58 protein-coding genes (1 of these 58 cut by a window edge) are annotated in these 55330 nt (G+C 72.3%); 34 read left to right on the plus strand and 24 right to left on the minus strand.

Translation table 11 applies throughout. The features are described 5' to 3' along the window. Window positions 1–51 precede the first annotated feature (51 nt). From ACFU5G_RS02570 to ACFU5G_RS02580, 3 genes are all read right to left on the minus strand, one after another. The gene (locus ACFU5G_RS02570) at window positions 52–1200 is read right to left on the minus strand and encodes an SPFH domain-containing protein (protein WP_020013100.1); all 1149 of its coding nucleotides are present in this window, start codon (window positions 1198–1200) and stop codon (window positions 52–54) included. A 118-nt stretch (window positions 1201–1318) separates the two neighbouring features. Further along, the gene (locus tag ACFU5G_RS02575; RefSeq protein ID WP_020013101.1) at window positions 1319–1747 is read right to left on the minus strand and encodes an NfeD family protein; all 429 of its coding nucleotides are present in this window, start codon (window positions 1745–1747) and stop codon (window positions 1319–1321) included. 212 nt (window positions 1748–1959) lie between these two features. Beyond that, window positions 1960–2745: an ABC transporter ATP-binding protein gene (locus tag ACFU5G_RS02580; protein WP_036968929.1), complete on the minus strand. Its 786-nt coding sequence runs from the start codon at window positions 2743–2745 to the stop codon at window positions 1960–1962. A 43-nt stretch (window positions 2746–2788) separates the two neighbouring features. Here ACFU5G_RS02580 and ACFU5G_RS02585 point away from each other — a divergent pair, with 43 nt between their 5' ends. Further along, window positions 2789–3550: a hypothetical protein gene (locus ACFU5G_RS02585; protein WP_377240488.1), complete on the plus strand. Its 762-nt coding sequence runs from the start codon at window positions 2789–2791 to the stop codon at window positions 3548–3550. 3 nt (window positions 3551–3553) lie between these two features. Here ACFU5G_RS02585 and glgA read toward each other — a convergent pair whose 3' ends face one another. After that, window positions 3554–4786, minus strand: coding sequence for a glycogen synthase (glgA, locus tag ACFU5G_RS02590; protein ID WP_377240616.1), 1233 nt, complete (start codon window positions 4784–4786; stop codon window positions 3554–3556). Window positions 4787–4950: 164 nt separating this feature from the next. Here glgA and glgC point away from each other — a divergent pair, with 164 nt between their 5' ends. Continuing rightward, the gene (gene glgC, locus ACFU5G_RS02595) at window positions 4951–6192 is read left to right on the plus strand and encodes a glucose-1-phosphate adenylyltransferase (protein ID WP_377240490.1); all 1242 of its coding nucleotides are present in this window, start codon (window positions 4951–4953) and stop codon (window positions 6190–6192) included. 191 nt (window positions 6193–6383) lie between these two features. Further along, window positions 6384–7004 carry a phosphoserine phosphatase SerB gene (serB, locus tag ACFU5G_RS02600; RefSeq protein ID WP_377240492.1) on the plus strand — a complete coding sequence of 207 codons (621 nt, stop codon included), beginning with the start codon at window positions 6384–6386 and terminating at the stop codon, window positions 7002–7004. Window positions 7005–7100: 96 nt separating this feature from the next. Here serB and ACFU5G_RS02605 read toward each other — a convergent pair whose 3' ends face one another. From ACFU5G_RS02605 to fabG, 3 genes are all read right to left on the minus strand, one after another. Further along, complete coding sequence (locus ACFU5G_RS02605; protein WP_377240494.1) at window positions 7101–7640, minus strand: SixA phosphatase family protein; 540 nt, start codon at window positions 7638–7640, stop codon at window positions 7101–7103. Between the two features lie 17 nt (window positions 7641–7657). Then, window positions 7658–8428 (minus strand): enoyl-ACP reductase FabI, encoded by a 771-nt coding sequence (gene fabI, locus ACFU5G_RS02610; RefSeq protein ID WP_377240496.1) that lies wholly within the window; start codon window positions 8426–8428, stop codon window positions 7658–7660. A gap of 160 nt (window positions 8429–8588) precedes the next feature. Continuing rightward, window positions 8589–9335, minus strand: a complete 747-nt coding sequence (gene fabG / locus ACFU5G_RS02615; RefSeq protein ID WP_377240498.1) for a 3-oxoacyl-ACP reductase FabG — start codon at window positions 9333–9335, stop codon at window positions 8589–8591. Window positions 9336–9588: 253 nt separating this feature from the next. Here fabG and ACFU5G_RS02620 point away from each other — a divergent pair, with 253 nt between their 5' ends. The 3 genes from ACFU5G_RS02620 to ACFU5G_RS02630 are packed head-to-tail and all read left to right on the plus strand — an operon-like array spanning window position 9589 to window position 11197. Then, entirely contained in the window at window positions 9589–10002 is a 414-nt protein-coding gene (locus ACFU5G_RS02620) for a DUF3099 domain-containing protein (RefSeq protein WP_377240500.1), read from the plus strand. Next, a complete protein-coding gene (locus ACFU5G_RS02625; protein WP_020013111.1) occupies window positions 10002–10253 on the plus strand; it encodes a hypothetical protein in 252 nt (83 codons plus the stop codon). The genes ACFU5G_RS02620 and ACFU5G_RS02625 overlap by 1 nt, the downstream gene beginning before the upstream one ends. After that, window positions 10250–11197, plus strand: coding sequence for an SURF1 family protein (locus ACFU5G_RS02630; RefSeq protein WP_377240502.1), 948 nt, complete (start codon window positions 10250–10252; stop codon window positions 11195–11197). The genes ACFU5G_RS02625 and ACFU5G_RS02630 overlap by 4 nt, the downstream gene beginning before the upstream one ends. 129 nt (window positions 11198–11326) lie before the next feature. Here the strand turns inward: ACFU5G_RS02630 and ACFU5G_RS02635 are convergent, their stop codons facing one another. Beyond that, entirely contained in the window at window positions 11327–12925 is a 1599-nt protein-coding gene (locus ACFU5G_RS02635; RefSeq protein ID WP_377240504.1) for an ABC-F family ATP-binding cassette domain-containing protein, read from the minus strand. Between the two features lie 129 nt (window positions 12926–13054). Here ACFU5G_RS02635 and ACFU5G_RS02640 point away from each other — a divergent pair, with 129 nt between their 5' ends. Together ACFU5G_RS02640 and ACFU5G_RS02645 are read left to right on the plus strand one after the other, a co-directional pair. After that, window positions 13055–14251, plus strand: a complete 1197-nt coding sequence (locus tag ACFU5G_RS02640; RefSeq protein ID WP_377240506.1) for an MFS transporter — start codon at window positions 13055–13057, stop codon at window positions 14249–14251. 54 nt (window positions 14252–14305) lie between these two features. Next, window positions 14306–14962 carry a hypothetical protein gene (locus ACFU5G_RS02645; protein WP_377240508.1) on the plus strand — a complete coding sequence of 219 codons (657 nt, stop codon included), beginning with the start codon at window positions 14306–14308 and terminating at the stop codon, window positions 14960–14962. Between the two features lie 4 nt (window positions 14963–14966). Here the strand turns inward: ACFU5G_RS02645 and ACFU5G_RS02650 are convergent, their stop codons facing one another. Together ACFU5G_RS02650 and ACFU5G_RS02655 are read right to left on the minus strand one after the other, a co-directional pair. Next, window positions 14967–16304 carry an aminoacyl--tRNA ligase-related protein gene (locus tag ACFU5G_RS02650; RefSeq protein WP_377240510.1) on the minus strand — a complete coding sequence of 446 codons (1338 nt, stop codon included), beginning with the start codon at window positions 16302–16304 and terminating at the stop codon, window positions 14967–14969. 163 nt (window positions 16305–16467) lie between these two features. Then, window positions 16468–17355, minus strand: coding sequence for a neutral zinc metallopeptidase (locus ACFU5G_RS02655; protein ID WP_377240512.1), 888 nt, complete (start codon window positions 17353–17355; stop codon window positions 16468–16470). 110 nt (window positions 17356–17465) lie between these two features. Between ACFU5G_RS02655 and ACFU5G_RS02660 the strand changes: the two genes are divergently transcribed. Further along, window positions 17466–18476, plus strand: a complete 1011-nt coding sequence (locus tag ACFU5G_RS02660) for an MBL fold metallo-hydrolase (RefSeq protein ID WP_377240514.1) — start codon at window positions 17466–17468, stop codon at window positions 18474–18476. Window positions 18477–18514: 38 nt separating this feature from the next. Here the strand turns inward: ACFU5G_RS02660 and ACFU5G_RS02665 are convergent, their stop codons facing one another. Together ACFU5G_RS02665 and ACFU5G_RS02670 are read right to left on the minus strand one after the other, a co-directional pair. Further along, a complete protein-coding gene (locus tag ACFU5G_RS02665; RefSeq protein WP_377240516.1) occupies window positions 18515–19948 on the minus strand; it encodes a serine hydrolase domain-containing protein in 1434 nt (477 codons plus the stop codon). Window positions 19949–20027: 79 nt separating this feature from the next. Further along, on the minus strand, window positions 20028–20672 hold the full coding sequence (locus ACFU5G_RS02670; protein ID WP_377240518.1) for a DedA family protein: 645 nt from the start codon (window positions 20670–20672) through the stop codon (window positions 20028–20030). Between the two features lie 128 nt (window positions 20673–20800). Between ACFU5G_RS02670 and ACFU5G_RS02675 the strand changes: the two genes are divergently transcribed. The 3 genes from ACFU5G_RS02675 (at window position 20801) to ACFU5G_RS02685 (ending at window position 25701) form a co-directional block, all read left to right on the plus strand. Then, window positions 20801–21994, plus strand: coding sequence for a sensor histidine kinase (locus tag ACFU5G_RS02675; protein ID WP_377240520.1), 1194 nt, complete (start codon window positions 20801–20803; stop codon window positions 21992–21994). Further along, entirely contained in the window at window positions 21985–22623 is a 639-nt protein-coding gene (locus tag ACFU5G_RS02680) for a response regulator (RefSeq protein ID WP_377240522.1), read from the plus strand. Before ACFU5G_RS02675 ends, ACFU5G_RS02680 begins: the two co-directional genes overlap by 10 nt. 174 nt (window positions 22624–22797) lie before the next feature. Then, window positions 22798–25701: a tetratricopeptide repeat protein gene (locus ACFU5G_RS02685; RefSeq protein WP_377240524.1), complete on the plus strand. Its 2904-nt coding sequence runs from the start codon at window positions 22798–22800 to the stop codon at window positions 25699–25701. Between the two features lie 7 nt (window positions 25702–25708). On the opposite strand, the gene ACFU5G_RS02690 is transcribed toward ACFU5G_RS02685, so the two are convergent. Next, a complete protein-coding gene (locus ACFU5G_RS02690; protein ID WP_377240526.1) occupies window positions 25709–26509 on the minus strand; it encodes a hypothetical protein in 801 nt (266 codons plus the stop codon). 48 nt (window positions 26510–26557) lie between these two features. After that, complete coding sequence (locus tag ACFU5G_RS02695) at window positions 26558–27073, minus strand: NUDIX domain-containing protein (protein WP_377240618.1); 516 nt, start codon at window positions 27071–27073, stop codon at window positions 26558–26560. Window positions 27074–27425: 352 nt separating this feature from the next. Here ACFU5G_RS02695 and argS point away from each other — a divergent pair, with 352 nt between their 5' ends. After that, window positions 27426–29174 carry an arginine--tRNA ligase gene (gene argS / locus ACFU5G_RS02700; RefSeq protein ID WP_377240528.1) on the plus strand — a complete coding sequence of 583 codons (1749 nt, stop codon included), beginning with the start codon at window positions 27426–27428 and terminating at the stop codon, window positions 29172–29174. A 72-nt stretch (window positions 29175–29246) separates the two neighbouring features. Here the strand turns inward: argS and ACFU5G_RS02705 are convergent, their stop codons facing one another. Next, window positions 29247–30185, minus strand: a complete 939-nt coding sequence (locus ACFU5G_RS02705; RefSeq protein WP_377240530.1) for an aldo/keto reductase — start codon at window positions 30183–30185, stop codon at window positions 29247–29249. Between the two features lie 128 nt (window positions 30186–30313). Here ACFU5G_RS02705 and ACFU5G_RS02710 point away from each other — a divergent pair, with 128 nt between their 5' ends. Then, window positions 30314–30934, plus strand: a complete 621-nt coding sequence (locus ACFU5G_RS02710; protein WP_377240532.1) for a TetR family transcriptional regulator — start codon at window positions 30314–30316, stop codon at window positions 30932–30934. 38 nt (window positions 30935–30972) lie between these two features. Here ACFU5G_RS02710 and ACFU5G_RS02715 read toward each other — a convergent pair whose 3' ends face one another. Both ACFU5G_RS02715 and ACFU5G_RS02720 read right to left on the minus strand, forming a co-directional pair. Then, complete coding sequence (locus ACFU5G_RS02715; RefSeq protein ID WP_377240534.1) at window positions 30973–31695, minus strand: ASCH domain-containing protein; 723 nt, start codon at window positions 31693–31695, stop codon at window positions 30973–30975. Next, a complete protein-coding gene (locus ACFU5G_RS02720; protein WP_377240536.1) occupies window positions 31689–32078 on the minus strand; it encodes a hypothetical protein in 390 nt (129 codons plus the stop codon). The genes ACFU5G_RS02715 and ACFU5G_RS02720 overlap by 7 nt, the downstream gene beginning before the upstream one ends. A 345-nt stretch (window positions 32079–32423) precedes the next feature. Between ACFU5G_RS02720 and ACFU5G_RS02725 the strand changes: the two genes are divergently transcribed. From ACFU5G_RS02725 to ACFU5G_RS02735, 3 genes are all read left to right on the plus strand, one after another. Further along, window positions 32424–33239: a hypothetical protein gene (locus tag ACFU5G_RS02725; RefSeq protein ID WP_377240538.1), complete on the plus strand. Its 816-nt coding sequence runs from the start codon at window positions 32424–32426 to the stop codon at window positions 33237–33239. Between the two features lie 171 nt (window positions 33240–33410). Beyond that, window positions 33411–33866 carry an NUDIX domain-containing protein gene (locus tag ACFU5G_RS02730; RefSeq protein WP_377240540.1) on the plus strand — a complete coding sequence of 152 codons (456 nt, stop codon included), beginning with the start codon at window positions 33411–33413 and terminating at the stop codon, window positions 33864–33866. A gap of 97 nt (window positions 33867–33963) precedes the next feature. Further along, entirely contained in the window at window positions 33964–34479 is a 516-nt protein-coding gene (locus ACFU5G_RS02735; protein WP_377240542.1) for a GNAT family N-acetyltransferase, read from the plus strand. Window positions 34480–34483: 4 nt separating this feature from the next. On the opposite strand, the gene ACFU5G_RS02740 is transcribed toward ACFU5G_RS02735, so the two are convergent. Further along, window positions 34484–35686 (minus strand): GTP-binding protein, encoded by a 1203-nt coding sequence (locus ACFU5G_RS02740; protein ID WP_377240544.1) that lies wholly within the window; start codon window positions 35684–35686, stop codon window positions 34484–34486. Window positions 35687–35811: 125 nt separating this feature from the next. On the opposite strand from ACFU5G_RS02740, the gene rpmB reads away from it, so the two are divergent. The 6 genes from rpmB to rpmF are packed head-to-tail and all read left to right on the plus strand — an operon-like array spanning window position 35812 to window position 37188. Continuing rightward, window positions 35812–36048, plus strand: coding sequence for a 50S ribosomal protein L28 (gene rpmB / locus ACFU5G_RS02745; RefSeq protein ID WP_026365262.1), 237 nt, complete (start codon window positions 35812–35814; stop codon window positions 36046–36048). Continuing rightward, window positions 36048–36353 (plus strand): 30S ribosomal protein S14, encoded by a 306-nt coding sequence (gene rpsN / locus ACFU5G_RS02750; RefSeq protein ID WP_377240546.1) that lies wholly within the window; start codon window positions 36048–36050, stop codon window positions 36351–36353. The genes rpmB and rpsN overlap by 1 nt, the downstream gene beginning before the upstream one ends. A 55-nt stretch (window positions 36354–36408) precedes the next feature. Next, window positions 36409–36531 carry a type B 50S ribosomal protein L36 gene (gene ykgO, locus ACFU5G_RS02755; RefSeq protein WP_020013141.1) on the plus strand — a complete coding sequence of 41 codons (123 nt, stop codon included), beginning with the start codon at window positions 36409–36411 and terminating at the stop codon, window positions 36529–36531. A gap of 16 nt (window positions 36532–36547) precedes the next feature. Beyond that, window positions 36548–36850, plus strand: coding sequence for a type B 50S ribosomal protein L31 (locus tag ACFU5G_RS02760; RefSeq protein ID WP_036968982.1), 303 nt, complete (start codon window positions 36548–36550; stop codon window positions 36848–36850). Next, window positions 36850–37017, plus strand: a complete 168-nt coding sequence (rpmG, locus tag ACFU5G_RS02765; protein WP_020013143.1) for a 50S ribosomal protein L33 — start codon at window positions 36850–36852, stop codon at window positions 37015–37017. Before ACFU5G_RS02760 ends, rpmG begins: the two co-directional genes overlap by 1 nt. A gap of 3 nt (window positions 37018–37020) precedes the next feature. Beyond that, on the plus strand, window positions 37021–37188 hold the full coding sequence (gene rpmF, locus ACFU5G_RS02770; protein ID WP_108496534.1) for a 50S ribosomal protein L32: 168 nt from the start codon (window positions 37021–37023) through the stop codon (window positions 37186–37188). 61 nt (window positions 37189–37249) lie between these two features. On the opposite strand, the gene ACFU5G_RS02775 is transcribed toward rpmF, so the two are convergent. Further along, window positions 37250–38536: an ATP-grasp domain-containing protein gene (locus tag ACFU5G_RS02775; protein WP_377240548.1), complete on the minus strand. Its 1287-nt coding sequence runs from the start codon at window positions 38534–38536 to the stop codon at window positions 37250–37252. Between the two features lie 139 nt (window positions 38537–38675). Next, entirely contained in the window at window positions 38676–40085 is a 1410-nt protein-coding gene (locus ACFU5G_RS02780; protein WP_377240620.1) for an MFS transporter, read from the minus strand. A gap of 217 nt (window positions 40086–40302) precedes the next feature. Between ACFU5G_RS02780 and ACFU5G_RS02785 the strand changes: the two genes are divergently transcribed. Then, complete coding sequence (locus ACFU5G_RS02785; RefSeq protein WP_377240550.1) at window positions 40303–40857, plus strand: VOC family protein; 555 nt, start codon at window positions 40303–40305, stop codon at window positions 40855–40857. Between the two features lie 15 nt (window positions 40858–40872). On the opposite strand, the gene ACFU5G_RS02790 is transcribed toward ACFU5G_RS02785, so the two are convergent. Next, the gene (locus tag ACFU5G_RS02790; RefSeq protein ID WP_377240552.1) at window positions 40873–41373 is read right to left on the minus strand and encodes an SRPBCC family protein; all 501 of its coding nucleotides are present in this window, start codon (window positions 41371–41373) and stop codon (window positions 40873–40875) included. A gap of 1 nt (window position 41374) precedes the next feature. Then, complete coding sequence (locus tag ACFU5G_RS02795; RefSeq protein WP_377240554.1) at window positions 41375–41737, minus strand: ArsR/SmtB family transcription factor; 363 nt, start codon at window positions 41735–41737, stop codon at window positions 41375–41377. Window positions 41738–41903: 166 nt separating this feature from the next. Between ACFU5G_RS02795 and ACFU5G_RS02800 the strand changes: the two genes are divergently transcribed. Further along, on the plus strand, window positions 41904–43178 hold the full coding sequence (locus ACFU5G_RS02800) for a sialidase family protein (RefSeq protein ID WP_377240556.1): 1275 nt from the start codon (window positions 41904–41906) through the stop codon (window positions 43176–43178). On the opposite strand, the gene ACFU5G_RS02805 is transcribed toward ACFU5G_RS02800, so the two are convergent. Beyond that, window positions 43162–44211, minus strand: a complete 1050-nt coding sequence (locus ACFU5G_RS02805; RefSeq protein WP_377240558.1) for a LacI family DNA-binding transcriptional regulator — start codon at window positions 44209–44211, stop codon at window positions 43162–43164. The two genes, ACFU5G_RS02800 and ACFU5G_RS02805, sit on opposite strands and share 17 nt — an antisense overlap. Window positions 44212–44351: 140 nt before the next feature. Here ACFU5G_RS02805 and ACFU5G_RS02810 point away from each other — a divergent pair, with 140 nt between their 5' ends. From ACFU5G_RS02810 to ACFU5G_RS02845, 8 genes are all read left to right on the plus strand, one after another. Continuing rightward, window positions 44352–45584, plus strand: a complete 1233-nt coding sequence (locus ACFU5G_RS02810; protein WP_377240560.1) for an amino acid ABC transporter substrate-binding protein — start codon at window positions 44352–44354, stop codon at window positions 45582–45584. A gap of 4 nt (window positions 45585–45588) precedes the next feature. Continuing rightward, complete coding sequence (locus ACFU5G_RS02815) at window positions 45589–46473, plus strand: branched-chain amino acid ABC transporter permease (RefSeq protein WP_377240562.1); 885 nt, start codon at window positions 45589–45591, stop codon at window positions 46471–46473. Next, window positions 46457–47515 carry a branched-chain amino acid ABC transporter permease gene (locus tag ACFU5G_RS02820; protein ID WP_377240564.1) on the plus strand — a complete coding sequence of 353 codons (1059 nt, stop codon included), beginning with the start codon at window positions 46457–46459 and terminating at the stop codon, window positions 47513–47515. The genes ACFU5G_RS02815 and ACFU5G_RS02820 overlap by 17 nt, the downstream gene beginning before the upstream one ends. Next, complete coding sequence (locus ACFU5G_RS02825) at window positions 47512–48255, plus strand: ABC transporter ATP-binding protein (protein ID WP_377240566.1); 744 nt, start codon at window positions 47512–47514, stop codon at window positions 48253–48255. The genes ACFU5G_RS02820 and ACFU5G_RS02825 overlap by 4 nt, the downstream gene beginning before the upstream one ends. After that, the gene (locus ACFU5G_RS02830) at window positions 48245–48991 is read left to right on the plus strand and encodes an ABC transporter ATP-binding protein (protein WP_377240568.1); all 747 of its coding nucleotides are present in this window, start codon (window positions 48245–48247) and stop codon (window positions 48989–48991) included. The genes ACFU5G_RS02825 and ACFU5G_RS02830 overlap by 11 nt, the downstream gene beginning before the upstream one ends. A gap of 59 nt (window positions 48992–49050) precedes the next feature. Continuing rightward, window positions 49051–50031, plus strand: coding sequence for a ThuA domain-containing protein (locus ACFU5G_RS02835; RefSeq protein WP_377240570.1), 981 nt, complete (start codon window positions 49051–49053; stop codon window positions 50029–50031). 99 nt (window positions 50032–50130) lie between these two features. After that, on the plus strand, window positions 50131–52482 hold the full coding sequence (locus ACFU5G_RS02840) for a PQQ-dependent sugar dehydrogenase (RefSeq protein ID WP_377240572.1): 2352 nt from the start codon (window positions 50131–50133) through the stop codon (window positions 52480–52482). Between the two features lie 70 nt (window positions 52483–52552). Beyond that, the gene (locus ACFU5G_RS02845) at window positions 52553–54322 is read left to right on the plus strand and encodes an ABC transporter ATP-binding protein (RefSeq protein WP_377240574.1); all 1770 of its coding nucleotides are present in this window, start codon (window positions 52553–52555) and stop codon (window positions 54320–54322) included. 171 nt (window positions 54323–54493) lie between these two features. On the opposite strand, the gene ACFU5G_RS02850 is transcribed toward ACFU5G_RS02845, so the two are convergent. Continuing rightward, window positions 54494–54964 (minus strand): winged helix-turn-helix transcriptional regulator, encoded by a 471-nt coding sequence (locus ACFU5G_RS02850; protein ID WP_377240576.1) that lies wholly within the window; start codon window positions 54962–54964, stop codon window positions 54494–54496. A gap of 77 nt (window positions 54965–55041) precedes the next feature. On the opposite strand from ACFU5G_RS02850, the gene ACFU5G_RS02855 reads away from it, so the two are divergent. Beyond that, window positions 55042–55330, plus strand: partial view of an MFS transporter gene (locus tag ACFU5G_RS02855; protein WP_377240578.1) — the start only. Its footprint extends 953 nt past the window's final position; the window shows 289 of its 1242 coding nt (coding positions 1–289); the start codon lies at window positions 55042–55044; its stop codon lies beyond the right edge, outside the window.

A 55330-nucleotide genomic window follows, 5' to 3' on the forward strand; every position in this document is an offset into this window, starting at 1 on the left:
GTGCTCCGGCCCCACTGTTTGTCTGCCGTTCTACTTCGCCAGGGTTCTACCTCAGCCGGCCGGCGGTGCCGGGGGCACCGGCGGGGGCGGCGTCGAACCGCCCGGGCGTTGGCCGCGCTCGGACTCGGTGTCGAACGGGTCGCCCGACCGCGTGCCGGCGCTCGTCGCGTCGGCCGTGGCGGCCTCGGCCTGCCGCTGCGCCTCGGCGAGCGCCTCGGCGGGGTCCGGCAGCAGGGGCTCGTCCAGCACGGAGTCGATCGGCCCGCGCGGGCCGGTCGGGCCCTCGCCCGGCGGGGGCGGCGGGACGGCCGGGCCGGCACCGCCGCCGAAGCCGGAGGCGATGTTGCCCAGCGCGGCGGTGAACTCCGTGGGGATGACCCAGGTGGTGTTCGAGGTGCCGTTCGCGATCTGCGGCAGCGTCTGCAGGTACTGGTAGGCCAGCAGCTTCGGGTCGGCGTCACCGCGGTGGATGGCCTCGAAGACCTGGAGGATCGCGCGGGACTCACCCTCGGCGCGCAGGATCTGCGCCTGGGCGTCACCCTCGGCCTTCAGGATCTCGGACTGCTTCTGACCCTCGGCCGTGAGGATGGCGGACTGCTTGACACCCTCCGCGGTGAGGATCGCGGCACGCCGGTCACGCTCGGCGCGCATCTGCTGCTCCATGGAGCCCTGCACCGACGGCGGCGGGTCGATCGACTTGAGCTCGACGCGGTTGACGCGGATACCCCAGCGACCGGTCGCCTCGTCGAGCACGCCACGCAGCTGTCCGTTGATCTGGTCACGGCTGGTCAGCGTCTGCTCGAGGTCCATCGAGCCGATCACGTTACGCAGCGTGGTGACGGTGAGCTGCTCGATGGCGGTGATGTAGTTCGCGATCTCGTAGACCGCGGACTTGGCGTCCGTCACCTGGAAGTAGATGACGGTGTCGATCTCGACCACCAGGTTGTCGCTGGTGATCACGGGCTGGGGCGGGAACGAGACGACCTGCTCGCGCAGGTCCACACCGGCGCGGACACGGTCCACGAACGGCACCAGCACGTGCAGGCCCGGGTCGAGCGTCTTGGAGTACCGACCCAGGCGCTCGACCACGAGCGCCACCGACTGAGGAACGATCCGCACGGCGCGGATCACCGCGACGATACCGACGATCACGACCAGGGCAATGATCAGATAGAGCAGGACTTGCCCGAATGACTCCACGAGTTCTCCTTACGCGGGCACCTTGGCCCGCAGGCGGTTTGACGCTTCTGATGCGCACGAAACGCTTCTGACAGGACTGTCTGGGACAACACAAAAGGGGCGCCCAGGCGCCAGGCGGCTACGCCGGCTCGACGACGGCGGTGGCGCCGTCGATCTGGACCACACGAACGCTAGTGCCGGCGGGCAGCAGAGGCGACCCGGGCACGGAGCGCGCGCTCCAGACCTCTCCGCTCAGCTTGATCAGCCCCGACGCGGTGCTGACCTCCTGAACCACCGATGCCGTGCGACCCACGTTCGCCTCGGCGTTGGTGGGCGCCTTCGGCGTGTTGTTGCGCAGGTGCCGGATCAGCGTGGGCCGAAGCGTCACGAGCAGCACCACCGACGCCACGACGAACACGATGGCCTGCATCCACAGCGGGGCTCCCGCGCCGTTCGCGACGGCCGCGGCCAGCGCGCCGCCCGCGAACATGATGAAGACGAAGTCCAACGACAAGAGCTCGATCAGCGCGAAGATCAGCGCCGCCCCTACCCACCACAACCACGCCATGGGTTGCTCCCTCCGAGCGTCCACTCCGGTTGGCGACCGGTCGCCGTCGGAACCTCTCCGACGGCGGGCCCTCGCGGTGAAATTACCGCTACCTCGGACCTTTGCCCGGACTTTACCAAGGACCACTGACACAGCGGTAGTGAAATCGCCGTTTCAGAAGGTTTTCCCGGAGCCCCGGAAGATTCCGGGCCGGGGGTGACGGAATGACGCGGTCAGCGGGCGGCGCGAGCGAGCCAGCGACCGCCGCCGTGGGCCACGACCAGGGGCAGCCCGAAGGCCGCCGAGAGGTTGTCCGCGGTGAGGACCTCCTCGATCGGGCCGGCCGCCTGGATGCCCGCCTTCTTCATGAGCAGCAGGTGCGTGAAGCCCGGCGGGATCTCCTCGACGTGGTGCGTCACGTGGATCAGCACCGGGGAGGCCGGGTCGTCCGCGAGCGCGGACAGCGTGGCCACCAGCTCCTCGCGGCCGCCCAGGTCGAGGCCGGCGCCGGGCTCGTCGAGCAGCAGCAGCTCGGGGTCGGTCATGAGGGCCCGGGCGATCTGCACGCGCTTGCGCTCGCCCTCGGACAGGGTGCCGTAGGTGCGGTCGGCGAGGTGGTCGACGTCGAACGAGGCCAGCAGGTCCTTGGCCCGCTGCTCGTCGAGCTCGTCGTAGCTCTCGCGCCAGCGGCCGGTCACGCCGTAGGCAGCGGTCAGCACGACGTCGCGCACGGTCTCCGCCGTCGGCAGCCGCTCGGCGAGCGCCGCGCTGGCGATGCCGATGCGCGGGCGCAGCTCAAACACGTCGACCCGGCCGAGGGTCGCGTCCAGGATGTTCGCGGTGCCCGACGTCGGGTGCAGGCGCGCCGCGACGATCTGGAGCAGGGTCGTCTTGCCCGCGCCGTTGGGCCCGAGAACGATCCAGCGCTCTCCCTCGTTCACCTGCCAGTCCACGGAATCGAGGATGGTCGAGGTGCCGCGACGGACGGTGACGCCCGCAAGGTGGAGAACCGAGCTCATGGGCACCGACCCTACCTGAGAAGGTGTCATCTACAGTGCTGCGGTGGACATCGAACAGGACCTCCCCCGGAGCGTGCTGCTCGCCCTGTGGCTGCAGGGCATAGGCGACACCTCGGACGCCGTGAAGTCCGTGGTGGGCGACGACGAGCCGCACACCGTGGAGGGGCTGCCCGGCTTCGCCGACGGAACGGATCTCGACACCCTCTTCACGGCTTGGACGGAGGGGCCGCGCGAGGTGTGCGCGCTCCTCCCGGCGCCCGGTGACGCCTCGGGCGTCCCCGCGGCCGCCAACCACGACGCCACCGAGGCCGGTGAGTGCGTGGTGATCACGACGCCCGCCGGGAGCTGGGCCGCCGTGCCCAGGGTCCAGGCGTTCGGCAGCCACATCGAGCCCGGTCACCTGGTCGCGTGGCACGTGGTGGCGGTCCCGGAGTGGACCACGCTGGTGCTGGGCACCATCGGCTCGGTGGCCGACGCCGAGCGCGAGCTGCGCACGAGCCTCATGAGGGCCACGGAGGCCCTGGACCAGCTCGACGTCGCCCGCTGGCGCGACGACGCCGCCGACGCGATCGAGCGGATCCGCTCCGCCAGCACGTCGTCGTGGCCGGTGCCGCACCTCGACGGCCGGCGCGCCCGCGTGCTGGACCTCGCCAACCGGCTGCGCGCCATCGTCGCCCTGGGCACGGTGGACGACGGCGGCGCGGTCAACGTCTTCCAGGTCGACCAGCGCTCCACGGCGCTGCGCGAGGTGGACCGCACGGCGCGGCACGCGATGAGCGCGGCGACGTACGGCCGGGTGGCCTGACCGCTAGGCGCTCGCCAGCACCCGCCGGTAGACGTCCATGGTGCGGTCCGCGATGGCCGACCAGGCGAAGTGGTCCTCCGCCCGACGGCGGCCCGCGGCCCCCAGCGCCGCCGCACCCGCCGGGTCCGTGGCCACGCGGGTCAGCGCGGCGGCCAGGTCGGCCACGAACCGGTCGGGGTCGAGCGGGGTGCCGGTGCCGTCGTCGGACTGCTCGATCGGGACCAGCAGGCCGGTGATGCCGTCGTCGACCACCTCGGGGATGCCGCCCGTGGCCGTGCCGACCACGGGCAGGCCCACCGCCATGGCCTCCAGGTTCACGATGCCGAGCGGCTCGTAGACGCTCGGGCAGACGAACACGGTGCACGCGGCCAGCACGGCGATCAGGTCGGGCCGCGGCAGCATCTCCTCGATCCAGACGACGCCGGTGCGGGTCTCGCGCAGGCGCTCGACCAGGCCCCGCACCTCGGCCATGATCTCCGGGGTGTCGGGCGCCCCGGCGCACAGCACGAGCTGCACCTCCGGCGGCAGCTCTGCGGCCGCGCGCAGCAGGTACGGCAGGCCCTTCTGCCGCGTGATCCGGCCGACGAACACGACGGCGGGGCGGTCCGGGTCGATGCCGTGGCGGCGGACGGTCGCCTCCGCGGCGGCGCGGGCCTCGGCGTCGTCGGCGTCGGGACGCCGCCAGCCGGACAGGTCGATGCCGTTGTGCACCACGTGCACGCGCTCGGGGTCGAGCTCCGGGTAGACGCGCAGGATGTCGGCCCGCATGCCCGCCGAGACCGCGATGACCCCGGCGGCGCCCAGGTACGCGGTGCGCTCGGCCCACGAGGAGAGCGCGTAGCCGCCGCCGAGCTGCTCGGCCTTCCAGGGGCGCAGGGGCTCCAGCGAGTGCGCCGTGACGACGTGCGGCACGCCGTGCAGCAGGCCGCCCAGGTGTCCCGCCATGTTGGCGTACCAGGTGTGGGAGTGCAGCAGGTCGGCGCCCGCGACGTCGTCGGCCATCACGAGGTCGGTGCCCAGGGTGGCCAGGGCGGCGTTGGCGCCCGCGAGCGCCGTCGGCGTCGTGTAGCCGGTGATGCCGGAGGCCTCGGTCGCGGCGTCGCGCGGGCCGTCGAAGCAGCGCACGCGGACGTCGGCGTGCTGCCGCAGGACGGCGGCCAGCTCGGCGACGTGGACGCCCGCGCCGCCGTACACGTGCGGCGGGAACTCGCGGGTGAGCAGGTCCACGCGGAGCATGCCGGCCGGGCGCGGGGCGGGGGCCGCGTCGGGCGCGGCTGGCGCGTCGGGCTGGGGGGCGGGGCCGGGGGCGGCGGGAACGTCGGGCACGGTGCCAACCTAGCGTGCGCCAGGTCTCAGCGTGCCACCTGACGGAACCGCCGGAAAGGGCTTAATGTCACCGTATGGCCTCCGCCCCACGCGTCCTTGCGATCGTCCTCGCCGGCGGTGAGGGAAAGCGGCTGATGCCGCTGACCGCCGCCCGCGCCAAACCAGCAGTGCCCTTCGGCGGTATCTACCGCCTGGTCGACTTCGCGCTGTCGAACATCGTCAACTCGCGGTACCTGCACGTCGTCGTGCTGACGCAGTACAAGTCCCACTCCCTGGACCGCCACATCTCCAAGACCTGGCGCATGTCGCCGCTGCTGGGCAACTTCGTGGCACCGGTGCCGGCGCAGCAGCGCGTGGGCAAGCACTGGTACCTCGGCAGTGCCGACGCGATCTACCAGTGCCTCAACATCATCGACGACGAGCGGCCCGACATCGTGGTCGTGGTCGGTGCCGACCACGTCTACCGCATGGACTTCTCGCAGATGGTGGACGCGCACATCGAGTCCGGCGCGCGTGCCACGGTCGCCGCGATCCGGCAGCCGATCGACATGGCCGACCAGTTCGGCGTCATCGACGTGGACCCGGCCGACCCGTCGAAGATCCGGGAGTTCCTGGAGAAGCCGACCGAGCCCACGGGTCTGCCCGACTCCCCCGGCGAGATCCTCGCCTCGATGGGCAACTACGTGTTCGACGCCGACGCGCTGGTCGAGGCGGTCACCAAGGACGCGGCCAACCCCGACTCGCGGCACGACATGGGCGGCGACATCATCCCGGCGTTCGTGGCCGAGGGCGAGGCGGGCGTCTACGACTTCATCCGCAACGACGTGCCCGGCTCCACCGAGCGCGACCGCGGCTACTGGCGCGACGTCGGGACGATCGACTCGTTCTACGACGCGCACACCGACCTGATCGCGGTGCACCCGGTCTTCAACCTCTACAACATGGAGTGGCCGCTGTACACGGGCTACACGGGGCTGCCGCCGGCCAAGTTCGTGCACGCGGGCCCGGGCCGGATGGGGCACGCGGCGGAGTCGATCGTGTCGCCGGGCGTGCTCATCTCGGGCGCGCAGGCGGCGGGGTCGGTGCTGTCCCCCGGCGTGCACCTGCACTCGTGGTCGAACGTGTCCAACTCGGTGCTGATGGACGACGTCCAGGTGCACCGCTACGCGCACGTGCACCGCGCGATCGTGGACAAGAACGTGATCATCAACGAGCGGGCGCGCATCGGCGTCGACCACGACGAGGACCGCGCGCGCGGCTTCACGGTCACGGAGTCGGGGCTCGTGGTGGTCCCGAAGGGCACGATCGTCGACTGACGCCGGCCCGCCGGCTGCGGCCGCGGCTGCGGCCGGCCCCGCGGCGCCCACCGTCGGGGGTGCCCCACTCCGCGCCCCCAGCGCGCCACTACTCCTACGTTCGTGCCCCTGAGGCCCGGGGCGCGCCCCGCCAGTGCGCAGTGCGTGGACGGGGCCGCGCCGCTGCGCGGCGCTCCGGCACACTGGGTCCCGTGAAGCGACTCATCGTGTCCGACGCCGACTCCACGTTCTTTCGCCAGGAGGTCATCGAGCTCATCGCCGAGCACGCGGGCACCCGCGACGAGGTGGCCGCCGTGACCGAGCGCGCGATGCGGGGCGAGCTCGACTTCGCCGGATCGCTGCGCGAGCGCGTGGCGACCCTGGCCGGCGTGCCCGTCGAGGCGCTGGACAAGGTCCGCGCCGCGGTGGAGCTGATGCCGGGCGCCCGCGAGCTCGTGGCCGAGTGCCAGGCGCGCGGCTGGGCGTTCGGGCTGGTCTCGGGCGGGTTCGAGGAGATCGCCGTCCCGATCGCGCGCAAGCTGGGGATCGAGCTCGTGCGGGCCAACCGGCTGGAGGTCGCCGACGGCGTGCTGACCGGCCGCACCGTGGGCCCCGTCATCGACCGGGCCGCGAAGGCCGCGACGCTCCGCGAGTGGGCGGCGCAGGCCGGTGTGCCGCTGGAGCAGACCGTCGCGGTGGGCGACGGCGCGAACGACCTCGACATGATCGGCCTGGCCGGCGTCGGGGTGGCGTTCAACGCCAAGCCGCTCGTGCGCGAGCAGGCCCCGTATGTGATCGAGGACCGCCTCGACAACCTGCTGGCCCTGCTCTGACGGACCTGTCAGACGCGAACGGACGTGTCAGACCCTCAGGTCCCTCGAGGGACCTGTACGTCTGACACGTCCGTCGTCGTCTGACACACAGAGCCGTCAGGCCGGGCGCGTGACCTCGGTCAGGCGGGCCGTCTTGCGGTCCCAGTCCGCCCAGGCCAGGTCGGCCTCCAGCACCGAGTAGGTCGCCGTCGGGACGCCGACGCGCACCTGCGCGAGAGCGCCGTCCTCCGAGCCCGGCCCGGCCAGGAGCTCGGCCGTGCCCGCCATCGCGGGCTCGTGACCGATCACCAGCACGGTGCGGGCCGCGGGGTCCAGCTCACGCACCAGCGCCAGGACGCCGCGCGGCATGGCACCCAGCAGGTCGTCGGTGTAGGACACCGACGGCTCCCCCAGGTGCTTGCGCACGAGGTCCCAGGTCTGCCGCGTCCGCAACGCCCCGGAGACGAGGACGGCGTCGGGCACGAGGCCGGACGCGACCAGCGCCGCCCCGACCTTCCCTGCCTGGTCCCGGCCACGCAAGGCGAGGGGCCGCGACTCGTCGGGAAGTTCCGACGCCGGCTCCGCCTTCGCGTGCCGGAGCAACACCAGACGCCGTGACGGCGTCGTGGTGGGCTCCGTGCCCGACGCTCTGCCCATCAGTGCCTCCTGCCCATCTATTGGCCCATGGCGTGCACGCCGCCGTCGACGTGCACGATCTCGCCTGTCGTCGCCGGGAACCAGTCGGACAGCAGGGCGGCGACGGCGCGCGCGGCCGGCTCTGCGGTGGTCTGGTCCCAGCCGAGGGGGGCTCGCGTCGGCCAGGCGTCCTCCATCGTCGCGAAGCCCGGGATGGACTTGGCGGCGGTGGTCCGGATGGGCCCAGCCGAGACGAGGTTGCAGCGGATTCCTTCAGGGCCGAGGTCGCGCGCCAGGTAGCGGTTCGCGGACTCCAGACCGGCCTTGGCCACACCCATCCAGTCGTAGACGGGCCAGGCGAACTGCGCGTCGAACGTGAGGCCGACGACGGCACCGCCGTCGGTCATCAGCGGCTTGGCGGCCACCGCGAGCGACTTGTACGAGAACGTCGAGACGTGCAGCGCGGTGGCGACGTCCTCCCAGGTGCCCGAGAGGAAGTTGCCGCCCATGACGGACTGCGGCGCGAACCCGATCGAGTGCACGACGCCGTCGAGCCGCTCGAAGCCCTCCGCGCGCACGGCGTCGGCCAGTGCGTCGAGGTCCTCCTGGCTGGTGACGTCCAGCTCCACGACCGGCGCCTCGACGGGGAGACGCTTGGCGAAGGCCTGGGTCAGCTTCATCTGCCGTCCGAAGGACGAGAGCACGACCTCCGCGCCCTCCTCCTGGGCGAGCCGGGCGGCGTGGAATGCGATCGACGAGTCCGTCAGCACGCCCGTGACGAGCAGCTTCTTACCTTCGAGGAGACCCATGTTGTCCTTCCGATCAGGCGCAGGCGTGCCGGAGCAACCCCTGTGCTGGGTGCGAGCGTAATGCGGATTGCAGCGTGGAACGAAACTCCGCGCCGTGTCACGCGCGGGGAATGTTGGATATGTACCGACGAAACCGCTGGTGGCGGCGTCAGACTACGGGTCAGTGACCCATCCCGAGACCGCCGTCGACGGGGATGAGGGCACCCGAGACGTAGCCGGCGGCGTCGGAGGCGACGAACGAGACGACGGCGGCGACCTCGTCCGGCGTGGCGAAGCGGCCCGCGGGGATCGACTTCAGGTAGCCGTTGCGCACGTCGTCGGACAGCGCGGCCGTCATGTCGGTCTCGACGTAGCCGGGCGCGACGACGTTCGCGGTGATGCCGCGCGAGCCCAGCTCGCGGGTGATCGAGCGGGCCATGCCCACCAGGGCCGCCTTCGAGGCGGCGTAGTTGACCTGGCCGGGGCCGCCGGACGTGCCGACGATCGAGCCGAGCAGCACGATGCGGCCCTTGCGGGCGCGGATCATGCCCTTGGAGGCGCGGCGGACGCAGCGGAACGTGCCCTTGAGGTTCACGTCGATGACGGTCTCGAACTCCTCGTCGCTCATGCGCATGAGGAGCTGGTCCTTGGTCACGCCGGCATTGGCGACGAGCACCTCGACCGGGCCCAGGTCGGCCTCGATCGCGGAGAACGCGGCGTCGACGGCCCCGGTGTCCGTGACGTCCGCCACGTAGGGCTCGACGCCCTTGGGCAGGTCCCCGCCGCGGTAGATCGTGGCGACGCGGTCGCCGTCGGCGACGAAGCGCTCGGCGATGGCGCGGCCGATGCCGCGTGCGGCACCCGTCACGACGACGACACGGCCGGTCGGACCTGCGGCAATGCTCTGGGTGGCGGGCGTGGTGGTCACCTGAGGCTCCTCGATGCTGGGCTTTCGCAAGGGGCCGCGCAAGGCTGGGGGCCGCGGCCGGGACCTGGGTCGATCCGGGTCCGCTGCGACGCTACCCCGCGCGTCGGACGCGCGCCGCGCGCGCCGGGCCACAGGGATCCACCGGACCTTGTCGGTTTCCTACAACAACCTCTTGTACGTCCAGCATGCACCACATCGTGTGAGGTATGCCGGAGTCGTGTCCGGCGAGGTCCGGCGCACGTAGACTGGCAGCATGAGCGAGCCGGTTCCTTCCATCACCTCGGCCCCCGAGCCGCTGGCGGTGGACCAGGCGCGCCGCACGCGCAGCTACCTCATCCAGATGTCCATCCGCGTGGTCTGCATCATCGGCGCCGTGCTGGTCGACGGCTGGGTGCGCTGGGCCCTGGTGGCGGCCGCGGTGGTGCTGCCGTACTCGGCGGTGCTCGTCGCCAACGCCGGCCGCGACCACACGACGCACGACACCTCCCCCGTCACGCCGCAGGCGGCCCCGATGCTGGAGGAGCTGCCCGAGGAGGCGCCCCCGGTCGCGCACGAGGCCAGGCCGGCCGGGTCGCAGGACGACCGTCCGGACGACGAGGGCACCCACGACGGGACCGGACGGCTGAGCCCTGGCTCGGGCCGCGTGATCAACCACGTGGACGACTGATGGACGTGCTGGGACTGACGGGCGGGACGCCCGACGCCGTTCCCGACGGCGAGCTGATCTGCAGCGCCAAGGGCTGCCGCGAGCAGGCCGCGTGGGGCCTGCTCTGGAACAACCCGAAGCTGCACACCCCGCAGCGGCGCAAGGTGTGGCTCGCCTGCGACGAGCACCGCGAGCACCTCGAGCAGTTCCTGGGCGCCCGGTCCTTCTGGAAGCAGACCGTCCCGGTCGCGGAGCTGGAAAGGGTCTCGTGAGCCAGACGCCCGTGGCCGAACGCTCCCCGGCGCCCGACGACGCGCGCGGTCCACGCACCACCCGCCAGTGGGTGATCCTGGCGGTGGCCGCCGTGGTGCTGGCCGCGCTGTGCCTGGTCGCCGGACGCTGGCAGTGGAACCGGTACGAGTCCCGCGAGGCCGAGATCGACCTCATCGAGAACAACTGGTCGGCGCCCGCGGTGCCCGTGGACGAGATCCTGCCCGGGCCAGGCGCGGTGGTGCCGGACTCCGACGTCTGGCGCCCGGTCGAGCTGGAGGGCCACTACGTCGCGGACGCGACCGTGCTGCTGCGCAACCGGCCCGTCGCGGGCCGCAACGGGTACCACGTGCTGGTGCCGTTCGAGACGCGCCTGCCGGACGGCCAGGAGATCGTGCTGGTCGTCAACCGCGGCACCGTGCCGCTCGGGCGCGACGCGCGGGGGCCGGACGCCGTCCCGGACGCCCCCTCGGGCGACGTGACCGTCGTGGTGTCGCTGCGCGCCGACGAGCCGCCGTCCGACCGTGGCGCACAGCCCGGCCAGGTGCAGGCGATCTCGACGGCCCAGGTGCTCGCCGCCGGGCCCGACGGCGCCGGGTGGGCCGAGGGGCGCACCGTCGGCGCGTACGGCGCGCTGCGGTCGGAGCAGCCCGCTCCCGACATCGCGCTGGCGACCCTGCCCAAGCCGGACACCGACCCGGGCTCGCACCTCTCCTACGCGTTCCAGTGGGCCATCTTCGCGCTCGGCGCCGTGGGCGGGTACATCGTGCTCTGGCGCCGCGAGCGCGGGGCGCTGCGCGGGGAGAACGTGTCGGCGGGCGACCTACTGCTGGCCTCCGGCGAGGCATCCGACGGCGAAGGGGTCCGCGCGCGCAAGGCGCCCAAGGAGCGCCGGCGCAGCGCCGAGGACGAGGAAGACGCGCTGATCGAGTCGCAGCTGCGCTGAGCCGCGGTCACCCGTTGGTCGAGCCTGTCGAGACCTCGTGGTGCCTCCGGGTAGACGTCCCGCGGAGTAGTGGCTTCCCCGGCGTCCGGGAGTCTCGACAAGCTCGACCAGCGGTAGGTCGGCTCTGGCTCAGGCCAGGGAGACGAGCTCCTGGTAGCTGTCGTTCCAGAGGTCCTCGTCGCCATCGGGCAGCAGGAGCACGCGCTCCGGCTCGAGCGCCTCGACGGCGCCGTCGTCGTGGGTCACCATGACGACCGCGCCCTCGTACGTCTTGAGCGCCCCGAGGATCTCGGCGCGGGACGCCGGGTCGAGGTTGTTGGTGGGCTCGTCGAGGAGCAGCACGTTGGCGCCGGAGACGACGATCGTCGCCAGCGCGAGCCGCGTCTTCTCACCGCCGGACAGCACGTGCGCGGGCTTCTCGGCGTCGTCCCCGCTGAACAGGAACGAACCGAGCACCGAGCGCACCTGGGTGTCGGTGAGGTCCGGCGCGGCGTGCCGCAGGTTCTCCACGACGGTCGCGTCCATGTCGAGCGTGTCGTGCTCCTGGGCGTAGTAGCCGAGCTTGAGGCCGTGGCCGGGCTCGACCTCGCCGGTGTCCGGGTCCTCGACGCCCGCGAGGATGCGCAGCAGCGTCGTCTTGCCCGCGCCGTTGAAGCCGAGGATCACGACGCGGGACCCGCGGTCGATCGCCAGGTCGACCCCGGCGAACACCTCCTGCGACCCGTACGCCTTGGACAGCCCGCTCGCGGTCAGCGGAGTGCGCCCGCAGGGCGCCGGCGTCGGGAAGCGGAGCTTGGCCACGCGGTCGGCGGCGCGCTCGTTCTCCAGGCCGCCGAGCATCTTCTCGGCGCGCTTGATCATGTTCTGGGCGGCGGTCGCCTTGGTCGCCTTGGCGCGCATCTTCTCGGCCTGGGCGAGCAGGGTGCCGGCCTTCTTCTCCGCGTTCGCCCGCTCGCGCCGACGACGCCGCTCGTCCGTCTCCCGCTGCTCCAGGTACGTGTCCCAGCCCATGTTGTACTGGTCGAGCTCGCCCCGGTTCGCGTCCAGGTGGAACACCTTGTTCACGGTGGCACGCAGCAGGTCGACGTCGTGGCTGATCACGATGAACCCGCCGTTGTACGCCTTGAGGTAGTCGCGCAGCCAGATGATCGAGTCGGCGTCGAGGTGGTTGGTGGGCTCGTCCAGCAGCAGCGTCTCGACGCCGCTGAACAGGATGCGCGCCAGCTCGATCCGGCGGCGCTGACCGCCCGAGAGGGTGCTCAGCGGCTGGCCCAGCACGCGCTCGTCCAGGCCGAGGTTCGCCGTGATGATCTGCGCCTCGGACTCGGCGGCGTACCCGCCGGCGGCGAGGAACCGCGCCTCCAGCTTGGGGTACCGGTCCAGGGCGGCCGCCTGCGTGTCCGGGTCGGCCGACGCCATCTCGCCCTCGGTCGCGCGCATCTGCGCGATCACGCGGTCGAGGTTGCGCGCGGAGAGCACGCGGTCCATCGCGACGACCTCGAGGTCACCCGTGCGCGGGTCCTGCGGCAGGTAGCCGATATCCGTGCCGCGCACGATCTGCCCGCCCGTGGGCTGGGTCTCCCCCGCGAGGGTCTTGGTCAGCGTGGTCTTGCCGGCGCCGTTACGGCCCACCAGGCCGATCCGGTCGCCCGAGGCGACCCGGAAGGTGGCCTCGCTCAGCAGCACGCGCGCGCCGACGCGCAGCTCGACGCCATGGGCAGTGATCACGCAGGTTTTTCCTCACGGTCAGGGGGTGGTCGTACGACAGGGATCGGCCCACGGCGGCGGGGGCCGGTCCAGTCTAGGGGGTGCGGGTCCGGCATCGGGCGGGTCGCGACGAATGTCACCATGGGGCCCATGCCCTCTTCACGCGCCGACGCCGCCGGCTGGCAGCCCGGCGATGTCCGCGAGGCGGCCGGCGGACTGTTCGCCCTGGCCCTCGCCACGTTCGTCGCCGTGACCACCGAGCTGGTGCCGGTGGGCCTGCTCCCGCTGATCAGCGACGACCTCGCCGTCTCGGAGTCCGTCGCGGGCCTCCTGGTCACGGCGTACGCGTTCATGGTGGCGGCGCTCGCCCTGCCGCTGACGTCCGCGACGCGGAGGCTGCCGCGCAAGACGCTGCTGCTCGGCACCCTGGCCGTCTACACGGCGAGCAACGTGATCGTCGCGCTGGCCCCCACGTTCGCCGTCGTCGCCGCGGCCCGTTCCCTGGGCGGGGCCGCCCACGCCGTCTTCTTCTCCGTGAGCATCGGGTACGCCTCTCGGCTGGTGCGCCCGCATCTCGCGGGGCGGGCGCTGGCGCTCGTCACCCTGGGCGCGTCGGCCGGATTCATCCTCGGCGTCCCGCTGTCGACGTCTCTGGGCACCGCCGTCGGCTGGCGCAACGCGTTCCTCGTCCTGACGGGTGTGTGCGTCGTCGCGGGCGTGCTCACGGCCCTGCTGCTGCCGTCCGTCCCGGGCGGCGGCGCGCCCCCGGACGACGCCGCCCGCGGCGCCCGGCGGACCGCGCTCGCCCAGGTCAGCGTGGCGAACGCCCTGGCCTATCTGGGGCACTTCACGGTCTACACCTACGTCTCGGTGCTGCTCCTGGCCGCCGGGCTGGCCACCGCCGCGCTCGGCCCGGCCCTGCTGCTGATCGGCGCGCTGGGACTCGTCGGGGCGGCGTACGCCGCGGCGCGACTGGACGTGCGGCCGCGGCAGACCACGGTCGTCACGCTGTCGGTCGTCGCGGGCGGCGTCCTCGCCCTGGGCGTCCTGTTCCCGGCGACCGTGGGCACACTCGCTGCGGCGGCCGTCTGGAGCATCGGCTTCGGCGCCGTCGCCGCCGTCTTCCAGACCGCGGCGATCCGGACGCGCGGCGCCTCGCCCGACGTCGTCGGGGCGCTGGTCAACGCCACCGCGAACATCGGCATCGGCGGCGGCGCGGCGCTCGGGGCGCTCGTGCTCGGCGTCGGCGGCGCCGCCGCGCTGCCGTACACGGGCGCGGTGCTCGTCGTGGCCGCGCTGGTCGTGGTGCTCGTGGCGCGGCGGGCGTTCCCGGCCGGCGCCGGGTGATCACTTCACCCTCAGAACGCGCGCACCTGGCAACGCGGACGTAACGTCCGCCCCATGGGCCCTGAGACGACCAGCGTTCCGGTCACCGTCGCCGACGCGCTGCCGCACCTGCGCGCAGGCAGGCTGACGGGCGGTGACGACCTCACGATGAACCGGCCGGCGAAGCACCTGATCGACCGGCGGCGCACGTACTTCCGGCAGCACGCGGCGGCCGTGCTGCGCGGCCGGCTGACCGGCAGCCCTGACGAGCACCACCGCGGGATGCGGCACCGGATCACCGGCGCCCGCGCCGCCGCGGGCGAGCTCTGGGAGCTCGCCGCCCGGCGCCCCACCTGGCGCGTCCTCCAGTCCGTCCAGTCCGACGGCGGCGCCCTGGAGCTCGACCAGCTCGTGCTCGGGCCGGGCGGCGTGTTCACGATCCACACGATCTACCGCCCCACGCACGACGTCACCGCCGAGGCCGCGTGGAACGAGGCGCGCCGCACCCAGGAGATCCTGGGCGCGGCCACGCGCGTACCGATCACCGTGCAGCCCGTGATCGTGTTCGTCCGCACCAAGGAGCCCCGCGTCGAGGGCTCGCGCGAGGGCGTGGAGGTGCTCACCACGCGCGAGCTCGTGCCGTGGCTCGAGCGCCGCAGGCCGGTGCTCACGGACCGCGAGCTGGAGATCGTCCACCTCGCGGCCCGCGACCGGCGCACCTGGGTGCGCTGAGCGCTCAGAGCGCGACGCGCGGCACCCGCCGCCGGGCCGCCTCCGCCAGCCGGTCGCCCAGCTCCGCGAGCGGCACCGAGGCCCTGACGCCCGACGCCGGGTCGGTCACCGCGAGCTCGCCCGACGCCGCCTCCCGCGCGCCGATGACGCCCAGCAGCGCGTCGCGGCGCCGTCGGGCCAGCCGGATCCGGTTGCCGAGCGACCCGTCGCGCTCGACGCGGACGCGCAGGCCGCGGGACCGCAGGTCCGCGGCGAGCTCGTCGGCGAGCGGCTCGACGACGGGGTCGGTGTCGGAGTCGCCGTCGGCGGGGGTGCCGCCGGCCGAGCCCCGGACGGGGAGCAGGCAGACCTGCACGGGCGCGAGCCAGAACGGGAGCCGCCCGCCGTGCCGCTCCAGGAGGAACGCGACCATCCGTTCCATGGCCCCGACGGTGCCGCGGTGGATCATCACGACCCGCTCCCGCTCGCCCGAGGCGGCGACGTAGGTCAGGTCGAAGCGTTCGGGCTGGTTGAAGTCGAGCTGCACGGTCGCGAGGGTCTCCTCGTGGCCGCGGGCGTCGAGCACCTGCACGTCGATCTTGGGGCCGTAGAACGCCGCCTCGCCCGCCTCGGCGTGCCAGGGCAGCCCGGCGGGCGACGCCACGTCGTCGAGCACGGTGCGCAGCGCCTCCTCGGCCTCGGCCCACTGCCCGGGCTCGCCGAGCCACTTGTCGGACCCGTCGCGGCCGGACAGGCGCAGGTAGGACACCTCGATGCCTAGGGTGTCGAGCACCTCCAGCACGGCGACGACGGCGGTGCGCACCTCGGCGCCGACCTGGTCGGGACGGCAGAAGACGTGCGCGTCGTCCAGGTTGATCTGCCGCACCCGGCTCAGGCCGGACAGCACCCCGGACCGCTCGGCGCGGAACATGGGCGCGAGCTCCGAGTAGCGCACGGGCAGGTCGCGGTAGGAGCGCGGCTCGGACGCGTAGATCTGCGCGTGGTGCGGGCAGTTGGCCGGGCGCAGCACGAGGGGGTCGGCGTCGCCGTCGGGGCCGTCGCCGAGCGACATCGGCGGGAACATGTCGTCGGCGAACTTGGCCCAGTGCCCCGACCGCTCGAAGAGCGAGCGCTTGCCGAGCACGGGCGAGTACACGGGCTCGCAGCCGGTGCGCAGCGCGACCTCACGCGCGTACTGCTCCAGCTCGTACCGGACGGCGGCGCCGGCGGGCAGCCACAGCGGCAGGCCGGGGCCGACGAGCGGGCTGGTGTCGAAGATCCGCATGTCGCGGCCGAGGTCGCGATGGTCGAGGACGGCGGGCTGTCCCGCCGGGGCCTGCTGGTTCGGTGCATGGACGTCCATGGGTCACTCCTTGGGTGGAGGAGCCGCCCGGTTGCCGCCGTCGTGCATGACAAAGGCCCCGGAGCGAGCTCCGGGGCCTGGTTGCTGGGTGCAGCGTCAGCGCGCGCCGGAGGGGTCCGGCGTCGTCGTGCGTGCGCTGAGGTGCATGCCGTCAACCGTAACGTCAGAGGGTGCGGGCGTCCAGGGCGTTGCAGTCCTGGATGGTGCCGCCCTCGTAGCCGATCGAGAACCACCGCACGCGCTGCTCGCTGGAGCCGTGCGAGAACGCCTCGGGGTTCACGTCGCCGCCGGAGCGACGCTGGATGTTGTCGTCGCCGACGGCCGCTGCGGCGGACAGCGCCTGCTCGAGCTGGGCCTGCGAGATGGGTTCGAGGAACGGCACGCCGGTGTCCGGGTCGACGGTGGTCGCGGCGTTGCCGGCCCACATCCCGGCGAGGCAGTCGGCCATGAGCTCGATGCGCACCGAGTCGGACTCCGGGCCGGTGCCCGAGCGGTCGGCCCGCTCGAACAGCCCGAGCTGGTTCTCGATGTGGTGCCCGAACTCGTGCGCCGTCACGTACATCTCCGCCAGCGGGCCGCCCTCGGCGCCGAACTGGCTGGAGAGCTGGTCGTAGAACGAGAGGTCCTCGTACACCGTGGTGTCGGCCGGGCAGTAGAACGGTCCGGTGGCCGACGTCGCCGAGCCGCAGCCGGTGTCGACCGCGTCGGTGAAGCTGACGACCTCGGGCATCGCGTACTCGACGCCGCCCTGCTTGGGGAGGGTCTCGGCCCAGTAGACGTCCAGCGAGTCGACGGCGGCGTTGAGCCGGCACTCGGGGTCGACGTTCGCCTGCTCGGCGGTGCACGCGCCGATGTAGCCCTGCTCGCCGCCACCCCCGGAGTCGGTGGTGGTCCCGAGGATGTCGGCCGGGCTGTTGCCGGTCAGCACCATGTACAGCAGCGCGATGACGAGCGCCGCGCCGCCGCCGACTCCCGCGCCGACGGCGCCCCGCCGTCCGCCGCCCTTGCGGACCCGACCGCCCTCGAACTGCCCGCCCTCGCTGAAAGTCACCTGACAACGCTACCGCGAGCCGGGGATCGGTACTCGAGCGGTGCCGGGTCCGGAGGGGTAGCGGGTCCGGAGACCCGGCGAGGCGGCAGGGCCGTCCGTACGATCGGCGCATGGACCTGCTGCGACATGCCGAGCTGTCCCGACGTGCCGTGCTCGCCGCGGCGTTCGTCCCGCTCGTGGGGTGCGCGCGGGAACCGGCGGCGCGGGCGGGCAACGACGCGGGGTCGAGCGCTCCGGCGTCCGGCACTGCGTCGTCGGCCGCTGCGACGGGCGAGAGCAGGACGGGGCCGACGGACTACGGCGAGCGGGCCGTCGAGCTCGCGGGCGACGACCCGGTGCTGCTCGCGCTGGTCGCGGCCTTCACGCCGGGCTGGCTGCCGCCGGAGGCTCCCGACCCGGAGCCGACCCGGATCTTCGACAACGTCACGGTGGTCGGCACCGACTTCGTGTCGGCGACGGCGGTCGAGACCTCGGACGGCGTGATCCTGGTCGACGCGCTGGAGTCCCGGGAGCAGGCCGCCGACATCCTGGTCCCCGAGCTGCGATCCCTCGGCGTGGACCCCGCGCGGATCAAGTACGTGGTGGTAGCGCACGGGCACGCCGACCACTTCGGCGGTGCCCAGTACCTGGCCGACCGGTACGGCGCCCGCGTGCTGATGAGCCCCACCGACTGGGACGTCGCGGCCAAGGACTCCTCGCCCGACGTCCCCGAGCGTGACCTGGAGATCGCCGACGGGCAGCGCCTCACCCTGGGCGGCACGACCATGCGGCTGCCGTACACGCCGGGCCACACCCCGGGCACGGTGTCGCCGGTCTTCCCCGTGTGGTGGAAGGGCCGGCGGCACACCGCGATGCTCTGGGGCGGCACCGGGCTCCCGGAGCCGATGTCGGGCAAGCGCGACTACCTGCGGTCGGTGATCGACTACGCGGCGCTGATGCGCCGATCGGGCGTGGACGTCGAGCTGAACAACCATGGCCAGACCGACGGCGGCCTCGACCGCATGCGGGCGCTGCGCGACGGGACCGCCGGTGACAAGAACCCGTTCGTTCTTGGGCGGGCCCGCGCGCAGCGCTTCATGCAGGTGCTGGAGCTGCTGGTACGGGACAAGCTCGACGGTTAGGCCGGGCTGCGACGGCCGTAAGCCGCCGGCGCTGTGCTCTACCGCCCCGTGCGCGTGCGGTACTCCTCCACCGGCCACGACGTCATCGCACCGATCCGGACCGAGACGATCGCGCCGTCGGCGTCCCGCTCCGCCTGGACCGGCTCCCCCACGGTGCCGAAACCGGCCACGGGCTCCTGCACGAGCCGCCCGTCGGAGACGACCAGCCGCTGCGCGACCTCGGCGGGCTCGGCGGCACGCACGTTGATCGTGTGCAGGATCCCGCCGAGGTCCACGACGTCGGCCACGCCCCACAGGTTGGCGAAGCGCCCGACGGGCGCGTCCGCCGGGACGCCCGGAACCGGCTCGCCGCCCTTGCCGTCGCCGCCCTTGCCGGTGACGGCGGACGCGGCGACCTCGTCGGCCGCCGCGAGCGCCAGGTTGATCAGCTGGATGACGCCGTTGGCGATCTGCCCGGCGGCGCCGTCGACGGCGTTGGTCAGGGCGGAGACCACGATCCCGTCCACGGGGTCGATCCAGGTGCGGGTGATGTGGCCGGGGTAGCCGCCGGAGTGCCCGACGACCTCACGGTCCCCGACCTTGCCGACCTCGATGCCGACGCCGTACCGGCCGAGCTCCTTGCCGCGCACCGCCACGCGCGACTCGTCGCGCTGCATGAGGCGCTTGCTGGCGTCGCTGATCAGGGTGGTGTCGCCGAACGTGTGGGCGGCGCCGTAGCGGACCATCTCCAGGGCGGTCGAGTACCAGCCGGTGGCGGCCGCCATGGCACGGGTGTCGACGTGCGGGATGACCTGGCGTGCGTCGCCGTGGGCGATCCGGCCGGTGTGGCCGGCCGCGTACTCGGCGGCGCGGGCGGGGTCCAGCTCGGTCCCGGTGCGGGTCAGCCCGAGGGGCTCGACGACGGCGACGCGAGCCACCTCGTCGTACGTCTTGCCGGTGACCTGCTCGATGATGATCCCGAGCAGGCTGTAGCCGATGTTGGTGTACTTGAAGTGCTCGTTCGGCTCGAACACCACACCCTCGGCGCGCACGCACTCCAGCACCTCGGCACGGTCGAGGAAGGGCCGGTGGTGCTGCCAGAAGTCGCCGTCGGAGGAGTCGCGGATGATCCCGGCCTGGTGGCCCAGGAGCTCCCGGACGGTGACGCCGGCGGCGCGCGAGCCGTCGAGCTCCGGCACGAGGTCGCCCGCGCGGTCGTCCAGCCGCAGCTCGCCGCGCTCGACGAGCTGCATCACCATCACTCCGGTGAACGTCTTGGAGTGGGACGCGACGCGGAACAGGTGGTCGCTGGTGAGGTCCTCCCCCGTCTCGACGTCGGCCTTGCCCCAGGCCAGGTCGACGAACATCTCGCCGCGGCGGCCGACGGCGAGCTGCAGGCCGGGGACGCCGTGGTACGCGGCCTGGAACGAGGCCCAGTCGGCGAGGTAGGGGGCGATCGAGCGGAGGGTCTGGGCGGTGCGGTCCTCGGTCAACAGGGGTCCTCTCGGCGTGGTCGTGTCGGGTGCATCATGCCTGATCCGCGTTTCGGGCAGACCGGCATTTTCGGCAGGGTCACCGCTGGCGGGCGTGGCGGGGCCGGTCGGGGTTGCGCAGCGTCTTGACCAGCCACCACACGATCAGCAGGACGACCACGACGATGACGACCTTCTGGAACACGCCGACGCTCTCCTCGACGATGTGCCACTGGTCGCCCAGCAGGTAGCCGGCGCCGACGAGCAGGGTGTTCCAGACACCGGATCCCAGCGTGGTGAACAGCAGGAAGCGCGTCAGGGGCATGCGCTCCACCCCGGCCGGGATGGAGATGAGGCTGCGCACGATCGGGATGACGCGGCCGATGAGCACGGCCCAGTCGCCGTGCCGGTTGAACCAGTCCTCGGCCTTGTCGACGTCCTCCAGCTTGACCAGCGGCATGCGGTCCACGATGTTGCGCAGTCGCTCACGGCCGAGCCAGGCCCCGAGCCCGTACAGGAGGACGGCGCCGACCACGGAGCCGGCGGTCGTCCAGACCAGCACGTGCCAGAGCACGAGGGTGCCCTGCGCCGCTGTAAAGCCTGCCAGCGGCAGGATCACCTCGCTCGGAAGGGGCGGGAACAGGTTCTCGAGGGCGATCGCTACGCCTGCGCCCGGTGCGCCGAGGGTCTCCATGAGCCCGACGGCCCAGTCGGCGACGGTCGTGGCGAAGCTTTGTGTCGTCATGCCCCTACGCTATTGGGCCGCGCGGGGTCCTCGGACTGCGGTACTCCAGCAGGTCGCGCAGGTAAGCCACAGCAAAGGGTGTGGTTTTCCGCAGTCCGCCCGGCCACGCTCCTCCATATCCTGACCACGTGAACTCAGCCGAAGCCGCCGCGAACGGCGCTCCCGTGCGCCTGCTCTGGGGTGCCGCCCTCGGCGCGGTCACGTGGCCGCTGGATCTGGTCTGCGCCGTGCTGGCCGTCGTGACGGCAGGTCGTCCCACTCCGCTCCCGCCGGTTCGCGCACTGATCTCCTGGCATCGCGGTCGCACCGCGCGTCATCTCGGCTGGGTGGACGACGGCGCCCCGCTGACGAGCCGGCGCGCGGCGGGATATCTCGCGCTGCGCGTCGGCATGAGCTCGCTCAGCATGCTCGTGCTGGGGCTGCTGGTGTACGGGCTGTTCGGGGTGTTCGTGAGTCTGGCGTCCTGGCTGTTCGACGTGCGGCTCACGGTGGACGCGGCGTTCCAGGGCGGCGGGCTGTCGACGTCGGACGTGCTCATGCTGGTGCCCATCGGCGCGATCCTGCTCTACCTGGACCTGATGGGGCTGTTCGGCGTGGGCCTGCTCGACCGGTGGACGGCCGCCCGATGGCTCTCCCCGAGCCGGAGCGAGCGCCTGGCGGCCCAGGTCGAGGAGCTGACGGTGAGTCGCGTGGACCTGCTCGCGGCCCTGGACGCGGAGCGCGGGCGGATCGAGCGGGACCTGCACGACGGCGTGCAGCAGCGCGCGGTGGCCCTGGGCCTGCTGGTCAACCGGGCGCGGCGGCTCGCCGGGCCCGGGGCGCCGGGGACCCTGCTGCTGGAGCAGGCGGGGCGTGAGGCCGAACAGCTCGTGGCGGACCTGCGCGACGTCGCGTGGCGGGTGCGGCCCACCACGCTGGACACGCACGGGCTGGAGCCGGTGCTGCGGCAGCTGGTGTCGCACGCGGCAGTCCCGGCTGTGCTGGACTGGGACGTCCCCGCTCGGCTGCCGGGTGGGGTGGAGACGACGGTGTACTACGTGGTGGCGGAGGCGCTGACGAACGTGGCGAAGCATTCGGGAGCGGCCAAGGCGCGGGTCACCGTGTCCCACGGAGCAGGCGGTGACGGCGGTCCCGACAAGACCGGTCCGGGCAGGGAGATACGCGTCGTGATCGCCGACGACGGCATCGGCAGCGCGGAGGTCCGTCCCGGCCACGGGCTCGCGGGCCTGGCCGGCCGGGTCGCAGCGGCCGGCGGCACGCTGACGGTCGACAGCCCGGCGGGCGGGCCGACGCGGATCGAGGTGGCGCTGCCGTGCGCGTGATGCTCGCGGAGGACTCCGCCCTGCTGCGCGAGGGCATCCGCAGCCTCCTGGCGGACGAGGGCCACGACGTCGTCGCGGCCTACGGCACCGCGGAGGGACTGCTGAAGCGACTGGAGGCCGAGCGGCCGGACGTCGTGGTGCTCGACGTGCGCATGCCGCCGACCCACACCGACGAGGGCGTGCGGGCCGCGGTGCAGATCCGCGAGCGCTGGCCGGAGGTGGGCATCCTCGTGCTCTCGCAGTACGTCGAGCGGCAGTTCACCCAGGTGCTGCTGGGCGACGAGGCGCGCGCCGTCGGCTACCTGCTCAAGGACCGCGTGATGGGCGTGGACGAGTTCCTCGACGCTCTGGACCGTGTGCGGGCCGGCGGCCTCGTACTGGACACGGACGTGGTCGGACAGCTCTTCCGGGACACGTCCCACCCGCTCGGGATGCTGAGCGAACGCGAGCGCGAGGTGCTCCGGCTCATGGCCGAGGGACGCACGAACGCGGGCATCGCGCAGGCGCTGTTCATCTCGACGTCGGCGGTGGAGAAGCACTCCAACGCCATCTTCGACAAGCTGGGCCTGGCCGCCGAGAGCGGGTACAGCCGGCGGGTGCTGGCGATCCTGCGGTGGCTGGAGTCGTGAGGAGCATAAGGGCCTTTGCACCTCGACCATCGTCGCCGCCGGCCACGAGGTCACGGGGTCCGCGCGCTCGCCCGAGCGCGCGGACCTGATCATTCCGCCGGGCAGAAATTCCGCCGATCGGCATTCCACGGATATTCCTTCCCGATTTGTCCGCTTGCTCGTACTCTCGTCCTCGTGGCGGAGGCGGGGTCCGGGGGCGTCAGGAGTGGGAGCGGCCGCCGGCTCTGGGTATATGGCTTCGCATCGACCGTCGCGGTCCTCGTCGGGATCGCGGCCGCGGTCCTCCCCGACTCGGTGCCCACCTGGGTACGGCAGATCATGGTCGCGGGCGCCGTCGTCGGCGGTGTCGTGGGTGCGACCCTCCTCGAACGCTGGTTCACGCTGCACGACCGCCACCAGGAGGCCGCCGACCGTGAGGCCCGCGACCTCCTCGCCTCGCAGCAGCTCGGCGTCCGCCCACCCGGGGACGACGATGCGCCCGGCCGCCTGCTCTCGCCCGTCCGGGAGGGCGACGACCAGATCGTCCGGTTCGTCGGCCGCGAGGACGTGCTCCAGCAGCTGACCGACTGGTGCGTCGACGGCCACGACACCGGTCGGCGCTCCCTGCGGGTCCAGCTCGTGACCGGGTCCGGCGGCGTGGGCAAGACCCGCCTGGCGCACGAGCTGCAGACGGCGATGCGCACGAGGTACGGCTGGGAGTGCCGCAACCTCCGTGCGGGCGTCGAGGCGGAGGCCATGCAGGTGCTGCGGCGTGGCCACCTGGAGGCACCCGTCCTGTTCGTGGTCGACTACGCGGAGAACAGGAGCGACGCCGTGGCCGAGCTCCTGCGCCAGGCCAACAGCGACCCCGGAGCCGTCCGGGTCCTCCTGCTCGCGCGCCGGGGCGGCGGGTGGTGGTCGGACCTGTGCCAGCAGTCGGACGTCGGCGCCGTGGTCGGCAGGTACGACCCCATCGAGCTCTCCGACCGGGTCGTCCCGGAGGACGCCGACGACGGGCAGCTGGCCGAGCAGCAGCGGATCGTCGACGTCGCGGTCCAGGACTTCGCCGCGTTTCTGGACCGGCGCCCGGTCCAGGTGACCCTGCCCGACGTCGTCCCGGGCGCACGGATGCTCGACCTGCTGTCGATCGGCCTCATCCAGGTGCTGCGGACGGAGGAGAACGCGTCCGACACCGCGAGCGCCCCTCGGCGCACCCATGCGGGAGTGTCGATGCACGCCGTGTTCGACGAGCTGCTCCGGCACGAGGCGCGCAGCTGGAAGCGGTCGGCCCAGGAGGCGGGCATACCCACGGACGGCCAGGCGCTCCAGATCCTCGTCGCGGCCGCTTGCCTGCTCGGCGCCGACAGCCAGGCCGAGGCCGAGTCGTTGGTCCGCCGTGCCGCGGCGCTGTGTCCGCCGGGCACGCGCCTCGATCCGCGGGCGGCGGCGCGCTGGCTGCGCGAGCAGTATCCGCCGGGCGACGGCCTGCCGGGGGCCACGGTCGACCCGGCGCTCGTCGGCGATCCGGGGTGGATCGGGAGCCTGCACCCGGACCGGCTGGCCGAGCACCTCGTCGTCTCCGTGCTCACGGCCGCGGACGCCACCGACGCGAGCCGCGCCATGGTCAGCGCCGAGCGCCGCGCGGTCCTGCTGCACGGCCTGAGCGAGAACCAGGCCGTACGGGCGATGATCGTCCTCACGCGGGCCGCCTCCGACCCTTCGCGGCGGCAGGACCGCGCGCCCAGGACGTCGTCGAGCGCGCACCAGGACGGACGGGGTTCCACCACCGGCTCTGATACGAATCGCCTCGATCCGCGCAGCGGCTACGACGTCGCACAGCTCGCCCTGGACCTCGTGCACGGCATCGACGCGCGGTGGCGCACCGTGAGCGCGGTGCACGAGCAGCTGCCCTGGCCGGACCCGCCGAGCGCCCTCCACGACGTCGGGCACCAGGTCGCGGAGCTGCTGGTGCTGGCCATCAACAACGACCGGCCGTCCGCGCACACCTATCGGACCGCGCACGCGCAGCACGTGCTCGGCAACTGGACGTACACGCTCGGCAGCTACGAGGACTCGTTGCGGGCCCGGGAGGAGGCGTCGCGCCTGTACCGCAGGCTCGGCAGGTGGCGCGCGGCCCGCTACTGGCCCAACCTCGCCCAGTCGCTCGACAACCTCGGTGACTCGTTCGCCGTTCTCGGCCGGTACACCGAGGCGCTGGAGGTGCGTCGCGAAGCAGCGGGAACCTGGCAGCAGCACGCGCACGTCGACGCCGAGCGGTTTCTCCCGGACCTGACGAAGTCGCTGCACAACCTCGGCGTCTCCTACCGCGATCTCGGCCTTCCCCACGAGTCCCTGGCGACGCACCGGAACGCGCTGGCCGCGCGCCGACAGCTCGCCGCCCAGCACGACCGTCATCGCGCGTCGCTCGCCCGCTCGCTCAGCTCGATCGGACGCTGCCACAGCGACCTCGGCGACACCGAGCAGGCGCACTCCGACTTTCTCGAGGCGCTGGAGCACTGGCGCCGGCTGGACACCGAGACCCCGACGCGATACGAACCGGACCTGGCTCTGGCGCTGGGCGACCTCGGCAACACCTACACCCTGCTCGACGGCGCGGAGGCGAGCCTGGCCCTGCATCAGGAGGCACATCGGATCTGGGTCCGGCTGACAGCCCGCAACCCGGTCCGCTTCGAGCCGGGGCGGGCCCGGTCGCTGACCGATCTCGGCAGCACGTACGGGGACCTGGGCAGCGCGGAGAGCTCGGCCACGGCCCACGACGAGGCCATCGCCATCTACCGGGACCTGGCGCACAAGTACCCGAACCGGCGCGAGCAGAACCTCGCCTGGAGCCTGGGCAGCTCCGCGGCGTCCCTCGCCCGGACCGGGCTGGACGGGCCGGCGCGGGAGCGATTCGCGGAGGCGCTGCGGCTCTACCGCCGCCGGCACCTGGCCGGGACGCACTCGGTCCAGTTCGTGACCACCTACCGGTCGGCGCTCGATGGGTACGCCGCCGTCCTGGCCCGGTCCGGCAGGCACGACGCCGCACAACGGCTCCGGAACGAGATGACGCCCCTGGACCAGTTCCTCGAGGACCTCTGACCGAGGGTCAGCCGAGCGGCACGACGACCAGCGTCTTGTCGTCGTGCCGCTTCGAACGGACCCAGCGGCGCCCGTCCGGGTCGGAGTCCTCGGCCACGTGGAGGTCGTGCAGCACCCGGTCGGGCCCGAGCTCGAGCGCCTCGGTGTAGACGCCTCGCCACGTGTCGGCGCGAGGGTGGCGGTCAGGGTCGACGCCGTCCGTGGCCAGCACCAGCCCGGACACCTGCGCCCGGTCCGTGGTGCTCACGACACCGTGGTACGCGGCGACCGGATCCGTACCGGCCACGTAGTAGCCACCGGGGCGGTTGCGCCACCGCGCCTGCTCCCGCTGGAGCTCGATGAGCAGCTCCCGGTGGCCCGCGTCGTACCCGTGACCTGCGGCGAGCCGGGCGCGGTACTCCTGCCGCTTCTCGGTGAGCGCGGCGCCGAGCTCGTCGTCGGAGTGGACGGTCTCCGAACCGTCACCGTGCAGCAGCACCACGACGCTGTCGCACAGGACGTAGGTCTCGACCGTCTTCGTGGTCCAGCGCGCCACCGCCACCGTGCACGTGGGGCTCGACTCGGGCACCAGGCGATCGGTGTCCCGCACCTCTTCGATGGCGGCCGCCACGACGTCGGGGATGGGCGCCCCGCCAGGGAGCAGTCGGGCCAGGACCTCGCCGAGGCGCCCGGCGAACCAGCCCGGATCGTGCGAACGGTCCCCCGCCACCGACGTCGCGCCGTCGAGGACGGCCGTGAATCCGTCACCCACCACGTAGCGGTCCTGGTTGTTGTGGTCACCGGCAAGGGTTGCTGCAAGCGAGGTCACCAGCCGACCCTAGGGCACGACCCCGACATCCCGGACCTTGACCGGCGCTCACGCTGACAGCCGCTCCAGCACCTTCCTCGGTTCGCCCTGGTCGCAGCAGACGGTGGTTCTCTTGTCGTCGAGCACCGAGGTGAGCGCGACCCGCAGCCTGCGCGCCAGCGACGGCTTGGTCTTCTTCACCGCTTCTTCGATCGACAGGAGCTCCACGGACCTGACCTCGTCGTCGAACACCCGCAGCGTGCGGCGCTCCTCCGCGCTGAGCATCCCGCCGTCGAAGATCCAGAGCAGCCCTTCCGGCATTCCGTCCGGTGCCCCGGTGACATAGTCGACGACGAGGACGGGCATGTTTCGCCGGACGATCCCGAGCTCCTCCTTGAGCTCGCGCTCGGCAGCGGACCACGGGGACTCGTCCGCCTCGACAACCCCACCCGGGATCTCCCAGTTGTCCTTGTAGGTCGGCTCGACGAGAACGACCCGGTCGTCTCCGTCGCGCAGGAGGACACCTGCCGCCACTCGCTTGCGCGGCAATGTCTTGATGTATTCATCGCAAGCGTGGTCTTTCACGGGGGCCAATCTCGCGCTCGATCTTCGCGCTCGCAACCGGTCCTGTGATCTTGTTTTCACAGCGAAAGGCGCTATGGAGATTCCCAACATGGGCTTTGGGAGCCCCTTCACCCAGCGCGCAAGGCGCGCAGGAATCGCGAAGGGGTTCTCTCGTGAGAGCACGACCACCTGTCCGAATTTACCCGATCTATCCCTTCTCACGGACCACGGTCCCGACCCCCTGCAGCAGGGCCGCTCCGGGATGCTCCGCCGTGACCGCCGCCGCGACAAAAGACCCCGCCTTCCCACCACCCGCTCCCTAGACTGACCCGATCCCGCGCCCTCACCGGCGCCACGACCCGAAAGGCCCCGCATGTCCCACGTAGTCGCGATCAAGGACCAGGTGGAGGCGGCCGTCCAGGCCGCCCTGTCCCAGGTGCTCCCGGCCGAGCTGGCCGGCACCGACCCGGTGGTCCGACGATCCGACCGCGCCGACTTCCAGTCGAACGGACCGCTCTCCGTCGCCAAGCGGGCCGGCCGCGCCCCGCGCGACCTCGCCACGGCCACCGCCGAACGCCTCGCCGCGAGCGACGTGGACCCCGAGGTCTCCGGCCCGGGCTTCCTCAACCTGACCGTCCCGGCCCCCACGGTCTGGCGGCAGGTCGGCGCCCGCCTCGCCGCCGAGCACCTCGGTATCACCCCGACGCGCCACGGCGAACGCACCGTCATCGACTACTCCGCACCGAACGTGGCCAAGGAGATGCACGTCGGCCACCTGCGCTCGACTATCATCGGCGACACGCTCGCCCGCGTCCTGGCCCACCTCGGCGCGACCGTCGTGCGGCAGAACCACGTCGGCGACTGGGGCACCCAGTTCGGCATGCTCATCCAGTTCATCGACGAGCACCCCGAGCAGACCTGGCAGGGCGAGGCCTCCATGTCCGCCCTGGACGCGTTGTACCGCGCGGCCCGGGCCGAGTTCAACCAGGACCCGGACTTCGCCGACCGCTCCCGCGCCCGCGTGGTCGCGCTCCAGTCGGGCGACGCCCCGACCCTGGCCACCTGGCGCGAGCTCGTCGCCGAGTCCGAGGCTGCATTCCAGGCCGTCTACGACCGCCTCGGCATCCTGCTCACCCTCGACGACGCCGACGGCGAGTCCCGGTACAACGCGGACCTGCCCGGCGTCGTCGACGAGCTGGTCGCGCAGGGCATCGCCGTCGACTCCGACGGGGCACTGTGTGCCTTCACCGACGGCGTCGTCGGGCCCGACGACGATCCGGTGCCGCTCATCGTCCGCAAGAAGGACGGCGGTTTCGGCTACGCCGCCACCGACCTCGCGACGCTGCGCCTGCGCGTCGACGAGTACCGCGCCACGCGCATCCTCTACGTCGTCGACGCCCGCCAGGCACTGCACTTCCGGATGGTCTTCGACGTCGCCCGCCGCGCCGGCTGGCTGCCCGACGACGTCGCCGCGACCCACGTGCCGTTCGGCACCGTGCTGGGCGCGGACGGCAAGCCGTTCAAGACGCGCGACGGCGGCACGGTGCGCCTGACCGACCTCCTGGACCAGGCCGTGGCCCGCGCCCGGGCGGAGCTGGCGCAGAAGGACCACGACCTGTCGCCCGAGGAGTTCGAGCACATCGCGCAGGCCGCGGGCATCGGGGCGGTCAAGTACGCCGACCTGTCGAACACCCGCACCAAGGACTACGTCTTCGACGTCGACCGCATGGTGGCGCTGAACGGCAACACCGGCGTCTACCTGCAGTACGCGCACGCCCGCGTGCGCTCGATCCTGCGCAAGGCCGCGGACGCCGGAATCCCGACGGACCGCCCGGTCGACCCGGCCCTGCCGCTACATCCCGCGGAGCGCGCGCTGGCCCTGACCCTGGACGAGCTCGCGGCGACGCTCGACGACGTCGCCGGCACGCTCGAACCGCACCGCCTGTGCGGCTACCTGTTCGGCCTGGCCCGCGCTTACACCGAGTTCTACGACCAGTGCCCGGTCCTGCGGGCCGACGACGACGGCGTGCGCGCCAACCGCCTGGCGCTGTGCGAGCTCACGGGCCGCACGCTGGCGACCGGGCTTGACCTGCTGGGCATCGTGGCGCCCGACCGCATGTGAGACCGATGAGTCCTGGGGCGTGGACCAGCCCGCGGGCCTTGTCGCCCGGCACGTGCACCCCTGGCCGCGGGGTCAGTGCCCCCGGCTGCCCACCCCGCCGCCGGGCGCGATCTCCGCGATGCGCGCGAGGTCGTCCGTGGTGAGTGTGACGCCGGCCGAGGCCACGTTCTGGGCGACGCGCTCGGCGTTGCGGGAGCCCGGGATCGGCACCACGTAGTCCTTCTGCGCCAGCAGCCACGCGAGCGCGAGCTGCGAGAGCGTGACCCCCTTGGCCGCCGCGAGCTCCGTCAGCCGGCGCGCGATCTCGACGTTGGCGTCGAAGTTCTCCGGTGCCCACCAGCCGATGATCTGGCGCGCGTCGTCGGCGGTGTAACCGGCGCGGGACTGGACCGCGCCGCTCAGGAACCCGCGGGCCAGCGGCGAGTACGCGACCAGCCCGATGCCGAGCTCCTCCAGGACGGGCAGCAGCGGCTCGGAGTCCCGGGCGAAGATCGAGTACTCGTTCTGCAGCACCGAGATCGGGTGCACGGCGTGCGCCCGGCGGATCGTGTCCTCGTCGGCGTTCGAGAGCCCGAGGTACTTGACCTTGCCGGCGTCCACGTACTCCTTCATCACGCCGACGACGTCCTCGATGGGGACGTTCGGGTCGGGAACGTGCTGGTAGAGCACGTCGATCGTGTCGATGTCGAGGTTCTTCAGGCTGTTGTCGACCACCTCGCGGATGTGCTCGGGGCGCGAGTCGGAGCCGTAGGTCGACGTGAACCCGAACTTGGTCGCGATCACCACCTCGTCCCGGATCGGCGCGAGCGCATGGCCCAGCAGCCTCTCCCCCACGCCCCAGCCGTACAGCTCCGCGGTGTCGAAGAAGGTCACGCCCAAGTCGTGAGCGCGGCGGATCGCCGCGATCGACTCGGTGTCGTCGGTCGGCCCGTAGGCCATCGCCGTCCCCATCGCGCCGTAGCCCAGCGCGGAGACGGTCAGGCCCTGCTTGCCCAGCGTGCGTTGCTCCATGGTTCCCACTCCTTGGTCGAGGCCTTTGGTCGAGGATCGGGCCCGAGACTCCCGCCCGATCCCGCATGTCAGCATACGCCGCTTCTGTCAGAGCCTGACACAAGTGGCATCGGCGCTACCCTGAGGGCATGTCGAGCACGACGAGCAGCGGACCGAGCAGCGGCCAGACCCTGCGCGAGATCAGCCGCGACGCCGTGCGCGCGCGCATCACCGAGATCGCGCTCGAGCTGTTCGCCGAGCGCGGCTTCGAGCAGGTGACGGTCGAGCAGATCGCCGCCGAGGCCGGCATGTCCGCCCGCACCTTCCACCGCTACTTCCCCGCCAAGGAGGACGTCGTCATCGGCGACCCGGCGCGCGGCGGCGAGTTCGTGCGCGACGTCCTGGCCGGCCGCCCCCAGGACGAGCCCGTCTGGGACTCGCTGCGCATCGCCTTCGACACACTGGTCACCCAGGCACCGCACCGGGGCGGGGACGACGAGCGCGGCAAGCGCGCCATGCGCGTCCTCGTCAGCGCCGCCTCGCTCCGGGCCCGCAGCCTGGAGAAGCACCTCCTGTGGGCGCGCATGCTCACGCCGCTCGTCGCCACCCGCCTGCCCGACGACGACACCGCGTTCCGTGCCGAGATCATCGTCCAGTCGGCCCTCGCGTGCTTCGACGTCGCCCTCACGGTCTGGGCGAACGCCGAGGACAGCACCACCGCGAGCGAGCTGCTGGAACGCAGCTTCGCGACGCTCCGCCCGCAGGCCTAGGCCGTCAGGTCCAGGTCGTCAGGCCAGAGTCATCGGGCCTAGGCCTGCGGTCCAACGGCCCGGAAGCGCACGAAGTCGACCATGTCGTCGTCCGTGACGCCGGGGTAGTAGTGCGTGCGGAGCGCCGTGCGCAGCTCGTCGGCCGTGCAGCCCTCCAGCGCCGCCTGGGCGTCCGTGACGCCGGCGAACCGGACCCGCTCGACCGAGTCGACCACCCCGGGCAGCGACTCGAACCGGTCCTCGAACTCGAACAGCAGCGTCGTCGGCCCCGGTGCGGCGGGGTCGTTGAACCGGGTGGTCGCGGTCTTGCCGCCGTCGACCACGCTCGTCCAGTGCTGCGGGCTGAACCACAGCAGGCGCGGCGGGTCGGCGTCGGGGTGCTGGTACGAGTGCGGGAGCAGGTCGCGAGCGGGGACCGAGAACGGCTCGTCGCCGTCGGACACGATCACGTGGCAGTCCGGCTGCTGGTCGAGCAGCACCTGACGGCAGCGCCCGCACGGACCGATGACGCCGCGGCCCTCGTCGCCGACCGCGACGATCAGCGCGATCGGCCCGGCCCTGCCGGCGGCAGCCGTGCCGAGCGCCACGAGCTCGGCGCACGGCCCGCCCGTGAAGTGACCGACGTTGACGCCGGTGTGGATCTCCCCGTGGACGTCCATCACCGCCGATGCCACGGTGTTCAGGTAGGAGCCGTCCTCCGGGAGGCGGGCGACCACCGCCAGGGCGGCGTCGACGAGTCGCTGCTCGGTCTCGGTCAGCACGGCGATTCCTCTCGTTCCGAGTCTTTTCGTTCCGGGCCCTTGGCGCGGAACTCGGCCACGACCTCGATCCGGCCCACGATGTGCGCGTTCAGCTCGTCCAGGTCCTCGGCGGGGATCCAGTACTCGAGGATCGTGCGCCCGCCGACCTGCTGCACCTCGTAGCGCCCCAGGAACTCCGCGTCGACGTCGAAGCGCGTCACGTAGCCCGCGCCGCTGGCCTTGACGTTCCAGTCGCGCGCGATGCGCGTGGCGTAGTCCTCGTTCAGCACCGGGTAGAAGATCGGCTGGTCAGGAAGCCGCGGCGGCCAGGCGCGCCAGCCCGACTCCTCGACCAGGGCCAGCTCCTGGGGCCCGGTCGGCCGCCACAGGGTCACGGTCGTCATGGGCCGGATCCTGACACGGCCGGCAGCCTCGGATCGAGGCCTTTACCGCCTGGTCCCGATCCGCTCGACCTGGATCCGCTCGGCGCCGGACCAAGGCATTTGCCACTACCCGGAACCAGTCAGCCGGCATCCAGGCAACCGCCGGATATCACGGCTGTGATGTCGGAGTTACGGCTATTAATGGCGGCCTGCCGGATGGTTCGGTCCTGGAATGTCTCGTTTCAATCGGCGTGTCGCGGATCACTTTCCGATTGACAGGGTGAAATCTCGGCCGGACGCTCTTCGCGGTGAACTGCGCGTGCGTGGACACCATTGTTTCGGCGGAGCGATTCGAGGGGAAACACCATGATCCGAGGATTCCGTGTCATAAGTCGTGCGGGAACAGTCCTGGCCATCTCGGCCGGCCTGGTCTGCACGGCGGCAACAGGTGCGAGCGCGATGGTGATGCCAGGGGCCCTGCCCGCGGCGCACCTGATCGGCGCGGCCGACCCGGCCGACGCCCCAGCAGCCGACGCTCCCGTCGATGCCCCAGCCACCGACGCAGCGGTCGACGCCCCGGCGCCGGACGCCGCGGTGGACGCTCCCGCGCCGGACGTGCCGGTCGACGCGCCGGTCCCGGACGCCCCCGTGGACGCCCCGGTGCCCGACGTGCCGGTCGGCGCCCCGGTGCCCGACGTACCCGTGGACGCACCGGCGCCGGACGTCCCGGTCGACGCCCCCGTGCCGGACGTCCCGGTTGACGCTCCCGTCACGGACCTCCCCGTTGACGCGCCCGTCCCTGACCTCCCGGTCGACGCACCGGTCCCGGACCTGCCGATCGACGCCCCCGTGCCCGATCTCCCGATCGACGCCCCGGTGCCTGACCTGCCGATCGACGCGCCCGTCCCAGACCTCCCGATCGACGCGCCCGTCCCCGACCTGCCGATCGACGCGCCGGTCCCCAGCCTGCCGATCGACGCACCCGTCCCCGACCTCCCGGTCGACGACCTCCCCGTGCCCGACCTGCCGGTCGACGACCTGCCGATCCCCGAGCTCCCGGTGCCCGTCCCCGACCTTCCGGTCGACGGCCTCCTGAGCTCCCTGCTGAACGCGGTCAGCGGCCTGCTCAGCAACCTGCTGGGCGCGCTCGGCGGGGGACTGCCCGTCCCCCTCCCCCTCTGACGGACGTGACGCCGACATCGGCACCATGAAAACCAGCTGAGATGCACGGCGAGGCCCTTTCCCGGATTCCCGGGAAAGGGCCTTGTCGCGACCTGAACAATTGTCCAGATATTGATCTGAACAATTGTCCAGCTCAAGTCTTCCGAGTCCGCCGTGCAGTAGAAAGTTCCCATGCTGAACACCCGCTCCCCGGAGGAGCCCTACCTGGTCGAACGCAATCCCGGCTACTTCGAGTACCAGCTCCCGGTCTCGGTGAAGGCGGTCCTCGCCTGGCGTGGCCGGCTGCCCCTGCTGCGCAACGAGCGCGACGAGTGGGAGCTGCCCGGCGGCAAGCTCGACCTCGGCGAGGCCCCGGCCCCCTCCCTCGCCCGCGAGATCCGGGAGGAGCTCGCCTGGGACGCCGCCGTCGGCGACCCCGTGCACAGCTGGGTGTACCGCGTCTTCCCGCACCGTCACGTGTTCGTGCTGACCTACCTCGCGACCTACGACGGCGACGCCGCACCCGTCTACAGCCACGAGCACAAGGAGCTCACCCTCGTCACGCCTGACGAGGCCGGCGCCCTGAACCTGCCGGACGGCTACCGGACGGCGATCCGGCTGGCCGTCGAGCGAGGGCTGTTCCGCTGAGGCCGGGGCGCACGCCGTCACGCCCGGCTGCTGTCGCAGCGCCAGGAAAGATCGCGCCCGGGCACCGATCAGCGCCGTCGTCGGATACCTTGAGCCCGTGCCCGACCTCGTGATCGCCCAGCGCCACACGGCTCACCTCGACCGGGTCGCTGCCGCGCTGCGCCAGGTGCACGAGGCCGACCGCTACCCGATGGTCTGGCCCGACGACCCGATCGCCTGGCTCACTCCCGCGGGCACGATCGGGGCGTGGGTCGCACTGTCCGACGGCGTCGTCGTCGGACACGTGATGCTGGTCGCCGCGGACGGCGTGGAGCACGTCGACGAGCTGGCCGCAGCCGCCCGGGTGTCCGTGGCCGGGCTCGCCGGCGTGAGCCGCCTGTTCGTCACGCCCAAGGCGCGCGGCGCGCGGATCGCCACGGCGCTGTTCGAGCGCATCGAGGACTCGCCCGTCCGGCGCGGACGCCGGCTCGTGCTCGACGTCGTGGACGACGGCGGACCGGCCGTCCGCCTGTACGAGCGCCTGGGGTGGGCGCGCGTGGCCGAGGGGCCGGCGGGCTGGACCGGGCCGGACGGCGCCCACCCGCTCGTGGCGAGCTACCTCTGCCCCCGCTGACCCGCTAGACGGTGCGGGCGCCCAGCCAGGGTGCCAGGTGGTCCTCGTGCCACAGCCACTCGACGCCGGCGGCGGCCTCCTCGGGCGTGCACAGCGCCGCGTGGAACGCCTCGCGCAGCCGGTGCCGCTCGTCGAGCAGGCCCGCCGCGTCAGGACCGACGGCGTCGGCATCGACGGAGTCCGCGACGCCGACCACCACGATCCGGGTGTGCGGCGGGGTGCCCGCGCAGACCTCCGACCACGGCCCCAGGTCCCCGACCGCGAGCTGACCGCCCGCGCCGTCCCACAGGCAGGCGAGCCCGGGACGGTCGGCGACGTGGAACACCCCGCGCGCCCGCAGCCCGCCCGCACCGAGCGACTCGATGCGCTCCAGCAGCCGCTCCGGGTGGAACGGCAACGGTGAGCGCAGCTCCAGGGTCCAGCTCCGGTCCCCGGGGACGCCGCCCCGGCCGGTGATCGCCACCGCCCCGAGCGGGTGCGCCCGGTGCTCGGCCCGCGCCGGCGAGTGCCGGGCGGCGGCGAGCGCCGCGGACTCCAGGGCGTGCAGCCCGTCGACCCGGCGGGTCCCGGCGCCGCGCAGGCGGTCCAGCAGGCCGGACGGCGTGGCCGACGGCGTCTCGACGGGCTCGACCGGCGTGGTGGGCTCGGCGTGCGACGTGTGGGTCACCACGAGGTCCGCCTGCTCGATCTGGGCCGCGAGCGCCTCGCCCACGGAGCGTTCGTCGCCCATGGTGAGCCCGAGGCCGCGTTCGAGGAGGGTGTCGTCGCCGAGCAGGTCGTGCTGGAGGGTGTCGAGGTCGACCACGGTGAACGAGGTGGCGACGCGGGTGTGGTCGAGGGCGCCGCCGCGCACGGTCTCGGCGGCGAGGGCACGGGCCGCGGGCAGGGGTTCGGCGCTGGTGGGCAGGGCGAGCAGCACGTGGTCCCAGCGGCCGTCGCGGGCGAGGCGCGCGATGGTGGGGACGGCGTCCTCGCGGACGGCGCAGGACAGGCAGGCGTGCTCGAGCGGGACAAGCACGTCCTCGATGACGCCGGTGGCGTCGAGAACGACGCGCCGGAGGTGGTCCTCGTAGATGTCGTGCCGGGTCGCGACGACGCCGGGGGCGTCGGTCAGCAGGCCGAAGAGCGCGGAGTCGCGCAGCACGGGGTCGATGGTGGCCAGGACGCTCACCGGGATGATTCCGCGGCGGTCTCCGGTTCGGTACATGCTGCCTCCTCGCCCGGGGGCCAGCCCCGGAATAATTGATAACCGTTCTCAGTTCTGGTTCACTGTAGCGCGATATGAGAACGGTTCTCACCAGCGGCGGCCAGTCCGTCGCAACAGGAGGTCATGTGTCAGCCAGATGCCAGGTGCTGGGCACCGTGCCGGGGTTCGGCCACTCGATTTCGCACTCCCACGTGCGGACCAAGCGGCGGTTCGACCCCAACATCCAGAAGAAGCGCTACTGGGTCCCGTCGCTCGGCCGCAACGTCACGCTGCGGGTGAGCGCCAAGGGCATCAAGACCATCGATCGCAAGGGGATCGACGTGGTCGTCGCCCAGATCCTGGCAAGAGGGGAGAAGGTCTGATGGCCAAGAAGTCGAAGATCGCCGCCGACACCCGGCGCCGGGAACTCGTCGCCCGGTACGCCGAGCGGCGCGCGGAGCTGCGCCGCACCCTGCGCAGGCTCGACCTCCCGGCCGAGGAGCGCCAGGCCGCCGCCGCGGAGCTGTCCCGGCAGCCGCGCGACGCCAGCCCGACCCGGCTGCGCAACCGCGACGTCGTCGACGGACGGCCCCGCGCGTACTCGCGGAAGTTCGGGCTCTCCCGGATCCGCCTGCGCGAGATGGCCCACCGCGGCGAGCTGCCCGGGGTGACCAAGTCCAGCTGGTGAGGACCGGCCCAGGCGGCGGCCCCGCCGTCCGCCCCCGCTACCCAAGGAGTGACACATGAAGGTTCGCGCATCACTGCGGTCCCTGAAGGACAAGCCCGGCGCCAAGGTCGTGCGCCGGCACGGCAAGACGTTCGTGATCAACAAGCTCAACCCGCGCTGGAAGGCGCGCCAGGGCTGAGAAGAGGAGACAAACCATGAAGCAGAACCTTCACCCCACCTACGGCCCCGTCGTCTTCCGGGACGCGAGCGCGGGATTCACGTTCCTGACCCGCTCGACGCTGGCCGGCAGCACCGACTCCGGCCCCGGCCGCCCGACGGCGACCATCGAGTGGTCCGACGGCCAGACCTACCCCGTGGTCGACGTCGAGATCAGCAGCGCCAGCCACCCGTTCTGGACCGGATCGGCCCGCGTGGTCGACACCGCCGGACGCGTCGAGAAGTTCCGGCAGCGCTACGCCAAGCACAACACGAGCACCGACAGCAAGGGTGGTAACTGATGGCATCGCGTACCGACCTGCGACCCGTGATCAAGCTCCGCTCGACGGCGGGCACCGGGTTCACCTACGTGACCCGCAAGAACCGGCGCAACGATCCTGACCGGCTCGTCCTGCGCAAGTTCGACCCCGTGGTGCGGCAGCACGTCGACTTCCGCGAGGAGCGCTGACCGATGGCGGTCCCCAAGAGGAAGATGTCCCGGTCGCGGACCCGGTCCCGCCGCTCCCAGTGGAAGGCCCTGGTGCCCGACCTGGTCGCGGTGACCGTGGACGGCCGCCAGGTGCGCATCCCCGCGCGGCTCGTGCCCGCGGTCCGGCGCGGCCTGGTGGTCCCGGACTGAGACCCGGCTGAACGACGAGAGCCCCGGCGCAGCAGCGCCGGGGCTCTAGTCGTGTCCGGGGTCAGCGAGCGAGCGCCGCGGCGTCGACCCGGATGTCGAGGCCGGCCACGAGCTCGTCGGCCCACTCCTTGGCCGCGTGCCCGGTCGGGTCCGCGACCAGCACGTGCCCGATCCGCTCGTTGTTGTCGCCCGGCCGCACCACGCGGCCGGGCGACGGCGTCTCGTGGCCGAGCACGCGCGCGTCGTCCGCCAGGCGTTCCGCGCCCCGGACCTCACGCACGACGCCGTCCGCCGGGGCCAGCAGGAACGTGACCGCGGCGCTCGTGGCGGCCGACGGGCCCGGCACCGGTTCGCGGCCGAGCGCCAGGTCCACCAGGACCTGCAGCGGGTTGTAGCCCGTGACGAGGCGGACCAGCTCGAAGACGTAGCCGCCGCCCTGGCGCGGGTTGAGCTCGATCAGCCGCGGCCCGGCCGCGGTGAGCCGCACCTCGGTGTGGCTGATGCCGTGCGTGAGCCCGACGACGGACAGCACCGCGGCGACGTGCCGCTCGATCGCGTCTCGCTGCTCGGGCTCAAGGGGCGCCGGGAACAGGTGCCCCGACTCGACGAAGCCCGAACCGGCCTCGACGCCGGGCTCCGCCACCGACTTCGCGGTGATGCCCAGCACCCGCGTGACGCCGTCGCGGGTCACGGACTCGACGCTGTACTCGGGCCCGTCCAGGACCCGTTCGAGCAGGGCGAGCCGCTCCAGCGGCTGGTCCCGGGTGTTGCGCTCGAGGCCGGTCGCCGCGTCGAAGGCCACGGCGAGGCCGGCCTCGTCGGCGACCTTGGCCACGCCGGTACCGGAGTTCATGTCCACGGGCTTGACCACGAGCGGGTAGCCGAGGCTAGCGGCCTCCTTGCGCGCCTGGTCCCAGGTGGACGCCACGGCGAACGCCACGTCGGGCACTTCCCCGGCCGCGAGCGCCTGCCGGACCAGGTGCTTGCGCGTCGCGGTGCGCAGCACGTCCGCGGGCGCGCCGGGCAGGTCCAGCCCTTCGGCGACGTGCGCGACGGCGGGCAGGTAGTAGTCGCAGGTCGTCAGGACGCCGTCGACCGGTCGGCCCGCGGCGTGCTCGCGGGCGGCGACGTCGCGCGCCGCCGCGAGCAGGGCGGCGTCGTCGTTGGTCTCGGCGACGACCACCTCGGCGGCGAGCGCCAGGACGGGGTGGGGCACGCCGTCGGGCAGGCGGTACAGGTCTGGGTCGCGGGTGACGAGCACGTACCGGTGGCCGGCGTCGTGCAGGAGGGGCGGGAGCATGAGGCCGGTGGACTGGAGCCAGCTCTCGATCATCAGCAGGTTCGCCACGTCAGCACGCTCCGCGCGTGGACACGCGAACGAGAGTCGTTCTCAACATGGCGCACAGCCTGCCACACCGGGTCGGGACAGCAAGCCGGGGGCACCCCCTCGGCCGCGGAAGCCTTCTCCTGGCTCGCCCCGTCGTCGCTTACAGCACCCCGTCCGGGAGGGACGGGTGCTCGTCGGCCGGCGGCTTCGGGCGTGGGATGAGCAGCGCGAGCACGGTGCAGACGACCGAGGCGAGAAGGCCGAGCAGCAGCGCCGTGCGGAACGCGTCGCCCGACGGCACCGGGACCCCCTGGTACTGCGCGCCGCCCGCGGCGAGCACCCCGCCGACGACGGCGGCGGCCGACGTGGTGCCCAGCGAGCGCATGAGCGTGTTGAGCCCGTTGGCAGCACCCGTCTCGTGCGACGGCACCACCCGCATGATCAGGGCGGGCATGGCCGCGAACCCCAGGCCGATGCCGACGCCGACCACGAGGTTGACCACGAGCACGTGCCACACGTCGAGGTCGACCACGACGGCGATCACGTACGAGATCGCGATGATGGCCGACCCCGCGGCGAGCAGCGGCTTGGGTCCGAAGCGGTGCTCGAGCCGGCCCGCGACCGGCGACATGGCGAGCATCACCAGGCCGGAGGGCATGAGGATCAGGCTCGCGTGCATGAGGCTGAGCCCCAGGCCGCCGGCCGCCGTCGGCAGCTCCAGGAGCTGCGGGAACACGACGTTCGAGGCGAACAGCGCGAAGCCCATCGCGATCGAGGCCAGGTTGGTGAACAGCACCGTGCCGCGGGCCGTGACCCGGAGGTCCACGAGAGGCTCGGCGATCCGCAGCTCGTACCAGCCCCACACCAGCAGGACGAGCAGCCCGCCGAGCAGCAGCCCGAGCGTGCGCGCCGAGCCCCAGCCCCAGTCGTTGCCGCGCGAGACCGCCAGCAGCACCCCGGTCAGGCCGATGGCGAGACCGATCACGCCGACGACGTCGAGCCGGCCGCCCGTGCGCAGCGTGCTCACGGGCACGATCCACGCGACCAGCGCCAGCGCGAGCAGGCCGATCCCGGCCGCCACCCAGAACACGACGTGCCAGTCGTAGCGCTCGGTGACGAACGCGCTGATCGGCAGGCCGAGCGCTCCCCCGACGCCGAGCGTCGCGCTGACCAGAGCGATGCCGGAGCCGAGCCGGTCCCGGTGCAGCACGTCGCGCAGGATCGAGATGCCGAGCGGGACCACGCCCATGCCCATGCCCTGCAGGCCGCGCCCGACGATCAGGAGCACCACCGACGGCGACAGCGCAGCCACCACGGAGCCCAGCGCCAGCAGGCCGAGCAGCGCGAGCGCGACGGTCTTCTTGCCGTACATGTCGCCGAGCCGCCCGGAGATGGGCGTGCAGATCGCCGCCACCAGCAGCGTCACCGTGATGACCCAGGCGGACACGTCACGCGATACGCCCAGCAGGGTCGGCAGCTCCGCCTGGATCGGCAGCAGGATCGTCTGCATGAACGACGCCCCCATGCCGGCGAACGCGAGGACGGCGATCACCAGGCCCGGGCGCGGCATCCGCGTGAGCCGAGAGCGGTCCTGGCCACCAGGGGGAAAGCGGAATCTCATGCGCGGCAGACAACCCTTCGACGAGCGGGCGGGGGGGATACCTGCACCTTACATAGTTGCCCGCGCCAACCGAGATCTGCCCGCCGGGGCCAGGTACAGGACAGAAGTCGGCCGCTTCTCCGCCTAACGTCGAGGACACCGAGCCAAGCTCCCGAGAGGACCCGTCATGCCCGAGCAGACCACCACCACCACCGCCCCCGCCGGATACACGTCCGTGGCCCCCTGGGTCGTCACCGACGACACCGGCGCGTTCCTCGACTTCGTCGCCCAGGCGTTCGACGGCGAGGAGCTCGCGCGCGTCGTGACGGAGGACGGTCAGGTCGGGCACGGCGAGATCCGCGTCGGCGACACCGTGGTCCTGGCCTTCGACCGCCGCCCCGAGTGGCCCGTCATGCCGAGCCTCCTACGCGTGTTCGTGCCGGACGCCGACGCCGCGTTCGGTCGCGCGGTGACGGCGGGCGCCGTCGTGGTCACCGCGCTGGACGACAACGCCTTCGGCCAGCGCGGCGGCCGGGTCCGGGACCCCTTCGGCAACATCTGGTGGGTGGTCAGCCACGTCGAGGACGTCCCGGAGGACGTGATGTGGCAGCGGCTCCAGGACCCGGTCTACGCCGAGGGCATGCGCGTGGCCCAGGCGACGCTCGACGCAGAGCTGAGCGGACGCGAGCAGGGCCGCAGCAGCGCGCCGATCGCGCCGTCGACGACGCCGTCCGCCACCTAGGCGGCGACCTCGGCGTCAGGCGGCGGCGAGCTCGACCGCCAGCTCCTCGACCAGGTCGTAGCCCTCCTGCATGCCCCCCTCCATGCCCGAGCCGACGATCATGTCCCGGACCTCCTTGCTGGGGACGACGGTGCGCACGGTGAGCGTGGTGCGCCCGTCGTGCTCGGTGAGCGTGTAGTGGTTCAGGGTGGGCTCGGAGTCGCCGTCCGGCATGCCCTCGAACACCTCGGTGTGCGTCATCCGCTCCGGCGCCGCGATCTCGCGGTACTCGCCGTGGAACCCCACCTCGGAGCCGTCGTTCGCGGTCATCACGTAGCGCCAGGAGCCCCCGACCCGCAGGTCGACGGTCGCCTCGGTGACCGTGCCGCGCTGCCCGGCCCACCAGCGCCGGATCAGCTCGGGCTCGGTGAGCACCCGCCATACCTGCGCACGCGGTGCGTTGAACTCCCGGGTCACCAGGATCTCGGTGTCGGTCGGGAGCGTCAGGACGGCGCTGCCCTTGGTCGTGGTGGTCATGTCAGTCTCCTTGTCCGGTTCCTGCATCTGTCGGTGGTCGCGTCCCGAGCTCGTCGAGCACGTCGTCCATGAGGTCGAACCGCTCGTTCCAGAGCCGCTCGTACTGCGAGACCCAGTCGTGGACGGCGCGCAGCGGCGCACCGTTGACCCGGTAGAGGCGGCGGCGCCCGTCGTCGCGCACGTCCACCAGCCCCACCTCCCGCAGCACGCGCAGGTGCTTGGACACCTGCGGCTGCGCGAGCCCGAGCAGCTCGACCAGGTCGCCCACCGCGAGCTCGCCGCCGGACAGGGCGTCGAGGATCTCGCGGCGGCGCGGCTCGGCCACCGCGTTGAACGCGTCGGTAGTGGTCGCTGCTCGTGCCATGCCTCAAACATATACCCATATCGGCATGCGTCAACGGCGGGTGCCGCCCTGATCGTTCTGCGCCTTTCGTTGACGCCCCGCACCGCGCAGTGCAGCGTTGCCCACGGTCGGCCGTGCACGACCTGCCCGGCCGGCGTCTTCCAACGAGGTCTGTGAGGGATCGGGCATGACGCTTTCGCGTCGGATGTTTCTCGGCGGAGCGGCCGGTGTGGCCGCACTCGGACTCACGGGAACGGGGGTGGCGTCCCCGCAGCGGGCGTTCGCCCTCGACCCCGACGGCATGGAGAGCAAGATGCTCTTCGGGGACGCGCAGGCCGGGGCCGCGTCGATCCCCAAGGAGAGCGGGAACGGCAACTACCACTCGTGCCGGATCCCGGCGATCCTGGCGATCCCGGGTACGAGCGTGGTGGTCGCGGTCGTCGAGGGGCGCCCGAACCACAATCTCGACAACAGCGGCAACTTCAACCTGCTGCTGCGCCGGTCCACAAATCTGGGCCTGACCTGGAGCGTCGCGTCGACGCTCGCGGGGGCCGGCCTCGACTGCTGGGCCAACCCCACCCTGGTGCACGACCGGATCACGGGTCGGCTGTACTGCTTCATGCTGCGCCGTCAGTCCGGCGAGCTGGTGGAGATCGACCCCAAGCTTCACATCGCGACGTCGGACGACGACGGCGCCACCTGGACGGCGCCGATAGCGCGGACCGACCTCGACCGATCAGGGACGGACAACGACTTCATCGGGCCCGGGAACGGGATCCAGCGCGCCGACGGCTCGCTGGTCATACCTGCGCGCGGCCGGCTGATCATCAAGGAGCCGGGCGGGGACTGGGCCAACCACGACGTTCCCAACGGGCTGTACGTCAACGACAAGGGGGTCCGTCCGCACCCCTACGGCGAAGGGACCGTCGCGGAACGCTCGGACGGACAGCTGATCCTCAACTACCGCGCCACGAACTGGGAGCTCAACCGAGGCTTCCCCATGGCCCGCCGCGTGGCCATCGGCAACCCGGGTGACTGGCAGATGTTCGGCGAGGAGCACTGGCGCACCCAGATCATCGACCCCGGCAGCCACGGCGCGCAGATCTCGCACACCTTCAACGGCAACCCGTACCTCATCCATCTCAACTCCAACAGCTCGACACGTGACAACCGCTACGTGATGACGCTGCGCGCGAGCGCTGACGACGGTGAGACATGGAGGGCCTATCAGCGGCCGTTGAAGAGCGCCCCCCTGGCCAGCGAGGGGAGCCAGGTGGGCAACCTGCGTGAGGGTGGCTACTCGGCGCTGACCTCGACGAGCAGCGGCATCGTCCTGGCCCTCGTCGAAGCACGACGTGTCACGGTGAACAACCCCAGCCAGGACGACCTCAACTACCGCTCACCGTGCGCCGTGGTGCTGCGCCGGTTCCACCCAAGCTGGATCATCAAGCCGGCGGCCTGACGCCCCGCGCCGGCGCCGTCGACGCGCGGACCATCAGCCGCTGCTCCGCCGTCCGACGGCGGGCGCGCGCGGCCCGCGGCAGCAGGGCGAGCTCCAGCGCCTGCCTGCCCATGTCCTTCATCGGCAGGCGCACCGTCGTCAGGGCGGGCGACAGGTGACCGGCCACGGTGACGTCGTCGAACCCGGTGACCGACACGTCGTCCGGCACGGAGACGCCCCGCTCCCCCAGCACCGACAGCACGCCCACCGCCATGTCGTCGTTGAGCGCGAGGATCGCCGTGACGTCCGGGTGGGCGTCGAGGATCTGCCGGGCGGCGTCCTTGCCGCCGTCGAGCGTGAACGCGGCCTCGACCACGGGCAGGTCCGCGAGCCGCAGGCCGTGGTCGCCGAGCGCCTGCTCGACGCCGGCCAGCCGGTCGGCCATGGTGGCCAGGCGCCGCGACCCGGCCGCGACGGCGATCCGGCGGTGCCCGAGCTGAAGCAGGTGGTCGGCGATGGCCCGCCCGCCCGCGACGTTGGCCGGGACCACGGCGTCGACGCCGAGCTGCGGGTGCCGACCGATCACGGCGACCCGCCCGCCGGTCGCCTCGAAGGCCTGCACCTGCGCCTTCAGCTGCGCCTGCACGTCACGGTCGAGGTGCCCGGACCCGGCCACGACGATGATCCCGACGCCGGCTCCCGCCAGCGCCCTCAGCTGCGCGACCTCCGCGTGCGGGTCCCGGCCGGTGTGGCAGATCTGCACCATGCGCCCGTGCGCGCCCGCCACCTCCAGCACCCCGCTGGCGATCTCGGCGAAGTACGGGTCGCCGATCTCGTGCACCACGAGCCCGACCGCGGGGCTGGCGCCGCTCGCGAGCGAGCGCGCGTGCACGTTGGCGACGTACCCGAGCTCGGTGGCGACGGCGCGCACCCGTTCCGCGAGCGCCTCGGAGACCCCGGCGGCACCGGACAGGGCACGGGAGGCGGTCGCGATGGACACGCCGGCGTGCTCTGCGACGTCGACCAGGCGGAGCCCGGCGGTGTGCTTGCGCATCGAATCTCCTCGCCACGGTAAAGCGACAGGTAATGAATGGTGCCAGAACCCTTGTCACCCGGCGCCCCAGTTCCTAGAGTGCCGTAAGCGGTTACGGAAGCGCTTGCCCACGATGATGTGGACCCACAAGGGAGTGGACCATGAGAGCAACCCGACGCCTGACGGTAGCGGCAGTCGCCGCGGCCTCGGCACTGTCCCTGTCCGCCTGCCTGGCGAGCCCGGAGCAGGGCGGCGGTGAGGCGGACGGCCCGGACGACCCGATCGTCATCGGCGTCTCGCTCCCCCTGACGGGCGACTTCGCGGAGCCGGGCAAGGGAGTGCAACGAGGTTATGAGGCCTGGGCCAAGCACGTGAACGAGGGCGGCGGGCTGCTGGGCCGCCAGGTGGAGCTGGTCATCGTCGACGACCAGTCGAACGCGGACCGCGTGGCCTCGGACTACGAGCGGCTGATCAACCAGGACGGCGTGGACCTGGTCTTCGGGCCGTTCTCGACCCGCCTCGTGGTGCCGGCGGCGCAGGTGGCCCAGGACTACGGGTTCCTGTTCGTGGAGCCGGCGGGCGCCGCCGCCGAGGTGTTCGAGCAGGGCTTCGACAACCTGTTCTACGCGGCGCCGGCCATCGCCGACGACCACTACGACCACCTGGCCGAGTACGTCCTGGCCCTGCCCGAGGACGAACGGCCGAAGACGATCGCCGTGGCCTCGATGGACGACCCGTTCGCGCAGGGCACCGCCTACGGCCTGCGGGACAAGCTCGCCGACGCCGGGATCGAGGTGGTGGTCGACGAGGTGTACCCGCCCAACACCACGGACTTCAGCGGCATCGCGGCGAAGATCGCGGACTCGGAGGCGGACCTGCTGATCGTGGGCTCGCAGTACCAGGACGGCGTGAACCTCGTGGTGGCGCTGCAGCAGCAGGACTACCAGCCGCAGATGGCGGCGATCTCCGGGGCGCCGACCAACGCCGAGTTCCCGGCTGCGATCGGCGAGAAGACCGAGGGCATCCTGGCCCCCACGGGGTACACGCCGACGGCGCCGTACCCGTCCAACCAGGAGTTCGTCGAGGCCTACACGGCCGAGCACGACGCCCCGCCGGCCGAGGACGAGGCGAATGCCTGGACCACGGGCCAGGTCGTCGCCGCGGCGGTCGAGGCCGTGGGCTGCGCCGACCCGAGCCCGGAGTGCCAGGAGCAGCTCGTCGGGTGGCTCAAGGAGAACGAGGTCGAGACCGTCGTCGGCACGCTGAGCTGGGACGCGCAGGGCCGCCCGCAGAGCGCGCACCTGATCCAGCAGTACGTGGACGGCGAGATCAAGATCGTGCTGCCCGACGACGTCAAGGAAGCCGACCTCCTGCACCCGAAGCCCGAGTGGTGACCCGATGACCGGTGCCCTGTTCGCGCAGAGCCTGGTGCTCGGCGTCCTCCTGGGCGGGCTGTACGCCCTCCTGGCCGCCGGGCTGACCCTGTACTTCGGCGTGATGCGCGTGGTCATGATCGCCCACTCGGCGTTCCTGATCCTGGCCGCGTACCTCGCCTGGTACTTCCACGAGCGCACGGGCGTCGACCCCCTGGTGTCGCTGGTCGTCACGGTGCCGCTGTTCTTCGTGGTCGGGTACGGGATGCAGCGGTTCCTGGTGTCCCGGCTGCGGCCCATCACGCTGACCACGATGTCGGTGCTGCTCACGTTCGCGGTGGCGCTGACGATCGAGGGGCTGCTCGGGTTCATCTGGACCGGCACGCAGCGCCGCGTCCAGCTCGGCTACTCGGGCATGAGCATCGAGGTTGCGGGCGTCAGCATCGCGGTGGTCAAGCTCATCGCGTTCGGCCTGGCCGCGCTGTCGCTGGGTGCGCTGTACCTGATCCTGCGGCGGACGTCGTTCGGCCGGGCGCTGCGGGCCACCACCCAGCACCCGGAAGCCGCGCGGCTGGTCGGCATCGACACCGACCGGGTGGCCGGGCTCGGCTTCGGGCTGGGGCTGGCCACGGCCGCGATCGGCGGGACGGCGCTCGCGCTGGACTACACGATCTACCCGTCGCTGCACTGGCACTGGATCGGGCCGCTGATGGCGATCATCGTCGTGGGCGGGCTGGGCAGCATCCCCGGCGCGGCCATCGCGGCCCTGCTGCTGGGCGTGGCCGCGAGCCTGCTGCAGGTGCCGCTCGGCACCACCTGGGCGCAGACCGTGTTCTACCTGGCCCTGTTCGTGACCCTCATGATCCGCCCGCAGGGATTCTTCGGAGGCCGCCTTGCCCAACGCTTCTAGCGCCACCAGGCCCTCCGGGCCGACGCCGGCCCGCGTGCTCCGGATCGGCGGCCTGCTCGCCCTCGCAGCCGTGGTGCTGCTCTTCCCGTCCCTGGCTCCCGACCCGTTCATCCTGTCCGTCGGCGTGGTGATCCTGAGCTACGCCGTGCTCGCCACGTCCTGGAACCTGGTGGGCGGCTTCACCGGCTACATCTCGCTGGGGCACGCCGCCTACTCGGGCCTCGGCGGGTACGCCACGGCGCTGCTCATCCTGCGGTCCGGGCTGAACCCGTGGCTCGCGCTCGTGGTCGGTGCCCTGATCGTGGCCCTGATCGCGATCCCGGTGGGCATCGCGTCGCTGCGGGTGCGCGGCGCCTCGTTCGTGATCGTCTCGATCGCGCTGGTGCTCATCCTGCAGCTCACGTTCCAGAGCTGGCACACGTTCACCGGCGGCTCGGGCGGGCTGCGCGTGCCGCGGCCGTTCGGCCCCGACGTGCTGCGGCCCGAGCAGCACGAGCGGTTCTTCTACCTGCACGCCGTGCTCCTGGCGCTCGCCCTGCTGACCTGGTGGCTCATCGAGCGCTCCCGGCTCGGCGCGGGGCTCAAGGCGATCCGCGAGGACGAGGACAAGGCGCAGGCGCTCGGCGTGCCGACGTTCGCGTACAAGCTCACCGCGCTCGTGACCAGCGCGTTCTTCACCGCGCTGGGCGGCGGCCTGTATGCCCTGTGGTTCGGCTACCTCGACCCGATCTTCCAGTTCTCGATCCTGGTCGGCACCTACATGGTGCTGATGTCGCTGCTCGGCGGGGTGCGCAGCCTGTTCGGCCCGCTGCTCGGCGCCGTCGTCGTCGGGTACGCGGTCGAGGTGTTCAAGTCGCAGTACGGCGACACGCAGTTCCACCTGGTCGCCACGGGCGTCCTGCTCGGCCTGGTGGTCCTGTTCATGCCCGACGGCGTCATCCCGGCGATCACCTCGTTCCTGAACCGGCGGCGCCGCGCGGCGTCGATCCGCGAGGTGAGCGCCGAGGAGCTGGCCCGGCAGCGCGAGGAGGCGACCCGATGAACGCGACCACCAGCTCGGTGACCACCGAGGGGCTGACCAAGTCGTTCGGCGGTGTTCGCGCCGTCGACGGCGCCTCAGTGGCCTTCCACGACGGCGAGATCAACGCCCTGATCGGGCCGAACGGGTCCGGCAAGACGACGTTCTTCAACTGCGTCACCGGCATGATCAGGCCGGACGCCGGCACGGTCAGCTACCGCGACCGCGACATCACGGGGCTCGCGCCGCACCGGATCGCCCGCTCCGGCATCGGGCGCAGCTTCCAGCTCTGCCGCGTCTTCCCGCGGCTGACCGTGCTGGAGAACGTGCTGGTCGCGGTGCAGCCGCACGGGCTGCTGCAGCGGCTGCGCGGCATGCGCAACCCGGACGACGTCGCCCGGGCCCGCGAGCTGCTGGCCCGCGTGGGGATCGACCACCTGGAGAGCGCCGAGGCGCGCGACATCTCCTACGGCCAGCAGAAGCTGCTGGAACTGGCGGGGGTGCTCATGGGCGACCCGCACACGATCATGCTCGACGAGCCGGCCGGCGGCGTGAACCCGGCGCTCGTGGACCGCATCGCCGACCTGGTGCGCGAGCTCAACGCCGAGGGCCGCACCTTCATCATCGTCGAGCACAACATGGAGCTGGTCATGGGCCTGAGCGACCACGTGGTGGTGTTCGACCGGGGCCGGCCGATCGCCCAGGGCACCCCCGCCGTCGTGCAGGACGACCCTCTGGTCCTGGAGGCCTACCTTGGCGTCTGAACTGGAACCCCTCCTCCGCCTGACCGACGTGCAGGCCGGCTACGGTCGCGCCGCGCTCGTGCTGCGCGGGCTGTCCGTCACGGTCGCGCCCGGCAGCGTCGTCTGCCTCGTGGGGCCGAACGGCGCCGGCAAGTCCACGGTGCTCAAGGTGGCCAGCGGCCTGCTCAGGCCGCGCGCCGGGCAGGTGGTGGTCGACGGCGTGGACGTCACCGGCCGCACGCCGCAGCAGCTCCTCGCCGCCGGGCTGTCGCACGTGCCGCAGGGACACAGCGTGTTCCCCGAGATGACGGTGGCCGAGAACGTGCTGCTCGGCGCCTACACGGTGCGCGACCGCTCGGAGATCGAGGCGCGCACGGACTTCGTGACCGGGCTGTTCCCGCTGGTCGGCGAGCGGTGGTCGGCCCTGGCGGGCGCACTGTCGGGCGGGCAGCAGAAGCAGGTCGAGTTCGCCCGCTCGCTCATGGTGCGGCCCAAGGTGGTGCTGCTCGACGAGCCGTCGATGGGGCTCGACCCCAAGGCGACGGCGGTCGTGTTCGAGCAGGTGCGGCGCATGCGCGACGCCGGCACGGCCGTGCTGCTCGTGGAGCAGAACGCGCGGCGGGCGCTGGAGTCGGCCGACGTCGGCTGCGTGCTCGACCTGGGCCGGGTGCACATCACCGGCCCGGCCCCCGACCTCCTCGCGGACCCCCGCCTGGCCCAGCTCTACCTGGGCGGCCGCCCGAAGGAGGTCTCGTAGGGCCTCTCGCTGAGGCATCGCACGTGCACTGACTGCTGGCTGTTCAAAGGAGAACCGTCATGTCGCTCAGAACCATGCTCGGAAAGTCGCTCGGCGGTGCGGGACAGGCGGTGCTCGGCCTGGCGATCCTGGCCGCGCTGCTCGCCGGCCTCGGCGCGACGTCGTCGTCGTCCGCGGGCCGCCAGGACCCCTACCAGGACAAGGTGGCCGACTACGGCGTCTGCCGCGGCACGGACCCGGCCTGCTACAACGACTGGGACCTGCCGCGCACCACCGACGGGCGGGTGCGGGTGCTGGTCTTCACGGCGACCGGCGTCTCGCGGCACGCCCACCTGGGGCCGCTGCTGCCCGCCGGCATGAACCCGCCGCTGACCTCGGCGCACGTGGCGCAGAACGCCGTCGTCCGCTGGGGGCAGGAGTACGGGTTCGAGGTGGACTGGACCGAGGACGTGCGCCAGCTCGACTCCCCCGCCAAGCTCGCGCCGTACGACGCCGTGGTCTTCCTCAGCAACTCGCGCACCATGCTCGATGACGCCGCGCAGACCACGCTGCTGCAGTACGTCCGCTCGGGCGGCGGGTTCGTGGCGGTGCACAACACGCTCGGCGCGATGTACCACTGGCCGTGGTTCCAGGGGCTGCTGGGCGGCGCCAACTTCTACGACCACGGGCCGCACCGCGACGGGCAGGTGCTCACCGTCGACCGCCGCGACGCCTCCACGAAGGACCTGCCGCGCCGGTGGGACTTCCGCGACGAGTGGTACAACCTCGAACCGTTCCCCACGGGCGTGCGGTTCCTCGCCGAGGTGGACACGGACACGATCGGCTCCGGCACCGGGTTCAACGGGCACCCCGGGCACGAGGGCGAGCACCCGGTGTCCTGGTGCCAGTACTACGACGGCGGCCGCGCGTGGGTCACCTCGCTAGGCCACGACCCGGCCGCCTGGACCGAGGACTCTGCGCTGCCGGGTGCCGACTCGTTCAAGACCCACGTGGTGGGCGGCATCCTCAGCGCGGCCGGCGAGCGGCCGTTCTGCCGGTAGGGGTCTCGACGGGCTCTGGGGTCTCGACAGGCTCGACCAGCGGGTGGGGCGACCCGCAACTGCACTCCGCAATGACGACGACGACATTCAGGAGGCACCATGCGCACCAGACAGAGATGGCGGTCGGCGGTAGCGGCGGTGGCGATCACCGCCACCGCGCTGACCGGGCTGATGACCGCGGCCCTGACCACGGCGGCGGCGTCGACGTCGCCGGGGGCCGCGGCAGCCCCGGTGGGCGACCCGATCGAGGACCCGGCCCCGGAGGAGATCCAGTCCACGATCGGCCTGGTCCTGGAGGAGTACGCGCAGTTCCCGAAGACGGAGCCGATCCCGGCGCCCGTCGACCGCCGGCTGATGCGGCACGCCCGCATCAACGGCATCGGGGAGCTGCCGGACGGCTCGGGCCGCACCTACGTGCCGGACCTGAACGGCCCGCTGTACTTCGTGCGCGACAGCGAGCCACGCGTGTACCTGGACGTGGCCGCGCGGTTCGCGCCCGAGTTCTTCTCCGGGCGGGGCATGGGCAGCGGGTTCGGGTTCGCGGCGTTCCACCCGGACTTCGAGCACAACGGCACGTTCTACACGGTGCACAGCGAGCGCCCGGGCAACGCCGGGCCGCCGTCGGACCCCACGACCTACCCGGCGCAGACGCCGACGTTCCTGCACGCGGTGGTCACCGAGTGGGTGGCCGACGACCCGGACGCCGACGTGTTCTCCGGGACGAGCCGCGAGGTGATGCGCCTGGGCTTCGCGGGGCAGGTGCACGCGATCCAGCAGATCGACTTCAACCCGACGGCGAAGCCGGGCGACGAGGACTACGGCCTGCTGTACCTCGCGGTGGGCGACGGCGGCATCGGCGTCGGCACGGGGGTGCCGCAGGAGCGGGGCACGCCGGCCGGCAAGATCCTGCGTATCGACCCGGCGGGGACCAACGGGCCGGGCGGCACGTACGGCATCCCGGCGTCGAACCCGTTCGTGGACACCCCGGGCACGCTGGGCGAGATCTACGCGATCGGTATGCGGGACCCGCACCGGTTCAGCTGGGACACGAAGACGGGCCGCATGTTCCTGGGGCACATCGGCGAGCACGCGATCGAGGCCGTGTACGACGTGCGCGCCGGGGACAACTTCGGCTGGGGCGACCGGGAGGGGAAGTACGTCTTCGATGCGGCCGACCGGTGCAACCTGTACCCGCTGCCGGAGAACGACGACGAGCTCGGCTTCACCTATCCCGTGGTGGCGTACGACCACGACCCACCGCCCGGCTGGTCGTGCACGGCGGACAGCGGGTACGCGATCAGCGGCGGGTTCGTCTACCGCGGGCGTGACCTGCCGGCGCTGAACGGCAAGTACCTGTTCACCGACCTGGTCGAGGGGCGCGTGTTCTACGCCAAGGAGTCGCAGATGCGGCGCGGCCGGGCCGAGGCGCAGATGTACGAGCTCGCGCTCTACGACACCGACGGCACCCGCAAGCGGATGCCCGACTTCACGGGTGACGAGCGGGCCGACCTGCGCATGGGCCGGGACGCGGCGGGCGACCTGTACCTGGTGGCCAAGGCGAACGGCAAGATCTGGAAGGTCGTGGACACGGTGCACGCGCCGGTGCCGCAGGACGTGCCACGCTCGCTGGAGAAGAACTCGGTGAGCTCCTACGACTTCGAGCACCCGTTCCAGCAGGACGGCGCCGTCGAGATCGACCGCGGCCTGTCCCGCACGTACCTGAACCTGATCAACGGCGGGGAGGACATGCGGGTGGCGGACGGCGCCTACCCGGGCAGCAACAACTCGATCCAGCTCGGCCAGGTGAACCCGCTGACGGCGGGCAACGACGACTGGAAGGCGGGAGTGTTCAACGCGGCCGGGGTGCCCACGCTGTCCGCGTTCAACGGGGTGGACGGGATCACGGTGGCGGGCTGGGTCAAGATGACCGGCCAGAACCCGAGCCTCAACACCACCACCGCGGACCCGGACGACTACTACAACGCCGTGGGCCTGGCGGGCCTGCTCAGCGGGGACTCCGATGGGCACGGCGTGCGCGCCCTGCTGGAGATCATCCAGGTCGACGGCGAGCTGAAGCTGGTCGCGCTGGGCAGGCGGATCGACGGCGGCGCGTCGCAGACCTTCGCCGCGAACGAGGACTGGCGCACCCTGCTGCCGCAGGACGAGTGGGTGCACCTGGCCGCCACGTTCGACTACACCACGGGGAAGATGGCCCTGTACCGCAACGGCGAGCGGGTGCCGGGCTTCTACGTGGCCGACGGCGACCCGTGGCAGGTGGACGGCACCGGCACGTCGGCGACGACGCCGCGGGGCATCAAGATCGGCGGCAGCTTTCCGCAGGACACGCAGGAGCGGAACCCCTGCAACTGCCGCATGGACACGGTCCAGCTCCTGGACCGCGCGATCACGCCGCGGGAGGTGGCGGCCCAGTACCGCCTCATGACCCGCTGACCGCACGTGTCAGACGTACAGGTCACCGGGGTGACCTGTACGTCTGACACGTGGTGGGTAGCATGGCGCCATGGCTGCCGAGAAAGCGCTTACCGCCCCGATCTGCATCGACAGCACCAAGCCCGCACGGTCGATCCTGCGGCTGCTCGCCCGGCGTCCCGGACGGATGACCGTGGCGATCGCCGCGTTCACCGTCAAAGAGATCCCGATGTGGTTCCTGCCCGTGGTGACCGCCGCCGTCATCGACATCGTGGCCACCGGCGGCGAGGTGCGCGACGTCCTGATCTGGTTCGCCGTCGCCGCCGCCCTGCTGCTGCAGAACTTCCCCAACCACCTCGTCTACACACGCAACTTCATGACCGTCGTGCGCGACACCGGTGCCGGGCTGCGCAACGCGCTGGCCGCCCGCCTGCAGAGCCTGTCGATCGGCTACCACTCGCGCGCCAGCTCCTCGGTGGTGCAGTCCAAGGTGGTGCGCGACGTCGAGAACATCGAGGTGATGCTCCAGCAGGTCACCCACCCTCTGCTGTCCTCGCTCATGGTGCTGGGCGGCGCGATCACCATGACGGCACTGCGGGTGCCCGAGTTCCTGCCCGTCTACGTACTGGCCGTGCCGCTCGCGCTCGGGCTGCGCTGGGTCACGGCCCGGCGCTCGCGGGACCGCAACGAGAACTTCCGCCGCGAGGTCGAGGGTTTCGCCTCGCGCGTGGGCGAGATGGCCTCGCTCATCCCGATCACCCGCGCCCACGGCCTGGAGCAGACGGCGGTCACGCGCCTGGCCGCCGGGGCCGACGGCGTCCGCCGCGCCGGACTGCACCTGGACATGCTCAACGGGCGGGTCGCGTCACTCTCGTGGGTGACGATGCAGATCCTCGGCGTCACGTGCCTCGCGCTCGCCGCCGTCTTCTCCCTGACGGGGTTCCTGCCGGTCACCGCCGGCGAGGTGGTGCTGCTGTCCAGCTACTTCACGCTGCTCACCCAGGGGCTCACACAGCTGCTCATGCTCATCCCGGTCACGGCGCGCGGCATGGAGTCGGTCCGCTCCATCGCCGAGGTGCTGGAGGAGCCCGACCTCGAGGAGAACGAGGGCCGCCGCACGGTCGACGCCGTGGGCGGCGAGCTCACGCTGGACCACGTGCACCATCGCTACGCCGGCGCCGACGACGACGCCCTGGACGACGTGACCCTCACGATCCCCGCGGGCCAGACGGTGGCGTTCGTGGGCTCGTCCGGGTCGGGCAAGTCGACGCTGCTCAACCTGGTGCTCGGGTTCATCCGGCCGACGTCGGGCCGCGTGCTCGTGGACGGCGTCGACGCGCAGGAGCTGGACCTGCGCACGGTGCGCCGCCACGTCTCCGTGGTGCCGCAGGAGTCGGTGCTCTTCGAGGGCACCATCCGCGACAACGTCACCTACGGCCTCCCGGACGCGTCCGACGACGTGGTGCGTGCGGCGCTGCGGGACGCCAACGCGCTGGAGTTCGTCGATGCGCAGCCGCAGGGCTGGGACACCGTGGTCGGCGAGCGCGGGGCGCGGCTGTCCGGCGGGCAGCGGCAGCGCATCGCGATCGCCCGCGCGCTGGTGCGCGACCCGCGCATCCTGCTGCTCGACGAGGCCACCAGCGCGCTGGACACCGAGTCGGAGACCCTGGTCAAGGAGGCGCTGGGCCGCCTCATGCGGGGGCGGACGACGCTGGTCGTGGCCCACCGGCTCTCGACGATCCGGCAGGCCGACCGGATCATCGTGCTGGAGCACGGGCGGATCGTCGAGCAGGGCACGCACGACCACCTGGTCTCCCACGGCGGCCGCTACGCCGTGCTGCACGAGACCCAGGCGGGCTGACGACGGCAGTCGGCAGTTTGCCCCGTGAACTCGGCAGTTGGCATCGAGATCGGCACAGGGCTGTGCCGACCTCGATGCAGACTGCCGACCCCGCCAGCGCACTGCCGACCTGGGCACGACACCGACCCGCCGGGTGCGCCCCCGACGCCTACGGGCTGACCTTGCGGCGGCTCAGGCCGCCGACGTCAGGGAGCCCGGCCCCGGTACCACGGCGACGGCGTCGGGCCCGATCTCGCGCCCGCCCTCGGTCACGAACGCGACCCGGACGGGCTCGCCCGTGGCCTCCTCGACGTACCTCACCGACGGCCCGAAGCCTGACGGGCGGTACTCGTCGCCCCACTCGACGAACGCCGCGAGCACGGTCTTGAGCCGGCCCCCGGCCTCGGTGAGCACGTACTCGTCCCGCTGGCGCTGACCCGCGTCGCGGTACGGCCGGCGTTCCAGCACGCCGCCCTCGACCAGCGTCTCCAGCCGCGCGGTGAGCACGTCGGGGGCGATGCCCAGGCGCGCCCGGAAGTCGGCGAACCGTGTGACGCCGAAGAAGGCCTCGCGGACCACCAGCAGCGTCCACTTCTCCCCCAGGATCTCCAGGCTCCGGGCCACGGAGCAGCGGGCGTTGCGTTCGCGGGGCGTTGTGCTCATGCCCACATCCTACCTAGGTTGTAGATTCCAATCCAGGTGCTAAGTTGTGAATCCCAACTCAGATGGGAGTTCCTCCGATGACATTCACCTGGGCGGCACGCGGCAGCCGCTGGGCGGCGGCCGCCGCCGTGGCCCTCGCCCTCTGGGCGTCCGCCGCGCCGACGCTCGTCTACCCGGTCTACGCCGCGCAGTGGCACCTGACGACGGCGGTCACCACCACGGTGTTCGCCGCCTACCCCGTCGCCCTGATCGCGACGCTCCTGCTGCTCGGCGGGCTCGCGGAGACCGTGGGCAACCGCGGCGCGATCCTCGCCGGCCTCGCCTTCCTGGGGCTCGGCGGCCTCACGTTCCTGCTCGCGCCGAACC

It is taken from the genome of Promicromonospora sp. NPDC057488, assembly GCF_042802395.1.
Taxonomy (GTDB): Bacteria; Actinomycetota; Actinomycetes; order Actinomycetales; family Cellulomonadaceae; genus Promicromonospora.

Excerpts from the sequence above, each read along its gene's own strand:
- ACFU5G_RS02575 (WP_020013101.1), bottom strand. The coding sequence starts at position 1,747 with ATGGCGTGGTTGTGGTGGGTAGGGGCGGCGCTGATCTTCGCGCTGATC.
- ACFU5G_RS02580 (WP_036968929.1), bottom strand. The coding sequence starts at position 2,745 with ATGAGCTCGGTTCTCCACCTTGCGGGCGTCACCGTCCGTCGCGGCACC.
- glgA (WP_377240616.1), bottom strand. The coding sequence starts at position 4,786 with ATGCTCCGCGTGGACCTGCTCACCCGCGAGTTCCCGCCGCACGTGTAC.
- glgC (WP_377240490.1), top strand. The coding sequence starts at position 4,951 with ATGGCCTCCGCCCCACGCGTCCTTGCGATCGTCCTCGCCGGCGGTGAG.
- ACFU5G_RS02605 (WP_377240494.1), bottom strand. The coding sequence starts at position 7,640 with ATGGGCAGAGCGTCGGGCACGGAGCCCACCACGACGCCGTCACGGCGT.
- fabI (WP_377240496.1), bottom strand. The coding sequence starts at position 8,428 with ATGGGTCTCCTCGAAGGTAAGAAGCTGCTCGTCACGGGCGTGCTGACG.
- ACFU5G_RS02620 (WP_377240500.1), top strand. The coding sequence starts at position 9,589 with ATGAGCGAGCCGGTTCCTTCCATCACCTCGGCCCCCGAGCCGCTGGCG.
- ACFU5G_RS02625 (WP_020013111.1), top strand. The coding sequence starts at position 10,002 with ATGGACGTGCTGGGACTGACGGGCGGGACGCCCGACGCCGTTCCCGAC.
- ACFU5G_RS02640 (WP_377240506.1), top strand. The coding sequence starts at position 13,055 with ATGCCCTCTTCACGCGCCGACGCCGCCGGCTGGCAGCCCGGCGATGTC.
- ACFU5G_RS02645 (WP_377240508.1), top strand. The coding sequence starts at position 14,306 with ATGGGCCCTGAGACGACCAGCGTTCCGGTCACCGTCGCCGACGCGCTG.
- ACFU5G_RS02650 (WP_377240510.1), bottom strand. The coding sequence starts at position 16,304 with ATGGACGTCCATGCACCGAACCAGCAGGCCCCGGCGGGACAGCCCGCC.
- ACFU5G_RS02660 (WP_377240514.1), top strand. The coding sequence starts at position 17,466 with ATGGACCTGCTGCGACATGCCGAGCTGTCCCGACGTGCCGTGCTCGCC.
- ACFU5G_RS02670 (WP_377240518.1), bottom strand. The coding sequence starts at position 20,672 with ATGACGACACAAAGCTTCGCCACGACCGTCGCCGACTGGGCCGTCGGG.
- argS (WP_377240528.1), top strand. The coding sequence starts at position 27,426 with ATGTCCCACGTAGTCGCGATCAAGGACCAGGTGGAGGCGGCCGTCCAG.
- ACFU5G_RS02705 (WP_377240530.1), bottom strand. The coding sequence starts at position 30,185 with ATGGAGCAACGCACGCTGGGCAAGCAGGGCCTGACCGTCTCCGCGCTG.
- ACFU5G_RS02710 (WP_377240532.1), top strand. The coding sequence starts at position 30,314 with ATGTCGAGCACGACGAGCAGCGGACCGAGCAGCGGCCAGACCCTGCGC.
- ACFU5G_RS02720 (WP_377240536.1), bottom strand. The coding sequence starts at position 32,078 with ATGACGACCGTGACCCTGTGGCGGCCGACCGGGCCCCAGGAGCTGGCC.
- ACFU5G_RS02725 (WP_377240538.1), top strand. The coding sequence starts at position 32,424 with ATGATCCGAGGATTCCGTGTCATAAGTCGTGCGGGAACAGTCCTGGCC.
- ACFU5G_RS02730 (WP_377240540.1), top strand. The coding sequence starts at position 33,411 with ATGCTGAACACCCGCTCCCCGGAGGAGCCCTACCTGGTCGAACGCAAT.
- ACFU5G_RS02740 (WP_377240544.1), bottom strand. The coding sequence starts at position 35,686 with ATGTACCGAACCGGAGACCGCCGCGGAATCATCCCGGTGAGCGTCCTG.
- rpsN (WP_377240546.1), top strand. The coding sequence starts at position 36,048 with ATGGCCAAGAAGTCGAAGATCGCCGCCGACACCCGGCGCCGGGAACTC.
- ykgO (WP_020013141.1), top strand. The coding sequence starts at position 36,409 with ATGAAGGTTCGCGCATCACTGCGGTCCCTGAAGGACAAGCCCGGCGCC.
- ACFU5G_RS02760 (WP_036968982.1), top strand. The coding sequence starts at position 36,548 with ATGAAGCAGAACCTTCACCCCACCTACGGCCCCGTCGTCTTCCGGGAC.
- rpmG (WP_020013143.1), top strand. The coding sequence starts at position 36,850 with ATGGCATCGCGTACCGACCTGCGACCCGTGATCAAGCTCCGCTCGACG.
- rpmF (WP_108496534.1), top strand. The coding sequence starts at position 37,021 with ATGGCGGTCCCCAAGAGGAAGATGTCCCGGTCGCGGACCCGGTCCCGC.
- ACFU5G_RS02780 (WP_377240620.1), bottom strand. The coding sequence starts at position 40,085 with ATGCCGCGCCCGGGCCTGGTGATCGCCGTCCTCGCGTTCGCCGGCATG.
- ACFU5G_RS02785 (WP_377240550.1), top strand. The coding sequence starts at position 40,303 with ATGCCCGAGCAGACCACCACCACCACCGCCCCCGCCGGATACACGTCC.
- ACFU5G_RS02790 (WP_377240552.1), bottom strand. The coding sequence starts at position 41,373 with ATGACCACCACGACCAAGGGCAGCGCCGTCCTGACGCTCCCGACCGAC.
- ACFU5G_RS02795 (WP_377240554.1), bottom strand. The coding sequence starts at position 41,737 with ATGGCACGAGCAGCGACCACTACCGACGCGTTCAACGCGGTGGCCGAG.
- ACFU5G_RS02800 (WP_377240556.1), top strand. The coding sequence starts at position 41,904 with ATGACGCTTTCGCGTCGGATGTTTCTCGGCGGAGCGGCCGGTGTGGCC.
- ACFU5G_RS02805 (WP_377240558.1), bottom strand. The coding sequence starts at position 44,211 with ATGCGCAAGCACACCGCCGGGCTCCGCCTGGTCGACGTCGCAGAGCAC.
- ACFU5G_RS02810 (WP_377240560.1), top strand. The coding sequence starts at position 44,352 with ATGAGAGCAACCCGACGCCTGACGGTAGCGGCAGTCGCCGCGGCCTCG.
- ACFU5G_RS02815 (WP_377240562.1), top strand. The coding sequence starts at position 45,589 with ATGACCGGTGCCCTGTTCGCGCAGAGCCTGGTGCTCGGCGTCCTCCTG.
- ACFU5G_RS02825 (WP_377240566.1), top strand. The coding sequence starts at position 47,512 with ATGAACGCGACCACCAGCTCGGTGACCACCGAGGGGCTGACCAAGTCG.
- ACFU5G_RS02835 (WP_377240570.1), top strand. The coding sequence starts at position 49,051 with ATGTCGCTCAGAACCATGCTCGGAAAGTCGCTCGGCGGTGCGGGACAG.
- ACFU5G_RS02840 (WP_377240572.1), top strand. The coding sequence starts at position 50,131 with ATGCGCACCAGACAGAGATGGCGGTCGGCGGTAGCGGCGGTGGCGATC.
- ACFU5G_RS02845 (WP_377240574.1), top strand. The coding sequence starts at position 52,553 with ATGGCTGCCGAGAAAGCGCTTACCGCCCCGATCTGCATCGACAGCACC.
- ACFU5G_RS02850 (WP_377240576.1), bottom strand. The coding sequence starts at position 54,964 with ATGAGCACAACGCCCCGCGAACGCAACGCCCGCTGCTCCGTGGCCCGG.